53 protein-coding genes and 2 tRNA genes (1 of these 55 running past the window's edge) are annotated in these 55,881 nt (G+C 57.9%); 24 read left to right on the top strand and 31 right to left on the bottom strand.

All coding sequences use genetic code 11. The features are described from left to right. Window positions 1–144: 144 nt before the first annotated feature. Entirely contained in the window at window positions 145–789 is a 645-nt protein-coding gene (locus C1J02_RS06725; protein ID WP_114877887.1) for a hypothetical protein, read from the top strand. Then, window positions 752–1,492: an ankyrin repeat domain-containing protein gene (locus C1J02_RS06720; RefSeq protein ID WP_254693224.1), complete on the top strand. Its 741-nt coding sequence runs from the start codon at window positions 752–754 to the stop codon at window positions 1,490–1,492. Before C1J02_RS06725 ends, C1J02_RS06720 begins: the two co-directional genes overlap by 38 nt. A 169-nt stretch (window positions 1,493–1,661) precedes the next feature. Here the strand turns inward: C1J02_RS06720 and C1J02_RS06715 are convergent. The 3 genes from C1J02_RS06715 to C1J02_RS06705 all read right to left on the bottom strand — a co-directional run bounded on the left by C1J02_RS06715 (window position 1,662) and on the right by C1J02_RS06705 (window position 2,916). Then, a tRNA-Leu gene (locus tag C1J02_RS06715) sits at window positions 1,662–1,748 on the bottom strand. A gap of 93 nt (window positions 1,749–1,841) precedes the next feature. Continuing rightward, window positions 1,842–2,396 (bottom strand): tetratricopeptide repeat protein, encoded by a 555-nt coding sequence (locus tag C1J02_RS06710; protein WP_114880425.1) that lies wholly within the window; start codon window positions 2,394–2,396, stop codon window positions 1,842–1,844. 43 nt (window positions 2,397–2,439) lie between these two features. Continuing rightward, window positions 2,440–2,916 carry an Lrp/AsnC ligand binding domain-containing protein gene (locus tag C1J02_RS06705; RefSeq protein WP_114877886.1) on the bottom strand — a complete coding sequence of 159 codons (477 nt, stop codon included), beginning with the start codon at window positions 2,914–2,916 and terminating at the stop codon, window positions 2,440–2,442. A 108-nt stretch (window positions 2,917–3,024) separates the two neighbouring features. Between C1J02_RS06705 and putA the strand changes: the two genes are divergently transcribed. From putA to C1J02_RS06690, 3 genes are all read left to right on the top strand, one after another. Next, entirely contained in the window at window positions 3,025–6,444 is a 3,420-nt protein-coding gene (gene putA, locus C1J02_RS06700; protein WP_114877885.1) for a bifunctional proline dehydrogenase/L-glutamate gamma-semialdehyde dehydrogenase PutA, read from the top strand. Window positions 6,445–6,513: 69 nt separating this feature from the next. Then, on the top strand, window positions 6,514–7,257 hold the full coding sequence (locus tag C1J02_RS06695) for a rhomboid family intramembrane serine protease (RefSeq protein WP_114877884.1): 744 nt from the start codon (window positions 6,514–6,516) through the stop codon (window positions 7,255–7,257). Beyond that, the gene (locus C1J02_RS06690; RefSeq protein ID WP_114877883.1) at window positions 7,254–7,631 is read left to right on the top strand and encodes a GFA family protein; all 378 of its coding nucleotides are present in this window, start codon (window positions 7,254–7,256) and stop codon (window positions 7,629–7,631) included. The genes C1J02_RS06695 and C1J02_RS06690 overlap by 4 nt, the downstream gene beginning before the upstream one ends. 55 nt (window positions 7,632–7,686) lie before the next feature. Here C1J02_RS06690 and C1J02_RS06685 read toward each other — a convergent pair whose 3' ends face one another. Together C1J02_RS06685 and C1J02_RS06680 are read right to left on the bottom strand one after the other, a co-directional pair. After that, complete coding sequence (locus C1J02_RS06685) at window positions 7,687–8,472, bottom strand: inositol monophosphatase family protein (protein WP_114877882.1); 786 nt, start codon at window positions 8,470–8,472, stop codon at window positions 7,687–7,689. A gap of 110 nt (window positions 8,473–8,582) precedes the next feature. Next, window positions 8,583–9,488 carry a LysR family transcriptional regulator gene (locus tag C1J02_RS06680; RefSeq protein ID WP_114880424.1) on the bottom strand — a complete coding sequence of 302 codons (906 nt, stop codon included), beginning with the start codon at window positions 9,486–9,488 and terminating at the stop codon, window positions 8,583–8,585. A gap of 97 nt (window positions 9,489–9,585) precedes the next feature. On the opposite strand from C1J02_RS06680, the gene metF reads away from it, so the two are divergent. Together metF and C1J02_RS06670 are read left to right on the top strand one after the other, a co-directional pair. Continuing rightward, entirely contained in the window at window positions 9,586–10,452 is an 867-nt protein-coding gene (metF, locus tag C1J02_RS06675; RefSeq protein ID WP_114877881.1) for a methylenetetrahydrofolate reductase [NAD(P)H], read from the top strand. Between the two features lie 65 nt (window positions 10,453–10,517). Then, window positions 10,518–11,000: a PaaI family thioesterase gene (locus C1J02_RS06670; protein WP_114877880.1), complete on the top strand. Its 483-nt coding sequence runs from the start codon at window positions 10,518–10,520 to the stop codon at window positions 10,998–11,000. On the opposite strand, the gene C1J02_RS06665 is transcribed toward C1J02_RS06670, so the two are convergent. The 4 genes from C1J02_RS06665 to C1J02_RS06650 form a co-directional block, all read right to left on the bottom strand. Beyond that, window positions 10,997–12,088: a DUF2235 domain-containing protein gene (locus C1J02_RS06665; protein ID WP_114877879.1), complete on the bottom strand. Its 1,092-nt coding sequence runs from the start codon at window positions 12,086–12,088 to the stop codon at window positions 10,997–10,999. The genes C1J02_RS06670 and C1J02_RS06665 overlap by 4 nt on opposite strands. After that, the gene (locus C1J02_RS06660) at window positions 12,085–12,267 is read right to left on the bottom strand and encodes a DUF6500 family protein (RefSeq protein ID WP_114877878.1); all 183 of its coding nucleotides are present in this window, start codon (window positions 12,265–12,267) and stop codon (window positions 12,085–12,087) included. The genes C1J02_RS06665 and C1J02_RS06660 overlap by 4 nt, the downstream gene beginning before the upstream one ends. A 30-nt stretch (window positions 12,268–12,297) precedes the next feature. Next, complete coding sequence (locus tag C1J02_RS06655; protein ID WP_114877877.1) at window positions 12,298–14,595, bottom strand: xanthine dehydrogenase family protein molybdopterin-binding subunit; 2,298 nt, start codon at window positions 14,593–14,595, stop codon at window positions 12,298–12,300. 122 nt (window positions 14,596–14,717) lie between these two features. Beyond that, entirely contained in the window at window positions 14,718–15,851 is a 1,134-nt protein-coding gene (locus C1J02_RS06650) for a type III PLP-dependent enzyme (protein WP_114877876.1), read from the bottom strand. A gap of 107 nt (window positions 15,852–15,958) precedes the next feature. Here C1J02_RS06650 and C1J02_RS06645 point away from each other — a divergent pair, with 107 nt between their 5' ends. The 3 genes from C1J02_RS06645 to C1J02_RS06630 all read left to right on the top strand — a co-directional run bounded on the left by C1J02_RS06645 (window position 15,959) and on the right by C1J02_RS06630 (window position 20,474). After that, window positions 15,959–16,393, top strand: coding sequence for an Lrp/AsnC family transcriptional regulator (locus C1J02_RS06645; RefSeq protein WP_114880423.1), 435 nt, complete (start codon window positions 15,959–15,961; stop codon window positions 16,391–16,393). Window positions 16,394–16,482: 89 nt separating this feature from the next. Beyond that, window positions 16,483–17,088, top strand: coding sequence for an HD domain-containing protein (locus C1J02_RS06640; RefSeq protein ID WP_114877875.1), 606 nt, complete (start codon window positions 16,483–16,485; stop codon window positions 17,086–17,088). Between the two features lie 326 nt (window positions 17,089–17,414). Continuing rightward, window positions 17,415–20,474 (top strand): valine--tRNA ligase, encoded by a 3,060-nt coding sequence (locus C1J02_RS06630; RefSeq protein WP_114877873.1) that lies wholly within the window; start codon window positions 17,415–17,417, stop codon window positions 20,472–20,474. 27 nt (window positions 20,475–20,501) lie between these two features. On the opposite strand, the gene C1J02_RS06625 is transcribed toward C1J02_RS06630, so the two are convergent. Further along, complete coding sequence (locus C1J02_RS06625) at window positions 20,502–21,290, bottom strand: crotonase/enoyl-CoA hydratase family protein (RefSeq protein WP_114877872.1); 789 nt, start codon at window positions 21,288–21,290, stop codon at window positions 20,502–20,504. A gap of 73 nt (window positions 21,291–21,363) precedes the next feature. After that, window positions 21,364–21,528 carry a Tat pathway signal protein gene (locus C1J02_RS06620; protein WP_114877871.1) on the bottom strand — a complete coding sequence of 55 codons (165 nt, stop codon included), beginning with the start codon at window positions 21,526–21,528 and terminating at the stop codon, window positions 21,364–21,366. 103 nt (window positions 21,529–21,631) lie between these two features. On the opposite strand from C1J02_RS06620, the gene C1J02_RS06615 reads away from it, so the two are divergent. After that, window positions 21,632–22,735, top strand: a complete 1,104-nt coding sequence (locus tag C1J02_RS06615) for a pyridoxal phosphate-dependent aminotransferase (RefSeq protein WP_114877870.1) — start codon at window positions 21,632–21,634, stop codon at window positions 22,733–22,735. A gap of 54 nt (window positions 22,736–22,789) precedes the next feature. After that, window positions 22,790–22,972 carry a hypothetical protein gene (locus tag C1J02_RS06610; RefSeq protein ID WP_114877869.1) on the top strand — a complete coding sequence of 61 codons (183 nt, stop codon included), beginning with the start codon at window positions 22,790–22,792 and terminating at the stop codon, window positions 22,970–22,972. Here C1J02_RS06610 and C1J02_RS06605 read toward each other — a convergent pair. Next, window positions 22,969–24,177 carry an alanine--glyoxylate aminotransferase family protein gene (locus C1J02_RS06605; RefSeq protein WP_114877868.1) on the bottom strand — a complete coding sequence of 403 codons (1,209 nt, stop codon included), beginning with the start codon at window positions 24,175–24,177 and terminating at the stop codon, window positions 22,969–22,971. The two genes, C1J02_RS06610 and C1J02_RS06605, sit on opposite strands and share 4 nt — an antisense overlap. Window positions 24,178–24,325: 148 nt before the next feature. On the opposite strand from C1J02_RS06605, the gene C1J02_RS06600 reads away from it, so the two are divergent. Continuing rightward, window positions 24,326–26,182, top strand: a complete 1,857-nt coding sequence (locus C1J02_RS06600) for an ABC transporter ATP-binding protein (protein WP_114880422.1) — start codon at window positions 24,326–24,328, stop codon at window positions 26,180–26,182. Between the two features lie 131 nt (window positions 26,183–26,313). On the opposite strand, the gene C1J02_RS06595 is transcribed toward C1J02_RS06600, so the two are convergent. Beyond that, complete coding sequence (locus C1J02_RS06595) at window positions 26,314–26,994, bottom strand: TIGR04283 family arsenosugar biosynthesis glycosyltransferase (RefSeq protein ID WP_114877867.1); 681 nt, start codon at window positions 26,992–26,994, stop codon at window positions 26,314–26,316. Window positions 26,995–27,059: 65 nt separating this feature from the next. Here C1J02_RS06595 and C1J02_RS06590 point away from each other — a divergent pair, with 65 nt between their 5' ends. Continuing rightward, window positions 27,060–27,803: a folate-binding protein YgfZ gene (locus tag C1J02_RS06590; RefSeq protein ID WP_114877866.1), complete on the top strand. Its 744-nt coding sequence runs from the start codon at window positions 27,060–27,062 to the stop codon at window positions 27,801–27,803. A gap of 91 nt (window positions 27,804–27,894) precedes the next feature. Here C1J02_RS06590 and efp read toward each other — a convergent pair whose 3' ends face one another. Further along, the gene (gene efp, locus C1J02_RS06585) at window positions 27,895–28,458 is read right to left on the bottom strand and encodes an elongation factor P (protein ID WP_114877865.1); all 564 of its coding nucleotides are present in this window, start codon (window positions 28,456–28,458) and stop codon (window positions 27,895–27,897) included. Window positions 28,459–28,679: 221 nt separating this feature from the next. Here efp and C1J02_RS06580 point away from each other — a divergent pair, with 221 nt between their 5' ends. Beyond that, on the top strand, window positions 28,680–29,000 hold the full coding sequence (locus C1J02_RS06580; RefSeq protein WP_093915679.1) for a DUF6280 family protein: 321 nt from the start codon (window positions 28,680–28,682) through the stop codon (window positions 28,998–29,000). A gap of 144 nt (window positions 29,001–29,144) precedes the next feature. Then, window positions 29,145–30,602: a cobyric acid synthase gene (locus C1J02_RS06575; protein WP_114877864.1), complete on the top strand. Its 1,458-nt coding sequence runs from the start codon at window positions 29,145–29,147 to the stop codon at window positions 30,600–30,602. Window positions 30,603–30,648: 46 nt separating this feature from the next. Here C1J02_RS06575 and C1J02_RS06570 read toward each other — a convergent pair whose 3' ends face one another. The 3 genes from C1J02_RS06570 to C1J02_RS06560 form a co-directional block, all read right to left on the bottom strand. Next, a complete protein-coding gene (locus C1J02_RS06570; protein ID WP_114877863.1) occupies window positions 30,649–31,632 on the bottom strand; it encodes a hypothetical protein in 984 nt (327 codons plus the stop codon). A gap of 75 nt (window positions 31,633–31,707) precedes the next feature. Then, entirely contained in the window at window positions 31,708–33,141 is a 1,434-nt protein-coding gene (locus tag C1J02_RS06565) for a TolC family outer membrane protein (protein ID WP_114877862.1), read from the bottom strand. 48 nt (window positions 33,142–33,189) lie between these two features. Beyond that, window positions 33,190–33,843 carry a protein-L-isoaspartate O-methyltransferase gene (locus C1J02_RS06560; RefSeq protein ID WP_114877861.1) on the bottom strand — a complete coding sequence of 218 codons (654 nt, stop codon included), beginning with the start codon at window positions 33,841–33,843 and terminating at the stop codon, window positions 33,190–33,192. A 165-nt stretch (window positions 33,844–34,008) separates the two neighbouring features. Here C1J02_RS06560 and C1J02_RS06555 point away from each other — a divergent pair. Together C1J02_RS06555 and C1J02_RS06545 are read left to right on the top strand one after the other, a co-directional pair. Next, window positions 34,009–34,082 (top strand) — tRNA-Cys (locus C1J02_RS06555). 1,245 nt (window positions 34,083–35,327) lie between these two features. Beyond that, on the top strand, window positions 35,328–35,912 hold the full coding sequence (locus tag C1J02_RS06545; RefSeq protein ID WP_114877859.1) for a hypothetical protein: 585 nt from the start codon (window positions 35,328–35,330) through the stop codon (window positions 35,910–35,912). 212 nt (window positions 35,913–36,124) lie between these two features. On the opposite strand, the gene C1J02_RS06540 is transcribed toward C1J02_RS06545, so the two are convergent. The 6 genes from C1J02_RS06540 to hutI all read right to left on the bottom strand — a co-directional run bounded on the left by C1J02_RS06540 (window position 36,125) and on the right by hutI (window position 43,619). Further along, window positions 36,125–36,865 (bottom strand): transglutaminase-like cysteine peptidase, encoded by a 741-nt coding sequence (locus C1J02_RS06540; RefSeq protein WP_114877858.1) that lies wholly within the window; start codon window positions 36,863–36,865, stop codon window positions 36,125–36,127. Between the two features lie 549 nt (window positions 36,866–37,414). Beyond that, entirely contained in the window at window positions 37,415–38,452 is a 1,038-nt protein-coding gene (locus tag C1J02_RS06535) for an aromatic ring-hydroxylating dioxygenase subunit alpha (protein ID WP_114877857.1), read from the bottom strand. 4 nt (window positions 38,453–38,456) lie between these two features. Further along, entirely contained in the window at window positions 38,457–40,139 is a 1,683-nt protein-coding gene (gene hutU / locus C1J02_RS06530) for a urocanate hydratase (RefSeq protein WP_114877856.1), read from the bottom strand. Next, complete coding sequence (gene hutG, locus C1J02_RS06525; protein WP_114877855.1) at window positions 40,136–40,930, bottom strand: N-formylglutamate deformylase; 795 nt, start codon at window positions 40,928–40,930, stop codon at window positions 40,136–40,138. The genes hutU and hutG overlap by 4 nt, the downstream gene beginning before the upstream one ends. Next, entirely contained in the window at window positions 40,927–42,432 is a 1,506-nt protein-coding gene (gene hutH, locus C1J02_RS06520) for a histidine ammonia-lyase (protein ID WP_114877854.1), read from the bottom strand. Before hutH ends, hutG begins: the two co-directional genes overlap by 4 nt. Further along, window positions 42,429–43,619, bottom strand: coding sequence for an imidazolonepropionase (gene hutI / locus C1J02_RS06515; RefSeq protein WP_114877853.1), 1,191 nt, complete (start codon window positions 43,617–43,619; stop codon window positions 42,429–42,431). The genes hutH and hutI overlap by 4 nt, the downstream gene beginning before the upstream one ends. 82 nt (window positions 43,620–43,701) lie before the next feature. Between hutI and C1J02_RS06510 the strand changes: the two genes are divergently transcribed. Together C1J02_RS06510 and C1J02_RS06505 are read left to right on the top strand one after the other, a co-directional pair. Then, window positions 43,702–45,051: a formimidoylglutamate deiminase gene (locus C1J02_RS06510; protein WP_114877852.1), complete on the top strand. Its 1,350-nt coding sequence runs from the start codon at window positions 43,702–43,704 to the stop codon at window positions 45,049–45,051. A 4-nt stretch (window positions 45,052–45,055) separates the two neighbouring features. Continuing rightward, window positions 45,056–45,697, top strand: a complete 642-nt coding sequence (locus tag C1J02_RS06505; RefSeq protein WP_114877851.1) for a GntR family transcriptional regulator — start codon at window positions 45,056–45,058, stop codon at window positions 45,695–45,697. A 9-nt stretch (window positions 45,698–45,706) separates the two neighbouring features. Here the strand turns inward: C1J02_RS06505 and ptsP are convergent, their stop codons facing one another. The 5 genes from ptsP to C1J02_RS06480 all read right to left on the bottom strand — a co-directional run bounded on the left by ptsP (window position 45,707) and on the right by C1J02_RS06480 (window position 51,111). Further along, window positions 45,707–47,956, bottom strand: a complete 2,250-nt coding sequence (gene ptsP / locus C1J02_RS06500; protein ID WP_114877850.1) for a phosphoenolpyruvate--protein phosphotransferase — start codon at window positions 47,954–47,956, stop codon at window positions 45,707–45,709. 98 nt (window positions 47,957–48,054) lie between these two features. Then, on the bottom strand, window positions 48,055–49,293 hold the full coding sequence (locus tag C1J02_RS06495) for an aspartate kinase (RefSeq protein ID WP_114877849.1): 1,239 nt from the start codon (window positions 49,291–49,293) through the stop codon (window positions 48,055–48,057). 170 nt (window positions 49,294–49,463) lie between these two features. Beyond that, window positions 49,464–50,108: an SDR family NAD(P)-dependent oxidoreductase gene (locus C1J02_RS06490; RefSeq protein WP_114877848.1), complete on the bottom strand. Its 645-nt coding sequence runs from the start codon at window positions 50,106–50,108 to the stop codon at window positions 49,464–49,466. A gap of 19 nt (window positions 50,109–50,127) precedes the next feature. Beyond that, window positions 50,128–50,580, bottom strand: coding sequence for a DUF1178 family protein (locus C1J02_RS06485; protein WP_114877847.1), 453 nt, complete (start codon window positions 50,578–50,580; stop codon window positions 50,128–50,130). Window positions 50,581–50,640: 60 nt separating this feature from the next. Then, window positions 50,641–51,111, bottom strand: coding sequence for an NUDIX hydrolase (locus C1J02_RS06480; RefSeq protein ID WP_114877846.1), 471 nt, complete (start codon window positions 51,109–51,111; stop codon window positions 50,641–50,643). A gap of 133 nt (window positions 51,112–51,244) precedes the next feature. On the opposite strand from C1J02_RS06480, the gene modA reads away from it, so the two are divergent. From modA to modC, 3 genes are read left to right on the top strand one after another with little or no spacing between them, the layout of a single operon-like run. Next, entirely contained in the window at window positions 51,245–51,973 is a 729-nt protein-coding gene (gene modA / locus C1J02_RS06475; RefSeq protein WP_114877845.1) for a molybdate ABC transporter substrate-binding protein, read from the top strand. Next, on the top strand, window positions 51,970–52,659 hold the full coding sequence (gene modB, locus C1J02_RS06470; RefSeq protein ID WP_114877844.1) for a molybdate ABC transporter permease subunit: 690 nt from the start codon (window positions 51,970–51,972) through the stop codon (window positions 52,657–52,659). Before modA ends, modB begins: the two co-directional genes overlap by 4 nt. Continuing rightward, window positions 52,656–53,744, top strand: a complete 1,089-nt coding sequence (gene modC / locus C1J02_RS06465) for a molybdenum ABC transporter ATP-binding protein (protein ID WP_114877843.1) — start codon at window positions 52,656–52,658, stop codon at window positions 53,742–53,744. The genes modB and modC overlap by 4 nt, the downstream gene beginning before the upstream one ends. Before the next feature lie 6 nt (window positions 53,745–53,750). On the opposite strand, the gene C1J02_RS06460 is transcribed toward modC, so the two are convergent. Both C1J02_RS06460 and C1J02_RS06455 read right to left on the bottom strand, forming a co-directional pair. Further along, entirely contained in the window at window positions 53,751–54,518 is a 768-nt protein-coding gene (locus tag C1J02_RS06460) for an EcsC family protein (RefSeq protein WP_114877842.1), read from the bottom strand. Between the two features lie 42 nt (window positions 54,519–54,560). Beyond that, complete coding sequence (locus C1J02_RS06455; RefSeq protein ID WP_114880421.1) at window positions 54,561–55,049, bottom strand: GNAT family N-acetyltransferase; 489 nt, start codon at window positions 55,047–55,049, stop codon at window positions 54,561–54,563. Between the two features lie 110 nt (window positions 55,050–55,159). Between C1J02_RS06455 and C1J02_RS06450 the strand changes: the two genes are divergently transcribed. Continuing rightward, window positions 55,160–55,765 (top strand): flavin reductase family protein, encoded by a 606-nt coding sequence (locus tag C1J02_RS06450; protein ID WP_114877841.1) that lies wholly within the window; start codon window positions 55,160–55,162, stop codon window positions 55,763–55,765. 48 nt (window positions 55,766–55,813) lie between these two features. On the opposite strand, the gene C1J02_RS06445 is transcribed toward C1J02_RS06450, so the two are convergent. Then, window positions 55,814–55,881, bottom strand: the 3' end of a protein-coding gene (locus tag C1J02_RS06445) for an Rrf2 family transcriptional regulator (protein WP_114877840.1). The gene runs 361 nt beyond the window's last position; the window shows 68 of its 429 coding nt (coding positions 362–429); the start codon falls outside the window, past its right edge; its stop codon occupies window positions 55,814–55,816.

The raw sequence follows: 55,881 nt of genomic DNA, 5'->3' as shown, positions 1-55,881 counted from the left end.
GCTCAGACCTAATGTCAAAGACAGGCGATGGCGCGCGTATAAGAATGTGCGTGTCATCTGACGCGGTGATCGAACGCTCACGATAGATTTTCTTGACGGGGTTTCGTCAGACGCACAGGATCAGAACATAAAAGGGAGGCTATCATGGCTATCAAGAGAATTTCGGCTCTTGCCGCTGTTGCGATTTTTGCGGGCGCGTTTTCTGCGACTGCTCAGGATCAGCCGATGGGGTTTTTCGTCACCAGCAAGGGGATGGGCAACGGCGCAAACCTTGGTGGACTGGACGGTGCCGATGCCCATTGCACCACTTTGGCCGAAGCCGCAGGCACAGCCGGGCGCACCTGGCGGGCCTATCTGAGCACCCAGGAGGAAGGCAAACGCGGGATTTCAGCGCGCTATCGCATCGGGTCTGGCCCCTGGTACAACGCCAATGGCGAACTTGTGGCTGTCGATCTTGACGACCTGCACCTCACGCCGAACATCCTCAAACGCACCGCTGTTGATGAAAACGGAAACCATGTGAAAGGGGTTGGCGATCAACCTAATGAGCATGACATTCTGACCGGATCAATGGCGGACGGCATGGCTTATTTTCCGCGTGACACAGATGATCATACCTGCAGCAACTGGACCAGTTCAGGTGAAGGAAGTGCGCAGGTTGGGCACCATGATCGCCACGGCGGCGGAAATACTTCATGGAATTCGGCACATGGGTCGCGCGGCTGCAGTCAGGAAAATCTGGTGAGCACAGGTGGCGCAGGGCTTTTATATTGCTTTGCCGCCGATTGATCCGGTGATGAAGGTGGCCAGAATTGCAAGTACACGCGTGACTGTGCTGATCGCGCTGGTGTTGCTCTGCAGTCTGGGCGCGCCTGCACGCGCACAGATTGCCCCGTCGCCCAGCGAAATTGACGCCTACACCGGGTTGCACCGCGCGGCGCAGTCTGGCGATGTTGCTGCGGTAATCGCGCTGACAGACAGCAATGCCCCATTGGAAGCACAGGACAGCCGGGGCCGTACACCGCTTCATGTCGCGGCGTTTGCCTCTCATGAGGATATTGTCAGGGCACTGGCCGATGCGGGCGCTGACGTAAACGCATTTGAGCATCAGGCCTATGACATCGTCACGATTGCTGCGGTTGCAGATGATCTCGACATGCTTGACGCCGCACTGGATGTTGGAACCAACCCCGGCAACATCACAAGTCCCTACATTGGCACAGCACTGATCGCTGCGGCACACCTTGGCCACCACGAGGTTGTTGAACGGTTGATAACAGCGGGTGCGCCGCTGGATCACGTCAACAATCTGGGCTGGACTGCGATGATCGAGGCCGTGATTTTGGGGGATGGCGGCGCAGACCACGTCAAATGCTTGCAAGCGTTGCTGAATGCCGGCGCTGACAAAACCATCGCAGACCGCCAAGGTGACACACCCTTGGACCACGCAAAACAGCGCGGGTTTGCAGAGATGATCGCATTGCTGGAATAGTCCAAGCTCAAAGTCCCATCGTCTCCACCGTGCCCGTCAGAATGACACAATCCTCCGACGGCATTGGAGAGGATGCCCATGGGGCCATCATGATCAACGGGCGCGGTCTTCTTTTGTCCGCATCAAACCAAACAGGCCTCAAGTGGCCGAAGGTGGCAGGCAAAAAAAGTGGTGCGGGCGGTGGGACTCGAACCCACACGGGGCTAGGCCCCAACAGATTTTAAGTCTGGTATGTCTACCATTCCATCACGCCCGCATCTGGTGGTGATCGTTGCGGCAGATAATCCGAACCGGGATGCGGTGTAAATGGCAGATGGCCGCGCAATCCATCGGCCTGCCGGTAAAACCCTCAGATATCCTTGCCTTTGCGGCCCAGCGGCGCATCGTCTGCCAGCAGCGCTGCCTCGGACAGCCACGGGTTATTCTCCACGGCGATCAGCAATTGAGCGCGCGCCTCTTCCAAACGCCCCAGGTTCATCAAGGTCAATGCGCGACCTGATTGCGCGGCCACGTGATGCGGTTGCAGGGTCAGGGCGATGTCGAGATCGGCCAGTGCCGGTTCATAGTCCTGTTGCAGGAAATGCACATAAGCGCGCTGGTTATAGCCTTCGGCATAATCCGGGCAATAGGCAATCAACCTGTCATACTCGGTGATGGCACCAGCGAAATCATAGGCGTCGCGGCGGCCCATGCCCGCATCCAACACCTCCTGGGCGGCCTCATCAGGGGCGCGCAGCCACACTTCCCACATCTCACCTGACACCCGTCTTCCGGCGTTCACATCCGTCGCGGCGTTGGCCTTGGCGAAAAGGTTCAGCAGCTCGGCGCTGGTGTCAGGGGGCGTGGGGCACGCAGCAAAGGCGGGTGCCGCCCATACCGGGGCCGCGATCAGGGCCAATTTCATCAACAAACGCATACATTATTAAATGATGCGCCCTGCCCTTTGGTCAAGTGGCGTCCGCCAACATCGTTTCCTTCACGGCCTCCATCGCGACATAGGTCGAGGTGTTGGACACATGTGGCAGCGATGAAATCGTTTCGCCCAGAAAACGGCGATAGGCGGTCATGTCGCGCGTCCGCACCTTGAGCAGGTAATCAAAATGGCTGGCAATCATATGTGCCTGTTCGATTTCAGGTACTTTGATCACAGCCGCATTAAAGGCCCGCAGTGCTTTTTCGCGCGTATCGCTCAGCCGCACTTCGACAAAGGCCACGTGATCCAGACCCAACTGGATCGGATCAAGCAGCGCCCGGTATCCAAGGATGACCCCCGTTTCTTCCAACCTGCGCAGCCGCGCCTGGGTCGGTGATTTGGACAACCCAATGCGTTTTGCCAGATCAGTAATGCTGATGCGCCCATCTTCGGCCAGCACAGACAGAATCGTTGAATCAAATCGGTCCAGGTCAGATTGTTCTTTTTTCATGCAAAGCCCCTAAAAATCACGACAAAAGTCTGCCTTTCGATCAATCATAAGGCCAAACGACCTGCCGTCCTAGGATATCTTTGACAAAACCTCATTTGGAGACTGCTCATGGCCCGCGATACTTCCCCTTCCCTGCGTCACCAAATTGACGAAGAAACCTATGCTGATCCCGAAACCGTCTTGGCCACCCTGGTTCAGACAGCGCAGTTGACTGAAACAGACCGGGCCACGATTTCCGCCCAGGCGGCGGGTCTGGTGCGCGACATTCGCGGGGCCACATCGCCCGGCATGATGGAAGTGTTTCTGGCCGAATATGGCCTTTCCACTGACGAAGGGGTCGCCCTGATGTGTCTGGCCGAAGCGCTGTTGCGGGTGCCGGATGCCGACACCATCGATGCGCTCATTGAAGACAAGATTGCGCCTTCTGACTGGGGCCGTCACATGGGCCACTCCACATCATCCTTGGTCAACGCCTCCACTTGGGCGCTGATGCTGACGGGCCGTGTGCTTGATGACGATCAACCCGGCCCCGTGCGCCACCTGCGCGCGGCGATCAAACGTCTGGGCGAGCCGGTGATCCGCACCGCCGTTTCCCGTGCGATGAAGGAAATGGGCCGTCAGTTCGTTTTGGGGGAGGACATCACCGCCGCGATGACCCGCGCCAAGGGTATGGAGAAAAAGGGCTTCACCTATAGCTACGACATGCTGGGCGAAGCGGCACGGACCGAAGGCGACGCAAAGCGCTATCATCTGAGCTACAGCCGCGCGATTTCAGCGATTGCAACCGCCTGCAACGACCCCGACATCCGCAAGAATCCGGGCATTTCCGTAAAGCTCAGCGCCCTGCACCCCCGCTATGAGATCGCTCAGGAAGCTTCGGTGATGCGCGATCTGGTGCCGCGTCTGCGCGCACTGTGCCTGTTGGCGAAATCCGCTGGCATGGGCCTCAATGTCGACGCCGAAGAGGCCGACCGCCTTGCCCTGTCATTGGATGTAATTGACCGCGTGATGGGCGAACCTGCACTGTCTGGGTGGGACGGATTTGGCATCGTTGTTCAGGCCTTTGGCCCGCGTGCATCACGGGTGATAGACGCCCTTTATGCCATGGCGAAACGCCATGACCGCCGCATCATGGTCCGGCTGGTCAAGGGGGCCTATTGGGACACCGAGATCAAACGCGCCCAGGTCGAGGGCGTCGACGGTTTTCCCGTCTTCACTCAGAAAGCCGCAACCGATGTGTCCTACATCGCCAATGCGCGCAAACTTTTGGGCATGACTGACCGGATTTACCCCCAATTTGCCACCCACAACGCCCATACCGTCGCGGCCGTCCTGCACATGGGCGACGATCCTGAAACCTACGAATTCCAGCGCTTGCACGGCATGGGCGAGACCCTGCACAATCTGGTGATGACGCAAAACGGCACCCGTTGCCGGATCTATGCCCCCGTCGGGGCGCATCGCGACCTGCTGGCCTATCTGGTGCGGCGTCTGTTGGAAAACGGCGCGAATTCAAGCTTTGTGAACCAGATCGTTGATGAAAACGTGGCCCCCGAAGTGGTCGCCGCCGATCCATTTGCGCAACTGGGTACGTCGAATGTCAAAATCCCCACCGGGCCAGAGATATTCCTGCCGCTGCGTGCCAATGCAATTGGCTTTGATCTGGCCCATACGCCGACGTTGGCCAGGATCGAAGCCGCCCGCGCGCCCTTCAAGTCCCACAAATGGGAGGCCGCCCCCCTGCTTGCTGGCGAGGCAGCGCCGCAAAAGGCTGTCAAGGTGATGAACCCGGCACATCCGACCAAATCCCCCGGCACCGTGCGCAATGCCTCAAAGGAAGATGTTGCAACCGCGCTGGATACTGCCGCGCCATGGGACGCGCCACTGGCCACCCGTCGTGCGGTTTTGCTGAAAGCGGCGGATCTGATCGAAGAAAACTATGGCGAAATCTTTGCGCTTCTGGCGCGTGAAGCGGGCAAAGGCCTGCCCGATTGCGTGGCCGAACTGCGCGAAGGTGTTGATTTCCTGCGCTATTACGCGGCACAGGCAACCAACACGCCTGCCGCCGGCATCTTTACCTGTATCTCGCCCTGGAACTTCCCGATGGCGATTTTCTGTGGCCAGATATCCGCCGCCCTTGCTGCCGGAAACGCCGTGCTGGCCAAGCCCGCTGAACAGACGCCATTGGTCGCACATTTCACCGTTGGTCTGCTGCACAAGGCGGGCGTACCGCGTTCCGCGTTGCAATTGCTACCCGGTGGCGGTGATATCGGGGCCGCGGTTACCTCTGATCCACGCATCGGCGGCGTGGCCTTTACCGGCTCTACTGCCACCGCGATGCGCATCCGCACCGCGATGGCCGAAAACTGCGCCCCTGGCACGCCGCTGATCGCGGAAACCGGCGGTCTGAATGCCATGATCGTGGACAGCACCGCCCTGCCCGAACAGGCGGTGACCGCGATTGTCGAAAGCGCGTTCCAGTCTGCGGGCCAACGCTGTTCCGCGCTGCGCTGCCTCTATGTGCAGGAAGACATCGCCGAAGACCTGACCAAAATGCTGATTGGGGCTATGCAATCGCTGAACATGGGCGATCCCTGGCATCTCAGCACGGACGTAGGGCCGGTGATTGACGAATTGGCCCGCAAAGGCATCTCTGATCACATCGAAGCCGCGCGCGCCGATGGCCGGGTGGTGGCTGAATTGCCGACACCGGATGGCGGCACCTATGTGGCCCCCACCATCATCCGCGTGAATGGCATTGGCGATATGAAGCGTGAGATCTTCGGCCCGGTCCTGCACCTTGCGACGTTCAAAAGCCACGAGCTGGACAAGGTGATCGACGCAATCAACGCCACCGGGTACGGGCTGACCTTTGGCCTGCACACCCGCATCGATGACCGGGTACAACATGTGTCGGAACGGATCGAAGCCGGCAACGTCTATATCAACCGCAACCAGATCGGCGCGATCGTGGGCAGTCAGCCGTTTGGCGGTGAGGGCCTGTCCGGCACGGGTCCCAAAGCGGGCGGGCCAAATTACCTGCCCCGTTTCAGTGCACCAGATACGCAGGACGTCACCGGTGAATGGCACAAACCGCAGGCCGATCTGCCCAAACCCGCGCCACACCATCCCAAACCGATTGAAACCGTGTCGATGCCCGGACCAACAGGCGAATCGAACCGCCTGACGACGCTGCCACGCGCCGCCCTCTTGTGTATGGGTCCGGGTGCCGATGCCGCCGCTGCGCAGGCGCGTGCGGTTGAGGCATTGGGCGGGATCGCCCTGCAAGCGACAGGCCAGATTGACCCCACTGATCTGTCAGATGGCCCCGCATATGGTGGCGTCCTGTGGTGGGGTGACGCAGAGACCGCACGCCAGATCGAACAGGCGCTGGCCAAACGCGATGGCCCGATCCTGCCTCTGATCCGGGGGTTGCCCGATACCGCCCGGGTCCGTGCCGAACGCCATGTCTGCGTGGACACCACCGCCTCCGGGGGCAACGCCGCCCTTCTGGGCGCTGCAGGGTAAAACACAAAGGTCCCGGCAGATGCGCCGGGGCCTCTTGACCCGTCCTGCGCAATCGCTCAGCGTGGCACCATGTTTCCTATCCGCGATCATAACCCGTCCGGGCGCACGCCCTATGTCACCTACGCGCTGATGGTCGCCAACATCGTGATCTTTCTAAGCTATGTGACCCTGCTCTCGGACAACCGCGCCACGTTTGATTTTTACAACGCATGGGCGCTTGTCCCGGCACGGCTCAGCGACGGGGGCGGCTATGGCGGGCTTGTTACCTCCATGTTCCTGCATGGCGGCTGGCTGCACCTTGCGGGTAACATGCTGTTCTTGTGGATATTCGGTGACAACATCGAAGATGATATGGGGCATCTGCGCTATTTGCTGTTCTATCTGGCCTGCGGCGTCGCTGCGGGGCTGGGGCAAGTGGTGGCAGAGCCCAACTCGGTCGTCCCGATGGTCGGTGCGTCAGGCGCAATTGCCGGGGTGATGGGCGGCTATCTGCTGCTCTATCCCCGAGCCAAGGTTGATATTCTGATCATCTTTATCGTGTTTTTCCGCATCTTCCCGATCCCGGCCTGGATCATGCTGGCGGTCTGGTTTGCCATGCAGTTCTTTGGCGGCATCGCGGCCGATACTGGCACAGGTGGCGTTGCATATTGGGCGCATGCTGGCGGGTTTGTCGCAGGTCTGGTGCTGACGGTGCCGTTCTGGCTGCGCCGGGGTGGGGTTGATTTCTGGAGCCGCACCGATGGCCACCCACCCCATCCCGCCGCGACCTATCCAGCCATAGAAAGCCGCATTCCAAAGGTGAGACGTAAATGACAAGCGCCCCGGTGAAAGTCCGCGCCACCTGTCATTGTGGCGCTGTCGCGCTTGAAGCGACCCTGCCCCACGGCTTCGATGACATCGGGCGCTGCACCTGTTCGTTCTGCGCGCGCAGGCAAGCCGCTGCAGTGACCGCCATCGCCAGTTCGGTCCATGTGCTGAAAGGCGCGGATAACCTCACGCTCTACAGTTGGAACACCCACACAGCGCAGCACTATTTTTGCAAAACCTGCGGCATATACACCCATCACAAACGCCGGGCCGACCCCAGCCAATGCGGCATTAATCTGGGGTGTATCGAGGGCGCCAACCCGTGGGAGTATGAACCAATTGTCTGGACCGACGGCATCAACCACCCCTCAGACAGATAGCGCCGCCCGTTTCATTGTTCCAAAAATACACATAGCCAGGGGCAAGAACAAAACGCTACCCCCGGACGATTTTCGCAAAGCCCGAAAAAATCGGCTCATTGGCACAGACGATCTCGCCGTCATCCAACACGTCCCCGTTGGGGTTCATGGCTTCGACCAACCCGCCCGCCTCTTTGACGATGATCACACCTGCGGCCAGATCCCAGGACTTCAGGCGGCGTTCCCAGAACCCGTCATAGCGCCCTGCGGCAACATAAGCCAAATCCAGCGCCGCAGATCCCCAGCGGCGAACGCCCGCGCACACCGGCAACAACCGCCCCAGATCCTTCAAGGTATCGGGCAAATCGGCGCGTCCGGCAAAGGGCAATCCGGTGGCAAAAATCGATTCAATCATGCGGTGACGGCCGGACACCCGGATGCGGGTCTCGTTCATCCAGGCACCTGCACCTTTTTCGGCAAAGAACAACTCATCCTTGGTTGGATCATAAATCACACCCGCAACGATCTGACCTTTATGTTCAAGGGCGATTGACACAGACCAGTGCGGCAGCCCGTGCAGGAAATTGGTGGTGCCATCCAGCGGGTCCACGATCCAGCGGCGTGTGGGGTCCTGACCCTCTTGCGCACCGCCTTCTTCGGCCAGCCAGCCATAGGTCGGGCGTGCGCCCATCAATTCGTCCTTGATGATCTTCTCAGCACCGATATCGGCTTTGCTGACAAAATCCCCGGCCCCCTTGACCGACACCTGCAGGTTCTCAACTTCGCGAAAATCCTTGGCCAATGCGCGGCCCGCTTTGCGCGCCGCCTTGATCATGATGTTGAGATTTGCACTGCCAACCATTGTCTGCGTCCTTTGACCAATCAGGCGCTGCGTATAGGCGGGGCGCGCCTGATTGCCAAGGGGGCGTGGCGCAAAGCGTCACGTTATGGGGCGTCCACGCACAGCTTTGCTTAAATCGACTGCAATTTACGCGCCTCTTGTCCTGCCAGTTTCAGCAATTGACCCATAAACGGCTTGTCCAGATCGTCACTGCGCACCGCTGCATAAAGCCGCCGGGTTATCCCGTCTTTTGTCAGGGGGCGTGTCACATAATCCGAACTGTATTTGACCTCGCGCACCACCCAATCAGGCAGCACAGACACCCCGCGGTTCGAAGCGACCAGCAACAAGATCACCGCCGTCAGTTCGACCTGCCGGATGGCAGCCGGTTCAACCTTGGCCGGGATCAGCAATTGGCTGAAAACATCCAGCCGGGTGCGTTCAACCGGATAGGTGATCAGGGTCTCATTGCGAAAATCCGCCGCCTCAACAAAGGGTTTTTCGGCCAGCGGATGCGTGCTGGCCGCGACAAAGACCGCCTTGTAGTCAAAAAGCTCAACAAATTCGACACCGGGCAGTTCTTCTGGGTCCGAGCTCACCACCAGATCGACCTCTTCGCGCAACAGCGCCGGCAGCGCGTCAAAGGCCAGACCGGGGCGGATATCAACATCCACATCCGGCCAGGCGCGGCGGAAGTGTTCCAGCACCGGGAACAGCCACTCAAAACAGGCATGACATTCAATGGCGATGTGCATGCGACCGGTGCTGCCCGCGCGCAACCCGGTGAATTCATCCTGCAAGGCCTGCACCTGTGGCAAAACCTGTTGCGCCAGTTTCAGCAACCTTTGCCCCGCAGGGGATAATTTCAACGGCTTTGAGCGGCGCACAAACAATTCCACCCCTGCCTGATCCTCCAGCCCCTTAACCTGATGACTGAGCGCCGATTGGGTGATGTTCATCTGCTCTGCCGCACGGGCCAGACCGCCCGCCTCGTGAATGGCCTGAATGGTGCGCAGATGCCGGAACTCGATATGCATATTGAGGTCATCCTCATATTTAAGATGAAAGTTATGAATTTGTCTCACATTCAGTTTCATGAGACAAGAGGGTAACCCGGAATGAAGGATCAGCCCAATGACAACGCCAAATGTCTCTTTCGAAGTTTTCCCGCCGCGCACAGTGGATGCGGCATTCAAGCTCTGGGACACGGCTCAGACATTGGCCCCTCTGTCCCCGCGCTTTTTCTCGGTGACCTACGGCGCTGGCGGAACGACACGCGACCTGACCAAAGATGCCGCCCATGTGCTGCGCCGAACCTCTGGTTTGCCGGTGGCCGCGCATCTGACCTGTGTTGGTGCCAGCCGCAAGGAAACGATGGATGTCGCCCGCGGTTTTGCAAAGGCCGGCGTGACCGATATCGTGGCCCTGCGCGGCGATCCTGCAGAGGGGGCGGCCACCTTTACCCCACATGCCGATGGTTTTCAAAACAGCTGTGAGCTGATCGAGGCCTTGGCCGAGACCGGCAAATTCAATATCCGCGTCGGTGCCTATCCTGATCTGCACCCCGAAGCGACCGACCAGCAGGCCAGCATCGACTGGCTCAAGCGCAAGTTTGATGCCGGTGCGGACGAGGCGATCACGCAGTTCTTTTTTGAAGCCGAGACATTCCTGCGCTTCCGCGACGCCTGTGACAAGGCGGGCATTGACAAGCCGATCACACCGGGCATCCTGCCGGTGGTCAACTGGACTTCGGCGCGCAAATTTGCAGATCGTTGCGGCACCTATGTGCCCGATTGGGTCAGTCAGGCCTTTGAAACCGCCCTGCGCGATGACCGGCATGATCTTCTGGCCACGGCCTTGTGCACGGAAATGTGCAGCGACCTTATCGACGAGGGCGTCGAAAACCTGCACTTTTACACCTTGAACCGTGCAGAATTGACCCGCGATGTCTGCCGCGCTTTGGGTGTCACACCGCAAGTATCGCTCTCGGACGTTGCGTAACACCTTGCCTTTGCAGACTAATTAAAACAGCGTCTCCGGCATCCCCCTTGGCCGGAGAACCCCACATGCCCCGCACCGCCCAATCCCCCGACGACCTGCTTGCCCTGTCCGATGTTCTGAAAATATCGGGGCTCGAATTCATGCAGGCGATATTGGACGGCACCAACCCCGGCCCGCCCATTGCGCACACCATGGGATATGCCCTGCATGCGGTTGAGGACGGGCGCGTGATCTTTCGGGGCACACCGGAATTCAACGTCACCAACCCGCTTGGGACCGTTCATGGCGGTTGGTACGGCACCTTGCTCGACAGCGCGATGGCCTGTGCAGTGATGACAAAAGTGCCGCGCGGTTCGGTCTATACAACCTTGGAATTCAAGATCAACATTCTGCGGGCCATCCCTTTGGGCACGGAAATCGAGTGCATCGGCGACATCGACCATGTTGGCAGATCGACCGGCGTTGCCCATGGGGAAATCAGGGGCGTGGATGATGGCACGCTTTATGCCACCGGATCGACGACCTGCATCGTGATGAAACTGGCTTAGGGATCTGCCACCCCGGTCCGGCGTTGCAGCGGACGCACCACGCGACCATCTGGTGCCGCGCGTGTGCGTTCAGCGACACTTTCATGCAGCCGCTCTGAAGGGTCTTTGCCCACAATCCGTTTGCGCCGGGTCATGAAAATCTTGCCAAAGCCGCGCCAATTGCCGACCGAAGGCGCTTTCGCATCCTGAGGAAAGCGCAGCCGCCATCCCGCAGGCAGGGGCAATCCACTTTCTTCGGCTCGGGACAAAAGCCAGACCAAGGGAATGTTCGCCAGGGGTCGTGCCGCTTCAAACCCGCTGAGTTGTCCGCCCACATCCCCATGACTTCCGGGAAACCAGACCTGTTCGACATGGCCCTTGAACCCATCATGCGTGGTCCAAAGCACAGGTTTATAGGCCACCCGCGATTCGTTCAGTGCCAGCGCATGAAAGCCACTTTTTACGACGCCACTCAGTTCATGACCGTGAAAAGCATGTTTGGGCTCTGACAACCGCCACAGTACGGGCGCGTTGATCCCCAATGATTTGACCGTGTCCCAGACGCCGATCATCTCGATACACACACTTTCATGGCAAAAAGATTTGGAAAACGTCTGGGCCGCGTAACTCTTTGGATTGCATTCATAGTAGCGATAAAGATCGCGAATATTGCGTTCGGTAGCATGCTCTGCACGCAACAGCCCAACTTGATCAATCGCACCGGCAAGGCTGCGCACGGCATAGGCACCGCGTGAATACCCCATGAAAAATATCTGATCCCCCGGATGGTACCGCGAGGCAAGATAGCCATACGCGCGTTTGATCTGACGGTTGATCCCGCGCCCCATCATGACGTCTCGCGCTGAACGCCAGTCGATCCATTGCAGGCCAGGCTCATAATAAATCGACAGCTTGCTGCCCATTTCGCTTGCCAGCTTATACGCCAGCCCCGCGTTTGTTTCACACCCCGGATCCAGCGATGACATAGTGCCATCCAGAATGATCAGATGGGTCACCGTCCCACGTCGCGGGCCAAAATCAGACGCGGGTCTTTGCCAAAAACTGCCCAACAGCCGGCGCAACAAAGGGGGGCGTCGGGCGTCGGTCATATCATGGCCTTTGCGATCTGCCGGGCCTTCGCTGCTTCCATCAAGAGATCAGGATCGTCAATGCGATTGGCAGACAAAGCGTACGGGGACTGACCAACGGTATCGCCTTTTGCGGCAGTCTGTTTGTCACGCGGCGCACCCTTCATCCTGATGCCCCCATGCGGCGCAATGGCGCGCATCCGAGCCCGATAAAACCCTGCGCATTCAGCTTATTCCGCCGCGATCTTAGCACCGTTCAAAAGCTCCCAAACCATATGGGGTGTGAACGGCATATCGGCCTGCCGTACCCCATGATCCCACAATGCATCTTGCACTGCATTTGCGATGGCCGCCAACGCGCCCACTGTGCCCGCCTCGCCGCAGCCCTTCATACCCATGATGTTGGCCGTGGATGGGACGGGTTCAGACATAAAAGTAATATTTGGCAAATCTGTGGCCCGCGGCAAGGCATAGTCCATGAACGATGCCGTGAGCAGCTGGCCATCCTCATCATAGACAACCCGCTCCTGCACCGCCTGTCCGATCCCCTGCGCGACACCACCATGCACTTGACCTTCGGCCAGCATCGGATTGATAAGATTGCCAAAATCATCGACAACGATGTAACGATCAGTGGTCACGACACCCGTTTCAGGATCGATCACAACCTCTGTAACATGCACCCCGTTGGGAAAACTGCGCGCGTCCAGTTTTGCGCGCGCGTGATGGGTCAACAGGTCATCGCGGCCCTTTTCGCGCGCCATTTCAGCGACCTCAAGCATGGTCGGTGTCAGGTTTGACCCCTCTGCCCGGAACTGTTCATCATCAAAGGATATGGCACCCGCAGGCACGCCCATTTCATCGGCAAGAAATGCGGTAAATGCCTCTGTCATCTTGGCCACAGTGGCCAGTGTCGCGTTGTTCTGTGTGGTGACAGACCGGGATCCACCAGTGCCGCCGCCCTCTTTGATCAGGTCGCTGTCGCCCTGCACCACAGTGATCTGATCTGCCGGAATACCCGTCTGATCGCTGAGAAACTGGGCATAGACCGTCTCGTGCCCCTGACCGTTGCTTTGCGTTCCTACATAGATCGACACGCTGCCATCCTCTTCAAAGACCACCTTGGCCCCTTCCGCAGGATCGCCCAAAATACTTTCGATATAGTAACAAAGTCCAACGCCCCGCAGCAGACCGCGTTTGGCATCGGCTGCCTTGCGCGCGTCAAACCCGGCCATATCGGCCTCTTTGTGCATCCGGGTCAAAAGCCGGTCGAAATCGCCCACGTCATAGGTTTCATTTGTCGTTGTCCGGTAGGGCATCTGTTCTGGCTTGATAAAATTGATCCGCCGCAACTCCCAGGGGTCCACACCCAATTCCCGCGCGGCCCGATCCATCAACCGCTCCAACACATAAATCGCCTCCGGTCTGCCGGCCCCGCGATAGGCATCGACCTGAACGGTGTTGGTGTAATACCCGTCAACCTGCAGCCACGTGGTTTGCACGTCATAAACGCCCATCAAAACGCGACTGAAAAGCTGTGTCTGGATGGGCTGGCCAAACTGCGAATTATAGGCCCCCAGATTGCATTTGGTGCGCACCCGGTATGCGGTGATCTTGTTGTGCTCATCAAAGGCAAATTCAGCGAGCGATGTCAGATCGCGCCCACCGTTGTCACTCAACATCGCCTCGGTCCGGTCCGCCATCCAGCGTACAGGCCGGCCCAATGCGCGCGCCGCGGCAGCCACGCAGAAATACTCAGGATAGGCCATCGCCTTCATCCCGAAACTGCCCCCGGTATCAGGGTTGGTCACACGGACATTTTCGGGGTCCAGCCCGAACGATTTGATCAGATTGTCTTTGTGCACCCAAACGCCCTGGGCGTTATTGGCCAGATGCAGGCGGGTTCCGTCCCATTCCGCAAAACAGCCGCGCGGCTCCATAGAATTGACGATGATGCGGTTGTCACCAACCTCAAGCGCCACGGTTTTCGCGGCCTTTGCAAAGGCTGCCTCGGTTGCGGCCTCGTCGCCCATGCCCCAGTCAAACGCACGGTTGTCGGGTGCCTCATCGTGCACCGCCTCGCCACCTGTGGCCAAATCCATCTTGGCGGGCAGATCATCGGCATCAAACATGACTAGTTCCGCGGCATCACGCGCCTGCGCATAGGTTTCGGCCACAATCAGCGCCACAGGTTCACCGACATACCGCACCTTGCCCTTTGCCAGCATCGGGCGCAGAGGATCGGCGGCTCTGGTACCGTCGCGGTTTTTGACCACCGCTCCGGCAATGGCAATATCAATTCCAGCGGCCTCAAGATCGGCGCAGGTCAGCACCAGATGAACACCGTCAGCCTCGGCCGCATCTGCAACATCAAGCTCAGAAATCACCCCATGCGCCACCGGTGAGCGGAAGAAATACCCATGCAGCGCACCTTGCGGGGTGATGTCATCGACATAGCGTCCTTCGCCGGTCAAAAACCGCACATCTTCCGTCCGCTTAACCGACTGGCTTTTACCAAATTTGTCCACGATGCTGCGCCCTTACCCGTCATGCCTGTTTCGTGACAAACATTAGCGGGCAAAGGTGCCATGTCTAGGGCCCGACCGGATTTATCATGGGGCAGGCAGCTGTCTGCACATCCACTGCGCGCTCAGACGAGTGCGCAGACCATTTCAACCTGCCCGACGCCGTAGCCGTTAAATCCCGTGCTCATCGCAATTGAATAGGCACCCATGCCACCAAACATCACATAATCACCCACCGCCGTATCGGCAGGCAATGGCAAGCCGTCCGGCAGCCGATCAAGGGAATCACAGGTCGGACCGAAGACGATGCGAGGGGTCGCCGCCCCCGATCGCGGCCCTGCTGGGCCAAGCACATGAACCAAGCCGGACAGACCCATATCGCGCAAATCCGGCAAACCGCCATAAATACCATCGTTCAGAAAGACCACCTCGCCGCCTGACCGCATCCCCTTGACCCGCGTGGCCAGAACACATGCATCCGCAACCATCGCACGGCCCGGTTCACAGAGTACTCTGGGTTCAGCCCCGGCAAAAGAGCGCTTCACAGCGCTGTTGATGGTTGTGAAAATCGCCCGGTGGTCCGGTGCCCCGAACCCTCTGTTCGCTGCAAATCCACCGCCGATGTTTAGCCGCGCCAATCTGACACCCGCCAACGCCGCAATGCGCGCCGCCTCAGTCACATAGCTGGCCCATGCCTGAGGGTCATTGCATTGCGTGCCGGGATGAAAACACAATGATGGGACGAACCCCATTGCAACAACCCTGCGCAAAAGGTCAGCCGCCTGATCTGGTGTTGCCCCAAATTTCGACCCAAAATCATAGGCGGCCCCGGTGACGGGCAAAGCAAACCGTACCGCGATTTCAGCGGTGCGTGGCACGGCGTCAAGCTTTGCCAACTCCGCATGATCGTCCACGGACCAACTGGCCACACCGACATCAATGCCCGCCTCAACCTCGGCAATAGACCGGATCGGGTTGTTATAATGCAACACAGCCTGCGGACAGGCCGCACGCACCGCCCGCATCTCGGCGGGAGAGGCCACATCAAATGTCGAGATTCCGGCGGCCACCAGATTGCTCAATATTTCCGGACGGTCATTGGCTTTCACAGCATAGGTCACCAACCCGTCGAAATCCGCCTGAAACCGCCGCGCCGTGTCTTGCAGGACGGCGGGGGCAAAGAACATGATCGGGGCATCAGGACGATGCTGCGCCAAAAAGGCGGCGGGGTTCAGTGGCAGGGGGATGGAATGCTGCATCAAGGCCTCACTAGGGTGTTTTCCCTGATACTAGGTGAATTTTCGTCGAAACCACGCGTCTAATGGGCTATAATGATGGAAACTTCAGACAGTATGACGGAATCACCATGCAAATCGACGAAACTGACCGTGCCCTTATCACGTGTTTACAGACCAATGCGCGGCAACCCGTTGCTGATCTGGCCCGCACACTCGGGCTGGCCCGCACCACAGTGCAGGCGCGGCTCGACCGATTGGAACGCAGCGGCACAATCATCGGCTATACCGCCCGACTGGGCGCTGCCGTCGATGCCAAACTACATGCGACTGCGCTGGTCAGCATCGAACCGCGCAGCAGCCCCGCCGTTCTGGCCCGCTTGCGCAGCCTGCCCGGCGTGCGGGTGGTCCATACCACGTCTGGGCGGTTCGACCTGCTGGTTCAGATCGCAGCGGACACCACCGAAGAACTGGACGAAACACTGGACAAGATCGGCGAAGCGCGCGGGGTCAAAAGTTCGGAAAGCCTGATTCATCTGAGCACAAAACTGGACCGCCGTGGCTGATTGACCCAAAACGGTGTCGAAAACAGAACAGATCGCTGGCCCGAATGACGCAATTCTGACGCGGAAAACATCAAAGGACTCTCTGAACGATGGACCAGGTCAAATTCACCCAGATGAAAGACGGCACGCAAGCCGATTATGTGTTTCTGACCAAACACGAGGTCGCATACACCAAAGGCACCGCCGACCGCCTTTTGGGCGCTCTTGTCGACCTGGACGAAGGGCTGTCAGGGTACAAAGTCACACGGCTGGGCCATTCACTGCAAGCGGCAACCCGCGCCTACCGTGATGGGGCCGATATTGACTGGATCGTCGCCGCGCTGCTGCACGACATCGGCGACATCTATGCACCCTACAATCATGACGAATACGCCGCCGCGATCCTGCGGCCTTTTGTGCGCGAACAATGTGCGTGGTGCGTGCAAACCCATGCAGATTTTCAGATGGTCTATTACGGTCATCATGTGGGTGCCGACCCCAACAAACGGGACCGTCATCTGGGGCACGCCTATTTCGACGATTGCGTGGCGTTCTGCGAACACTGGGATCAGGCCAGCTTTGATCCTGACTATGACACCCTGCCGCTCGATTTTTTCCGCGATATGGTGCGCGAGGTTTTTGCGCGCGCACCTTATGATCCAGACGTGATCCGGCCCGGTATACGCGAACCGTTGCAAGGCACATCCCACCCTTGAAACCTGCGACGGATGTTAGGCCGAATTGAGTATTTGGGCGAAAAGAAGCTTGGGTTCACGCTTCGTTATGAAAGTTCTGATCTTATGAAAACAGGATACAGGCTGGAGAGCCGAATGCCTCGCGAGAAGAAGCCGCCCTGTGTCAGCCCCTAGCCCGTTGAACGGAATGGTTTGCTGAATAGCAGGGCGGTTTTGTTTCTTTTCGCCAAAAATACTCAAAATCAACCCCACCGATGCCACCACCGCCAATGTCATACGCGCGCCACTCTTTCCCTCGGCCCGCATGTCCGCTAGATCACCGACAAACGAACACGGGATTTATGACCATGGCACTCGACAAAACCTTCAATGCCGCTGAGGCCGAAGCACGCCTTTACGCCGCTTGGGAAAAAGCTGGCGCATTTAGGGCTGGCGCAAATGCCAGCCGGGATGAAACCTTCTGCATCATGATCCCGCCACCCAACGTCACCGGGTCGCTGCACATGGGGCATGCGTTCAACAACACGTTGCAGGACATTCTGACCCGCTGGCACCGGATGCGTGGCTTTGACACGCTCTGGCAACCCGGCACCGATCACGCAGGCATCGCCACCCAGATGGTGACCGAACGTGACATGATGGAACATCAGGAACCAAACCGTCGCGAGATGGGCCGCGAGAAATTCCTTGAACGGGTCTGGCAGCAGAAAATCAAATCACGCGGCACCATCATCGGGCAGCTCAAACGGCTTGGGGCCAGCTGTGACTGGGACCGCGAGGCATTCACCATGTCGGGTGCCCCAAACGCGCCCGAGGGTGAAGAAGGCAATTTCCACGACGCCGTGATCAAGGTGTTTGTCGATATGTACCGGAAAGGCCACATCTATCGCGGCAAGCGGCTGGTCAATTGGGACCCGCATTTTGAGACGGCGATTTCAGATCTTGAAGTCGAGTCTACCGAAGTGGACGGCCACATGTGGCACTTCAAATACCCGCTCGCCGGGGGTGCTACATACGAGTACGTGGAGAAAGATGAGGACGGCAACGAGACATTGCGCGAGACCCGCGACTATATCTCAATTGCGACCACGCGCCCCGAAACCATGCTGGGCGATGGTGCCGTTGCAGTTCATCCATCGGATGAACGTTATGCGCCAATCGTCGGAAAACTATGCGAAATTCCGGTGGGACCAAAAGAGCACCGCCGGATGATCCCGATCATCACGGATGATTATCCTGATCCGAACTTTGGGTCGGGAGCGGTCAAGATCACTGGCGCGCATGACTTTAACGACTATGGCGTCGCCACCCGCAATGGCATCCCGCTTTATGCGCTGATGGACACGCGTGGTGCCATGCGTGCCGATGGCTTGCCCTATGCTGAGGCCGCAGCGCGTGCGGGCGCGATTGCAGACGGGTCAGAGGATGCCCCCGCCGATGCAACCGAGATCAACCTCGTTCCAGACGCCTATCGCGGGCTGGACCGTTTCGAGGCGCGTCAGAAAATAATCGAAGAAATCAATGCCGAAGGGCTGGCCGTGATGGTTTCGGTCCCCGTCATTGACGAAGAAGACGGGCAGGAAAGCTCCAAGCTGGTTCCTTACGTCGAAAACAAAAAGATCATGCAGCCGTTTGGCGACCGCTCCAAAGTTGTGATTGAACCGATGCTGACCGATCAGTGGTTCGTCGACACCGCCAAGATCGTTGGCCCCGCGATTGACGCGGTCAAAAATGGTGAGGTCACGATCCTGCCTGAGCAGGACAAGAAGGTGTATTTCCACTGGCTGGAGAACATCGAGCCATGGTGTATTTCGCGACAGTTGTGGTGGGGGCATCAGATACCGGTTTGGTATGGACCCGCTATCAATAGAGAGCTGCAAGATCAGCCATATGTTATTGGTACTGATCAATCTGTTTGGCTGAGTTATCTAGACCAGCAACCGTTTTGTTTTGCAGATTACGCAGCTGCGAAGGCCGCAATGAGCGAAGTCTATGGTGGGCTTGAGATCATAGAGGTTCAAGACCGATACGAAGCCATCATGAAGACTGGCGAAGTCGAGCGCGACGCAGAGAACAACCCGCTTCAGGTTTTCGTTTGGCGCGACCCCGACGTCCTAGACACATGGTTCTCCTCCGGCCTCTGGCCCATCGGCACCCTCGGCTGGCCCGAAGACACGCCTGAACTCAAAAAATACTTCCCCACTTCCGTCCTGATCACCGGGTTCGACATCATCTTTTTCTGGGTCGCCCGGATGATGATGATGCAATACGCCGTGGTGGGCCAAAAACCTTTCGACACTGTCTATGTCCACGCGCTGGTGCGCGATGAGAAGGGCAAGAAGATGTCAAAATCGCTGGGCAACGTGCTTGACCCGCTGGAACTCATCGACGAATTCGGCGCGGATGCGGTGCGCTTTACCGTGACCTCGATGGCGGCGATGGGGCGTGATCTGAAACTCTCCACCGCGCGGATCGCCGGCTATCGCAACTTTGGTACCAAGCTCTGGAACGCCCACCGCTTTGCAGAAATGAACGATGTGTTCACCGAAACGGCAGCCGTGATGCCAACGCCACAAGCGACCCTGAACAAATGGATCGTCGGTGAAGTTGCCCGCACCCGCGAGGATGTGGATGCAGCGCTCGACAATTACCGGTTCAACGATGCTGCCAACACGCTTTATGCCTTTGTCTGGGGCAAGGTCTGTGACTGGTATGTGGAGCTCAGCAAACCGCTATTGCAAGACGACGCACCCGAAGCGGCCGAGACACGTCAGACCATGGCCTGGGTGCTGGATCAGTGCCTGATCCTGCTGCATCCGATCATGCCGTTCATCACCGAAGAATTGTGGCAAACCACTGCCAAGCGCGACAAGATGTTGGTGCATGCAGATTGGCCTACCTATACCACCGACGACCTGCTCGATAAGGACGCGGATCGTGAGTTGAATTGGGTGATCGGCCTGATCGAAAGTGTTCGTTCGGCGCGCCAGCAAATGCACGTGCCTGCAGGGCTGAAAGTGCCAATGATCGTCACTGACATGGATGCGGCAGCGCAGGCGGCATGGGATGGCAACGAGGCCATGATCAAACGCCTGGCGCGGGTCGAAAGCCTTGAAAAAGCGAGCGAGTTCCCGAAAGGCACAGTTGCAATCTCTGCCCCGGGGGCCAGCTTTGGCCTGCCGCTTGCCGGGTTGATCGACATTGACGAAGAAAAAGCGCGACTGCAAAAATCCTTTGACAAACTGGCCAAGGAAATCGGCGGGCTAAAGGGGCGTTTGAACAACCCCAAATTCGCCGCCTCCGCCCCCGCCGAAGTCGTTGCCGAAGCACAGACCAATCTGGAAGCGCGCCAGGAAGAAGCCGATCAGGTGCAGGCGGCATTGGATCGGTTGGCCGAATTGGGGTGACAGTTCGGCAGACGCGCGAACAGCCCGTTATTTGAAAACGGCGGGCCGTTTACCAAACTCTGCCGCGATCACTTCCATCTGGTGTGGTTTGCCAAGCAGATCCGCCTGGGCGCGGGATTCAGCCATCAAGACGTCGTCAACGGATGCCATTTGTGCAAATGAAATCAGCTGCTTGGCGGCCTTTGTTGCGCTGGGGCTTTTGCCTGCGATGGTGGTCGCCAGCGCTGTTGCTGCAGCCAATGGATCATCCGCGACTTCTGTCACCAACCCCCAGCGCTCCGCCTGACCGGTATCGATTGCCTCAGCCGTATAGGTCAGCCGCCGCAACACATCGTCGCGCACCAAACGGGGCAACAGGACCATCCCGCCCATGTCCGGCACGATGCCCCATTTCATCTCCATCACGGCCAGTTTTGTGTCTGGTGCCGCGATACGGATGTCCGCACCCAGCGCAAGCTGCATCCCCGCGCCGTACACAGCGCCGTGCAAGGCCGCGATGACCGGAATGTCGAGCCGCGCCCAGATCATTGCGACCTCTTGCCATTGGTTTGTAGTGCCCTCGCCATGTGTGCGCGGCATCAGCAATTCAGCGGGGTCCTTGCCAATCATCGCCGACAACCCGGTGATGTCGATGCCCGCGCAAAACGCTTTGCCCTCGCCTGACAGCACAACAACCCGCGTATCAGATGCGGCAACCTCTTGGCCTGCTGCAATAATCGCGTCGATCATGTCCTGATCGACCGCGTTCATTTTGTCGGCGCGGGTCAGCCGGACAAAGGCGATGTGGTTTTCATAGGTGATGGTCACGCGGGCCATGGCGGGTCTCCTGATTGGGTCCCGCCATAACAGCGCATTCAACTGGCACTGACCAGTCCTACGTCACGGCAATTCAGTGCACGACACGTTCCACCGCGCGCATCATGCCGAGGCCTTTGTCATAAACCAGCGTCAGAATGCGGCGGGTGCCGGGGTTGCTGGCGACCATCGGGACGGCGCGCAAGGCCCCTGCCGCCAATGTCGCAGCGATAAAACCACGTCTGCTGAGATTTGCCATGCGTATGCTACTTGTTGTTGCGAGCTGTTCTCATGTAAGTGCTACTGGCGTCCTTTTCACCCCCCCCTTGCCCGAATAAGCGGACAGGCTTATCAGCGATGACATGACGAATTTTCGCCTTACAGCGCTTGCACACTCCCTTCCCGCGACGGTTCCCTTTGTGGGGCCAGAGGCGCAGGAACGTGCCAACGGTCGGCTTTTCAAGGCCCGTTTGGGGGCCAATGAAAACGTCTTTGGCCCCTCGCCCCTCGCAATCAAGGCGATGGCTGAGTGCGACCAATGGATGTACGGCGACCCGGAAAGCCATGATCTGCGTAGCGCACTTGCCGATCATCATGGCACAACACCGGATCACATCATTGTCGGCGAAGGCATAGACGGGCTGCTCAATTACCTTGTGCGGCTCTTTGTGGGGCCGGGTGATGCTGTTGTGACCTCAGACGGGGCGTATCCGACGTTCAACTATCACGTTGCCGGGTTCGGGGGTGTTTTGCACAAGGTCCCGTATCGTGACGATCATGAGGATCCTGCGGCGCTTTTTGCCAAAGCGGCAGAGGTGGACGCAAAGCTGGTCTATCTGTCCAATCCCGATAACCCGATGGGATCGTGGCACGCGGGTTCGCAGATATCGCAGGCAATGGATAGATTGCCTGAGGGCACGTTGCTGTGCCTCGATGAGGCTTACATAGAATGCGCCCCTGACGGAACTGCGTTGCCATTGGACTTTTCTGATCCCCGCGTGATCCGGATGCGGACGTTTTCCAAAGCGTACGGCCTGGCGGGTGCGCGGGTCGGCTATGCCCTTGCCGCACCCGATCTGATCACCGCCTTTCACAAGGTGCGCAACCATTTTGGTATGAACCGTGCCGCCCAGGCGGGCGCGCTGGCCGCACTTCAGGACAAAGAGTGGCTGAGCCATGTGCAACGTGAAATTTCAGCAGCGCGCGGCCGGATTGCAGATATTGCGCAAACTCATGGGCTGACACCCCTGCCTTCTGCGGCAAACTTCGCGGCAATTGATTGTGGCAGGGACGGCACATATGCCAAAGGTGTTCTTGATGGGTTGGTTGCGCGCGGCATTTTTGTGCGGATGCCCTTTGTGGCCCCGCAAAACCGCTGTATCCGCGTCAGTTGCGGAACGCCAGCGCAGCTTGATGCGTTTGCCAGCGCACTCCCGCATGCGTTAAAAGACGCAGAAAAGGGCTGACGCGCGCTCGGGTCGCGCTATGCTATTCTTTGTACCCTTAAAAGAGGATCATTGATGCGCGACACAAATGATCGTCCCGCCGCACCAAATTACACCGCCGCCTGCATCGTCATGTTTGGTGTCAATCTGATGTGGGTCCTCATGGTGATCTGGGCCGTCTGGGGTTTTCTGGTGGCCGCATTGGCGGGGTGGATTGTGAACCATTTGATCACCCGCATCGCCGCACAGCGCGGTTAGTGACCCGCGATAACCTGTGCAGCCGCATCAAGTGCGCTGGCACCATGTTCGATTTTCAGCGCCGTCATACCCGCCTCGATCCCGCCTAACAGCCCCATGATCATATGACCGTTCACATGGCCCATGTGACCAAGGCGGAAAAATCCGTGCCACGCCGGATCACCCGGCGCAGCCATGCCAAGGCCAATACCCAAGGTCAGCCCCAGATTTTGCTGCACCCAGTCGCGCAGTGCCGTCGCATTCGGAGTTTGCAGGCGCAGGGCCGTCACCGCGTGGCTGCGCGCCTCGCGGTCCGCAATATTAAGCGCAAATGTGCCGCGCTGGGACCACGCCTCGCATGCTGCCCAAACCGCCCGCGCCAGTACCGCGTGACGTGCCCAAACCTGTTCAATGCCTTCATCATGGATCATATCCAGCGCCGCGCGCAGGCCAAAAATATGCTGTGTTGGTGCCGTTCCGCAGTGGTATTGATAGAATTCCTCCGGGTGCGCCCGCGGCATCCAATCCCAGTAACGGCTCACGCGCGGCATCTTGGCGCGCACGGCTTCGGCCTTGTCATTGAAAAAAACAAACCCCACTCCGGGCGGCACCATCAGACCTTTTTGGCAGGCGGTGACCATCACGTCGACGCCCCAGGCGTCCATCTCAAATCGGTCGCAGCCCAATGATGCGATACAATCAGCCATCAAAAGCGCCGGATGGCCCACCTCGTCCAGAACCGCACGTAATCCCGCAATATCGTTGCGCACGGAGCTTGAAGTGTCGACATGCACACCCAAAATTGCCTTGATTTCATGTGCTTTATCCGCCGCCAATACGTCGGCTACGCGCGCCATATCCATTGCGGCCGCCCGGCCAAAATCGATGACCTCAACCTGTGCACCAAGGTCTGTCGCAATCTCGCCCCAGCCGATGCCGAAACGACCCGTGGAGGGGACCAGCACCTTGTCCCCCGGTGCAACGACATTGCTCAGCGCCGCTTCCCATGCTGCGTGACCATTGCCGATGTACATCGCGACGTGATGTTTGGTGCGTGCCACCCGACGCAGATCCGCCATCAGCGCCGGCATCATGTCAATCAGCGCCCCGGAATAGATATTGGGTGCCGCGCGGTGCATGGCGTTCAGAACCGCATCGGGCATCACAGAAGGGCCAGGGATAGCCAGATAAGACCGCCCTTGCGCCAAAAGAGGGGATTTTGTCATATGAACTCTGCCTTTGACCCGCGCGATTTCCTGCACCTTATCTGTGCGGAATGCAGCGTCAACACGATTGGCACCCCCGCATGCTTGCCCTGCCCGCCCACGTTTCGTAAACCTGTGACTGCACTGCCCAAAAGGAATGTGGCCGCAGATGAATAACCAAACCTATACGTCTGGGCAATTGCTGCGCTGGCTCTGGCGCGATTACCTGAAAAAACATCTGTGGTTGATGGGTGCGGCCGTGTTTTTCATGATCATCGAAGGCAGCACCCTGGGCGCATTGGCGCGTCTGATGGAACCGATGTTCGATCAGGTATTTGTTGCCGGTAAACAAGATGCGCTCAAATGGGTTGGCCTGATCCTGCTTGGGATATTCGTGCTGCGCGCCATTGCGGGCGTGGCGCAGAAAGTGCTGCTGACCCGGATCGCACAACGCACCGCCGCCGACATGCGCATAGAACTGCTTGGCCAAATGATGCGGCAGGACGGTGCGTTTCACCAATCCCATCCCCCGGGTTTCCTGATCCAGCGGGTTCAATCTGATGTAAACGCGGTTGGCGATGTCTGGCGTGCGATCATCACCGGAGCCGGTCGCGACTTTATCGGTCTGATCGTGCTTTTGGGCGTTGCCATTTCCATTGATCCGATCTGGGCGCTGCTGGCGTGCGTGGGCATTCCGGTCATGGTCCTGCCGGCCGCAATTGCGCAACGCTTTGTGCGCGAACGCTCGCGCGAAGCGCGTGATTTGGGGGCCAATCTGGCCACCCGGCTGGACGAAGTGTTCCACGGCATTGTTCAGATCAAACTGAACGCGCTCGAAAGCTATCAGGCGCGCCAGTACAATGACCTGACCCGCACCTTCATCCGCACCGAAGTGCGCGCGGCCTTTGGCAATTCCGCCATTCCAGGCATGATCGATATCATGTCCGGTGTGGGGTTCATGGCCGTTATTCTCTATGGCGGCTCCGAGATTATCTCGGGCAACAAAACCATCGGGCAATTCATGACCTTCTTCACCGCCATGGGCTTTGCATTTAGCCCACTGCGCCGGCTGGGCGGCGTGAGCGGTCTGTGGCAGGTCGCAGCGGCCGCCCTTGAGCGGATCAAGGAACTGATGGATGCCCCCATACGATTGAAAGAACCGGCAAACCCGGTCCCCGTCCCCACGGGCCAACCCGATGTTGAGCTTAGAAATGTGGATCTGGCCTATGGTGAGGTCAAGGTGCTTGACGACATCAGCCTCAGCGCTGCAGCAGGTGAGACGACCGCGCTCGTCGGGGCATCCGGCGCTGGCAAGTCCACGATTTTCAATGTGTTGACCCGGCTCATCGACCCGCAGGCAGGCAGTGTCACCATCGGCGGTGTCGCGACCTCCGACATGGCGATATCCGAATTGCGTGGCCTGTTTTCAGTGGTGACCCAAGAGGCATTGCTGTTTGACGAAACCTTGCGGGAAAACATCGTGTTGGGCCGCACGGATGTCAGCGATGACGCATTGCAGGCCGTCCTGAAAGCCGCCCATGTCGCAGATTTCCTGCCCAACCTTGAAAATGGTCTGGACACGCGCGTCGGTCCGCGCGGCTCTGCCCTTTCCGGTGGCCAAAGACAGCGCGTCGTGATCGCCCGCGCGCTGCTTCGTGACACGCCGATCCTGCTGCTGGATGAAGCCACCAGCGCGCTTGATGCGCAATCAGAACAGGTCGTGCAGGACGCGCTGGACCAGCTGTCCGCAGGGCGCACCACAATCGTCATTGCGCACCGTCTGGCGACCATTCGCAGCGCCGACAAGATCATTGTGATGGACCGGGGCCAGGTTCGCGACCAAGGCACGCACGAAGAACTTCTGCAACGCGGCGGCATCTATGCCGACCTCTACCGCCTCCAATTCCAGGATGGCAAAACCGTCAGCGATGCACGGGGGTTGCGGGCTTTGCGGGCCAAGGAACGTGGCGAAGATGTCAGCGAACCAAACATCCTGCAACGATTGGGACAGGCTTTGTTTGGGTAGACACCGTTCTCCCCTTCACCCTTTCTTAAATACCGATCCGACCTGACATCCTGTAGCAAACTGACCATTACAGGGCTCAGCCAAGCCTCAAGCGCCCGGAATGTCATCGCGCCTGCGGCGCGTCCGCATGATCACCGCTGGCGACGGTAGCTTTGCGCCAGTACTTCTGGCGACGTGCCGAAAAAATACCGCCCTAATGTCCACAGATTGCGCCCACCGCGCCGCATCCAGCCCTGACTTTGATACTTTGCCGCGCTGGTGACCGCGCAGACCGGCAGGCCAACAAGCTGCCCCTTAAGCGCCCGCGCAAGTGCGACATCCTCCATCAGCGGCTGATCTTTGTAGCCACCCACCTCCTCATAGAGTGTGCGGGGCAGGATCAAACCCTGATCGCCAAAGGGAAGGCCAAATCGACTGCGCAGGTTGGCCCATCCGGCGACCAGGTTCCCGGGTATTCCGCCCTGATCAAACGCCAATTTGAACCACCCGGCCTTGGCCGTGCCTAAATGTGCCGCCACGATCTTTGCCCATCCGGGCGACAGCATGGTGTCAGCGTGCACCACCATCAGCCAATCCGCTTTGGCCGCAGCACATCCACGCTGCAACTGCCCGCCTCTTGACGCGGCACCATGGATCACCTCTGCCCCCCATGCCAGCGCAGTCGCACCTGTAGCATCTGTTGATCCGCCATCACTGACAATCAATTCCCGGATCAACCCCGCATCCAGCCCTTCCATCAGCGCGGCCAGACAATCGGGCAGCGTATCAACGGCGTTCAGGGTCGGAATGATCACAGATATCGGCGCGCGCATGCTTGGCCCTTTAGAATTGCGAGTGATGGCTATATGTCATGATCAACTGTCAAAGGACATAAAAGATGACCCAACGCCGCATCCTGCGCCTGACTGGCGACGACACATTGGACTTCCTGCAAGGTCTGATCACCAATGATGTGAAAAAACTTTCCCAAGGGCCAATCTATGCGGCGATCCTGACCCCGCAGGGCAAGTTTTTTGCTGATTTCTTTGTCGCAAAGGACGGCGATGGCGTGCTCTTGGATGTCGCCGACAGCCTGGCCGATATGCTGCTTCAGCGGTTGAACATGTATAAGCTCAGAGCATCGGTTGAAATCGCCGCAACGGACCTGCACCTGCACCGTGGTCTGGGGCCAGTGCCTGAGGACGGATATGCAGACCCGCGCACTGACGCGATGGGATGGCGGGCCTACCGCGTGGACCCTCAGATCGACAACAACGTGAACTGGGATGCCTTGCGTGTGACGCACATGATCCCAAAGACGGGGATTGAACTGACACCGGACACATTCATTCTGGAGGTTGGCTTTGAGCGCCTGAATGGGGTCGATTTTCGCAAAGGGTGTTATGTCGGCCAAGAGGTCACAGCGCGGATGAAGCACAAGACCGAGCTGCGAAAAGGTCTGGCTCAGGTTTCCATCGCGGGGGACGCGCCAATTGGCACCGAAATCATGGCTGCCGACAAGCCCGCTGGCACGCTGTTCACGCAATCTGGGGGGTTGGCGCTTGCCTATCTCCGATTTGACCGGGCCACTGGTCCAATGCGCGCGGGTGATGCCGTGGTGACATGGATCCCGCCGGCATGATTTTTGACCACCCAGGCCCCCGAATCGCACAAAAAAGCCCCGGATCGCGCCGGGGCTTTGCTTCAGATCGCTATGACGTCACGTCATACGTTTAGGCGCGTTCGACGTATTCCATCGTTTCAGTGTTGACCACGATGTCTTCGTCCTGCCCGACAAATGGCGGCACAGACACCCGCACGCCGTTATCAAGCAGTGCCGGTTTGAACGAATTCGCTGCTGTCTGGCCTTTGACCACCGGCTCAGTCTCGACGATCTTGCAGATCACCTTTTGCGGCAGCCGGGCGTTCAGAGCCTCTGCTTCGTGGTATTCCACCACGATCATCATGCCATCCTGCAGAAACGGGCGGGCATCGCCAAGCAGTTCTGAGGCCAGTTGAACCTGCTCATAGGTGTCCGTGTCCATCACCACCAGATTGCCGTTTTCTTCATACAAAAACTGCTGATCTTTTTGTTCTAAACGGACTTTTTCGACTTTGTCGGCGCTGCGGAAGCGTTCGTTCAGTTTTGATCCGTTGCGCAGATTGCGCAACTCGACCTGAGCAAAGGCACCGCCCTTGCCCGGCTTTACATGGTCAACCTTAACCGCTGCCCATAGGCCGCCGTTATGTTCCAGAACGTTTCCGGGGCGGATCTCGTTTCCGTTAATTTTGGGCATGTGTCAAAACCTTGGCAAGAACTTGATGATATGTCGACGCACCCTATATCTGGTAGGATATCCCCCTGCAAGTCACCGCTATATCGTGCTGCACCCGCAGCAAGACATGCGCCAGATGCATAGGAGTTATGCGATAAAGTGGTATCCGAATCGGACGATATGGGTCATAAGGGGCTTCACGCCGGGATGACAAGAGCAAGAATAATAGAAAGGACGACGAGATGAAAGATTTCGTTGATGGCACCGCCTTTAACAATGAGCAAGGCAATCGCGCACGTAAACTTTTCGCAGCAGTGGTACTGGCTGCGTTGGATGACGCAATCGCGGACGACAAGAAATATGGCAACGGACCAGAGCAGATCGCCCGCTGGGCCCGGTCACGCGATGGTCGCGAAGTGTTGAGCTGTGCTGGCATTGACCCCAACGAGCGGGTTGTGTCCGGTTTGATGGATTTTGTGGGCAAAGGTGTGCGTACATCTGTTGCACTTTCGCGCGAAGAATCTGAGCGCCGCCATGCCGCGCAGCAGGCTGAAGCCGCGTAGTAACCACGTCATGAGTGACAAAAAATGCAGCCCTCGGGCTGCTTTTTTTATGCGCTGTAAGAATAATGTAGCCTTACCAACCTGCCCCTTTTCCCGCGGCTCGATTTACGCCAGTTTGCGGGCAACTGCTGCGGAGTGCGCAAAATGACAAAAGCGATCATGATACAAGGCACCGGCAGCAATGTCGGCAAGTCGATGATTGTTGCCGGACTGATCCGGGCTTGCGTGCAGCGCGGCATGCGGGTGCGCCCTTTCAAGCCGCAAAACATGTCTAACAATGCAGCTGTAACCACGGATGGAGGCGAGATTGGGCGTGCGCAGGCCCTGCAGGCGCGTGCCGCCGGGGTGGAGCCGCACACAGACATGAACCCGATCCTGCTCAAACCGCAAAGCGCCACGGGCGCGCAGGTCATCGTGCAAGGCCAGATCGCGGGCCATCAGGAGGCAGCAGCCTTTGGTAAAAACAAGGCAGCACTGATGCCAGCAGTATTGGAGTCTTTTGCCCGTCTTGGCGAAACCTGCGATTTGATCATCGTTGAAGGTGCAGGCAGCCCGGCCGAGACCAATCTGCGGCGCGGTGACATTGCCAACATGGGTTTTGCCACAGCGGCGGGCGTGCCCGTCATTCTGATGGGTGACATCGACCGGGGCGGCGTTATTGCGCAGATCGTCGGCACGCAGGCCGTTCTGGAGGCAACCGACACGGCGATGATCAAGGGCTTTGCCGTGAACAAATTTCGCGGCGATCGCAGCCTGTTTGATGCGGGCCGTGACAACATCGCGCAGCGCACTGGCTGGCCGAGCCTTGGGGTGATCCCGTGGTTTGACGAAGCGCACCGGTTGCCTGCTGAGGATGTGATGGATCTGCCCTCTCGGGCGCGGTCGGGCGGTGCAGGTGTGGTCATTGCAGTCCCACGTTTGCCACGCATTTCAAACTTTGACGATCTGGATCCGTTGGCAGCCGAAGCCGGGGTTGATTTGCGGGTGATCATGCCCGGCGCGCCGCTTCCTGCTGACGCCGATCTGGTGTTGATGGTCGGCAGCAAGGCCACGATTGCGGACCTTGCAGCGTTTCGGGCAGAAGGCTGGGATATTGATCTGGCCGCCCACATCCGGCGCGGCGGCCATGTTTTGGGCCTGTGTGGTGGCTATCAGATGTTGGGGCGCACCATTGCTGATCCGCATGGCATCGAAGGGCCGCCAACGACTGTGCAGGGGTTGGGGCATCTGGCGGTTGATACGGTTATGGCACCGATCAAACATCTGTCTCTCAAAACTGGTGAGCACCCCGAAAGCGGCACGACCCTTAGCGGTTATGAAATACATATTGGTGAAACAAATGGTCCTGATTGCGCCCGTGCCTGGTTGCAGTTTGCGGGGCGTCCGGAAGGTGCCGCGACCGCGGATGGCCGGGTGCAGGGATGTTACATGCACGGGCTGTTTAGCTCGGACGCATTTCGCGCCGCGTATCTCGGACAGTTTGGCATAGCATCGACGCTCAACTTTGAAGCAGGAGTTGACGCCACCCTCGACGCATTGGCGCGGCACGTCGAACGCTATTTCGACGTGGATTTGATGTTATCACTGGCCAGAGACGTCTGAAAAAGACCGGAGGCTGGCAGGATAGTCACATCCCCCCTCTTCCCCGTTATTCCAATTCTTGCGCCGTCAACGCGCGGTGGATTTCGCGGCGCACCAGTTTGCGAACATTGCGGGTGATACGTTCCCCCAGAGCGCCTTGCAATTCTGCACGCACGATGTCGCTGACCAGATCGCGCAGCGCCTCTTCGTCGATCAGTTGATCATCGTTGCCATAGGCAAAGCGGTCTTCTTCGTGGGTGCCATCCTGTGATGGTTGCGCTGCCATAAGTTCGGGCTGAGGTTCAGGCTCAGCCTGAGGCGTGGCGGGCATTGGTGCGGCTTGGCTCTCATCTGCGTCGTGATAAGCGTCGACCTCGTCATCGTGATCGTGATCGTCGTATTCATCTTCTTCTTTATCTTCAACATCCAACAACGCGCCCATTTCTTCGTGGTCATCGTCATCTTCCCATGCCATCGCGGGTTCTTCAGTACCTGAATATTCGTCTGAACCGGGTTCGTCCGGCTCCCAGGTGTCCGAGATTTTGCCGATTGCCGTTTCCAGCGCCTCTATCTTGGCGCTCAGCGCCGCTGCCTTGCCGGACCCGGCATCGCTGGTGTCTGTCTTGGCCGCTGCGGGTGCATCAATCGGTCTGTCGTTATCCTCGTCCTCAATCTTCAATGCAGAAAAGTCTAGTTCCAGATCCCCTTCGCCGTCTTCGTCATCATCATCGGCAAAGTTGTACGGATCGGCCTCGTAATCATGGGCAGGATCGTCAAGATCCATCTCTTCATCTTGCTCGGATAATTGTTCAGCGCTGTCTTGCTCGGCCTCAACGGCCAGATCATCAAGATCGTCTTCCTCAAATTCCAGCGCATCAAGGTCGCTTTCATCATCGGACTCCTCTGCGACACGCAGCGCAGGGGTCAACACCAGACGATCATTCGCCGGTACCGCGTTTTGGATTTGGATAGGGCGCTTGTCTTCGGACACCAGACGGCGGATCGACGACAGAACATCCTCTACCTCGGCGTTTGTGACGGGGTTAGACATATTTTTTTACCACTCTTTCCTCAACTCCCAGTTTAACCCGATGCAGAGATTCTCACAATGGGGCGCGAGAAATTGTCACTGTTTTTGTAGGGCGCGCAGCACCCGATCCAGTTTTTGACCCTGTCTGGATCTTTTTGCCGGACTGTCCTTTACAAGATTATAATATGCCGCCGGATCGTAGATCTGAACCGGTAATTTCAGATCCTGTGCCGTCAACTGGCCTGTCGCGGACAAAACCGTGTAGGCAGCGACGTATAGATTTGAACGCGCCGAAACCCGCGCTGATTCCGCATCAAGCAGCGATTGTTCCGCATCCAGCACGTCCAGCGTTGTGCGCGCGCCCAATGTCGCCTCTTCCCGAACACCGCGAAAGGCGATGCGTGCGGCGCGAATTTGACGTTCAGATGCCTCCAAAACCGCGCGTGCCGAGGCCAGACTGGCATAGGCGTTGCCAACGTCCTGACGAATATCATGGGTCACCACATGCAAATTGGAACGCTGAGCATCGCGTTGCGCCATGCTTTTGCGCACCTGCGCTGACAGTTGTCCACCGCCATAGATCGTCTGCTTAAATTCTAGTCCTACCGAACCAGTACGGTTGTAGTTCGGGGTTCCAAAGTTCTCGGTCAGCCCATAACGCCCGGTCAGCGACACAGTTGGCTCCATATCCGCCTCGCCCGCCTTGATCAGCAGTTCAGCTGCAGCGACCTGATGCTGGGCTGCGGCCAACAACGGATGGCGGCGCACGGCCAAAGCTTTGGCCCCCTCAACGTCAACGCCCACGTCGGGCAAGCGCGGTGGCGCGCTCAATCGACCAGGCTTGCGGCCCACGGCATTGCGGTATTCTTCAATGGCGCGCAGGTAATCACCTTCGGCACCAGCCAGACCGCTGCGGGCCTGCGCCAGTTGCGCTTCGGCCAGGGCAACATCTGTCCGCGTGACTTCGCCAACATCAAAACGGTCCCGTGCGGCCCGCAGTTCCTGGGTCAACAGACGCAGGTTGTTGTTGCGCAGCGCCACAAATTCCGATGCTTCAATCACCCCCATATAGGCGCGGACAGCCCGCAAAAGAACGATCTGTTCGATGTCAAGCAGCGTGCCACGGGTCGCCAAAACCGTTTCCTTGGCTGCTTCAATCCGGTACTGGCTGGCCCCAAAATCAAAAAGCAACAGCTGACCGATCAGGCCGATGGTGGCAGAAAGATTATCCACGGATGAAGAGAACCCTGCCCCGCCAGCACGCGTTCTCCCAAAATTCTGCGTCAGATCGGCCGACCAACTTAACACAGGTTTCAAAGTAGATCCCGCGATTGCCACATCTTCGTCGGCGGCACGCAGCAAGGCACGGTTCTGTTCCAGCAATCCCGAATGAGTATAAGCACCGACCAGCGCATCGGCGAGGGTATCAGCCTTGGCGACTTGTGGCACAGCAAAACCAAATACCGCCAGACTTAGCGCGACGATGGGACTGGCCCGCTTCAGAGTTTTGGTCAATGACATAACTGGCATCACCTTTTTACATGAATTTAGGAACAGTAATCCCGCGTGAGCGGACGCTTAAAGTTGAAACGCAACCTGCCGTTCAAAGCCTGCCAGAACCGGTGCGCCCGCATTAAACGCAGCACGCCAACTGATCTGTGTGCCACGCTTGTAGCCAATCCTTACTTCACCCAATGCACCTTGCATAAAGAGGGCGGCAATCCGGCCCCCATCCTTGAGCTGATCCTTGATTGTGTCTGGCACTTCTGCAACGCCACCCTGAATGATGATCACATCATATGGCCCGTGCTGCGGCGCGCCGTCACTCAGAGGTCCGACATGAACAACGACATTGTCTGCGCCTGCCGCAGCCAATGCCTCAACCGCTTCCGCAGCCATGGTTTCGTCTTCTTCAACGGCAATCACCGCCTCAGCCATATGCGCAATGACGGCTGCCGAATATCCCATCGCACATCCGATATCGAGCACCATTTCGTCATTTGTGACCGCCAATGCGTCTAGCATCTTGGCCAATGTGCGTGGTTCAAGCAGCACCCGCCCTGATCCCAGATCAAGGTTCTCACCCATATAGGCCGCCTCGCGCTGCATCGCGGGCACAAAGTCTTCGCGACACACGGTTAACATCGCATCAATGATCGGAAATTTGGTAACATCCGATGGACGCACCTGCGTGTCGACCATCATTGTGCGGCGGGTTGTGAAATCAGTCATCAGCTAAACTCATCCGTTCAGATTCTGTTACGAACAGATGTGCCACATCGCGCGCCAAGCATCAACGGCCCGTCACCATTTTCACACGCGCCCAGGCCCTGTGACGCGCGAAGCTGGGTCTTGCGGGCGTCACAATGATCGGATAGCAGTGCGCCAACCACAGATGGCGAGTTGGCGGAGTGGTTACGCAGCGGATTGCAAATCCGTGTACAGGAGTTCGATTCTCCTACTCGCCTCCATTTCCTTTCAATAACTTAGCGCGTGGAAAGTGAAAGACAGGGCAAAATCTAATCCGTACGATTTTGCCGCACTCGCATTTGCCGCGCCCGTTTGGCTCGGATCTTATTTCAAACGATCTATATACAATGCAGGCGGTTGAGTGTTGTTGGCGGCGCGCTGTTCATCGCTGCAACCCACCTCGATACTCTCTCAGGCGGCGTCATTTCGCCTGTCGTGGGTTTCGTCGTTTCTAGCGCCTTCATTCCCCTTAGCTTTTTGTCCATGTGCGCCGCTGTCTGACGATTGCTGGGTGATTTCCTTTCAGCGGTCAGGAAAAGACCAAGTGGCAGATTGCCGCGTTGAGTGCTGCGTCACATATGGGGCGCAGCGGTGCGATGCACCAAATTGGGGTGGTTGCGATGCGCCTGAAACCTAGGCAGTTGAAATCCATTGGCCGCCCTATCTTGGCTCCATTGTGTCTCGTGAGGCAACGCGCGCACGTGAAGGCCACCATGATTTTGAAAATGGGGATTTCTGTGCGGTCGCGTTGCTTCACGGTAAAGATTAACTTGTGGCAAAATTATGTCGACGAATTTGTTAGAAACAATTTGTTGACTGACCAAATACAATCCAGCGACCAGCCCTTTCAGGCGGGTTGGATGTTGCAATCGATCGATAGTGCAGTGCTGCCCAAGGCTGACCGTTCGGCGGGTTAATTGCAGGCATCAAGATCTTCGCTGTATCGCAGCAGTGATCCGAAAAGACCTCTGATCTAACAGAGCAAAATGCTGAAGTAGTGGAGGCTCAACTGTTGTGCTATGACTGGTAAAATTCAATAAATTCATAATAATTTCAGTAATTTACGCTCATCTTAGGTTGCTGTAAGACATCTGATACGCCAAGTGAATCCCAGCTATTACGCCGGGTTTCAGGCCATGCTGAACGATCGATGGCAAAGCTCAGGGTCACATTAAATTTGCAGACCTCAAGAGTACTGATTGCTGATTCGTCTGCTGAAAATGGGCTTACCAACTCTAAGTTTAACTAAATTTAGGCACTCTACTTTGAATTGCCTGGATCAATGTAATCATACTCAATACGGAATAAATGGCGCTATCAATTCGGCATTGTGTCAACAATGAGGCGCAAATGAGCCGGATTCTTGACTTTAACATACAAAGGTTCACCCTCGCTTACAGTGTTTGGAGTTGTTGTTCCAAATTTAAGAACGATTTTTTAGTAACCAGTTTAAGGAGTAACTATTCATGAAATACTCAGTATTTTTGAAAACAACAGTCGCTATTGCAAGTTTGGTCGCCTTCGCCAGCAGCGCACCGAATGCCTCTCAGGCGCAACAGCAGTACAACATGTGTGAACTTGATCAGCTTCCAGCCAGCTTTGTTCAGCGCGTTAAATTGCGGCCTGATTTCGCAGACATTTTGAAGCGTATGTTCTTGTCCTGCCCTGAAGCCGCCTTGGCTTTGACCGACGCCCCCACAGCATCCATCGACATAACGTCAATTCGCAATGATGACACCGGACCGAAAGGTGACGATGGCGGCGGCAACAACGGCGGCGGTGGCAACAACGGCGGTGGCGACAACAACGAAGGCGGTGGCGACGAAGGCGGCGAAGAACGTGATGAAAAAGAGCGTGACGGTGAAGAGCGCGGTGAAAAGGAGCGTGACGGTGAAGAGCGCGGTGAAAAGGAGCGCGACGGTAAAGAGCACGGTGAAAAGGAGCGCGACGGTAAAGAGCGTGGTGATAAGGAGCGCGACGGTAAAGAACATGGTCAAAAGAAGCACGGTGGTAAAAAGCGCGGCGGCGAAGAACGGGACGATCGCGGCTAACCGCTGCAATACCTGACACCTTACCCTTGTTCGGAGGCCATAATTGGCAATCCAACTGCTAAGTCACAGCGCTTTCTCAGGTCAGGATCGATGGCCTGTGTGGATTGAGATACATTCGGGACCGGGTCTTTGACAGATGCCAAGAAAATAGGAGGGAGCCACCTATGGCTCCCTCCTATCTTATTATTATCCGGTGCAAAATCTTCAGGCTGTTATTTTGACGCCGTGGGGCTCTCATTAATGACCCCGCCTGCCAGCACTGCATGCCAGGTGCCAAGCGACGCGGGGTTTTGCAACTTCAGAAAAGTGTAGCCAGTTTTCTTCCACGGACGGATTTTCTTGTTCAGATTGTCCAGTACCAAGTCGCCCTTCGACGTGCGCAAGACCAGTACTGCATGGCTTTGCAGGCGACGATCGAGAACTGTCGCGATCAATAAGTTTGATGAGGGTACGCCGTGCTCGATCAGGGTTTTCTTCTTGAGCAGGACAAAGTCCTCGCAATCACCGCCACGCGCAGTCGGTAAAGCCCAGTGTTCGTCTCGTCCGTATTGCACGCGGTCTTCGATCGTAGGGGTTTGCCGGTTTACCTTGTCGTTGATGTCCTTGGCCAAACGAAGCAATGCCCCGTCGCTTATCCGCGCCTGGCCAGTAGAGGCACAGACCCAGCTGTACTTTGAACACAGGCCCGAAAACCCGGCCGGTGCAGAAATTGAACTTTGCGGGACAAGAAACGGGCTGTTGTTGCCGGCCGCATAGGCAGGTGAAAAACTAATGAGGCAAAGCCAAGAAGCCAAAACGAAAATTGCCCGCGCAACACTCTTTTTGAGTTCACGGGTCAATGACGAAAATACACCGGACTTTTCTGGGCTGACAGAGTTCGACGACTGGCGTGCAAAGCGGCCGAACGGCCAAAGACTTTGATGGCCGTGGGTTTTGCAGACATCGCCGATCATTTGTCATCCTCTGTCTAGTTTCAGATTACGTTCTGAAATTCCCATAGAATTTAGGCCATGATGTGTCGATAGTGTGGAGCCCAAGAGGCTTTATGCTGTAACCGTGCAATCGTTAATCTGTGGTTTGGAAAATCAAAAAGAGGGCCCTGACGATGCAAGGACCAACCGCCCGGCATTGCCAAGACTCTGCTTTATCAAGAAATTCTTAAATCCCCAGTTACCATACCCGCACCGAGCCCCCTCGGCGTCACATTTTATTATAAAAATCATAGGTTGCGGCTTGAATTTGCGCAATTGATGGCACCCGCGTTGGCGGAAACTTGCCTCCTGATCATCAGACACTCAAAATTTAGGTTCCCCAAGATGAGCGGCAAGGGACCGAGTTAGACTGATTCCGTTAAAGAAATCATAGGATTCTGGCGATCTTTGTCTGCAAAACGCGGCAGGATTTTTCTGATCGCAATCATATCTCGTTCGGGGACCTGGAAAGTAAAAAACCTTTGAACCGGCCCGAAATCTGACCAAGTTTTTACCGCGCGACAGTGCCGTTCACCTGGCCATCGCCGCATCGACGGCAGCTTCTTCGGCGATCATCGCCTCCAGCTGGCGTCGAAACCGCAATTGGCCACCGTCGATTGGCAGGTCGATGTGCGGGCTGGTCTTGGTGCTCATGCCTTTTTGAACGGCATTCAACACCGCGCGGTCTTCTTCAAATGCGTGCTGCACATCTTCGCTCATCATCTGGCTGAGCGCTGCGTCATTGGGCCGAATATTGCGCAGCTGGAACCAATAGTAGCGGGTTTTTCCGGCCGTGGTCGGTGTCATGAAATTATAGCTGTCCATGATAAAGGTATCGGCATCCAGCGGCCCATCCGGCCCGCCGGTACCCGCCGGGGTGAACACAGCGCGGATCAATGCGTGACTGGGATAGCGCACCTCGTAATGTTGCAAGCGGTCGCAATTGCCCTTGAACGCAATGACCTTTTTATAAAAAGGGGCCGGTTCCACATCCAGCATCCAGCGATGCACGATGACGCCTTGATCAGTCTTTGTCACCCGCAGTGGCGTGTCTTTGGTGGCTGCCTGACCAAAGCTGCTGCCATGGACCCAGGCCACATGGGTTGGATCCAGCAGGTTGTCACACATCAGCAGATAATTGCAGTCCAGCTCCATCGCTTCACCGCGATTGATGCCCCAGGCCGGATCACCCCAGTTGGCGATCTCAAAGATTTCCTCTGGATCGGCCAGCACCGGATTGCCCATCCATATCCAGACCAGCCCGTATTTCTCATGGGTGGGATAGGCATGTACACGCGCCTCTGACGGGATCCGTCCGCCGGGTGCCCAGACACACTGGCCAACGCAATCAAACGTCAGCCCATGATAGCCGCATTCGACAGTGTCACCTTTGATCCGACCCATGCTAAGCGGCAACTTGCGATGCGGGCAGGCATCATCAAGGGCAACAATATCGCCGCCTTGGGTGCGGAAGATGCAGACGTTTCGGCCCAAAACGGTGATTTGTGTCAGGTCACGGCCAATTTCGTGGTCCCACGCCGCCACATACCACGCATTGTTCAGAAACATTTAACTACCCCAAAATACCCGGCAAATTCAGCCCGTTTTCACGCGCACAATCAAGGGCGATATCATACCCCGCGTCCGCGTGCCGCATCACGCCGGTTGCCGGGTCATTCCACAGCACCCGTGCGATCCGTTTGTCGGCTTCTTCGGTTCCATCACAACAGATCACCATGCCCGAATGCTGGCTGAACCCCATGCCAACGCCGCCACCATGGTGCAGCGAGACCCATGTGGCCCCCGACGCGGTGTTCAACAGTGCATTCAGCAGCGGCCAGTCGCTGACCGCATCGCTGCCGTCTTTCATGGCTTCGGTTTCGCGGTTCGGGCTGGCCACGGAGCCGGAATCCAGATGGTCCCGACCGATAACGATCGGAGCGCTAAGTTCGCCGGTGCGGACCATTTCGTTGAAGGCCAGTCCCAGTTTGTCGCGCAGGCCCAATCCCACCCAGCAAATCCGAGCAGGTAGCCCCTGAAAACTGATCCTTTCGCGCGCCATATCGAGCCATTTGTGCAGATGCGCGTCATCGGGGATCAGTTCTTTGACTTTTTGGTCGGTCTTGTAAATGTCCTCCGGGTCGCCAGACAGCGCCGCCCAGCGGAACGGGCCTACGCCCCGGCAAAAGAGCGGACGAATATAGGCCGGTACAAATCCGGGGAACGCAAAAGCGTTTTCCAGGCCCTCATCCAGCGCCACCTGTCGGATGTTGTTGCCATAATCCAGCGTCGGCACACCTGCGTTCCAAAACTCGACCATTGCAGCGACGTGGGTTTTCATCGACGCGCGGGCCGCCTTCTCCACCGCTTTGGGATCGCTCTCGCGCTTGGCGCGCCACTGGCCCATCGTCCAGCCTTGGGGCAGATAGCCGTTCAGGGGGTCATGCGCCGATGTCTGGTCCGTCACCATGTCGGGGCGGATGCCGCCATTTCCCATGCGTGCCGCCAGCTCAGGAAAAACATCCGCGGCGTTGCCCAGCAAGCCAACCGACTTGGCCTCGCCCGCCGCTGTCCATTTTTCGATCATCGCCAGTGCTTCGTCCAGCGTCTCGGCCTTTTCATCGAGGTATTTCGTCCGCAGTCGAAAGTCGATTGAATCAGGGTTACATTCCACCGCCAGACAGCAAGCACCGGCCATGACGGCCGCCAAAGGCTGTGCGCCGCCCATGCCGCCAAGACCCCCGGTCAGGATCCATTTTCCGGTCAAATCGCCATCGTAATGCTGCCGCCCAGCCTCGACAAAGGTTTCGTAAGTTCCCTGCACAATGCCTTGAGTTCCAATGTAAATCCACGATCCCGCAGTCATCTGGCCGTACATCGCAAGCCCACGTTTATCGAGTTCGTTAAAGTGATCCCAATTGGCCCAGTGCGGCACCAGATTGCTGTTTGCAATCAATACCCTAGGTGCATTTTCATGGGTTTTGAACACGCCCACAGGCTTACCTGACTGCACCAACAGCGTCTCATCGCCCTCCAGATCGGTCAGAGCGGCGACAATCTGGTCGAAATCCTTCCACGTGCGCGCGGCGCGCCCAATGCCGCCATAAACCACCAATTCATGAGGGTTTTCAGCGACATCCGGGTGCAGATTGTTCATCAGCATCCGCATTGGGGCTTCGGTCATCCAACTTTTCGCAATGAGCTTGTTACCCGTCGCAGGAAAGATGTCGCGGGTGTTGTGGCGGGGATTGGTCATCGGATTTGCCTTTCATGAACGAGGTCGGTCAGGTCATTGAGAATCTTGTATAAAATCGGTCTGAGCCGCTCAGCTTTGTCACTGCGCCATCGCCAGGGGGGGCTTTCATCCATATAGGTGGATTGTGCCAGTTCCATCTGAATTGCGTGAATATTTTCAGTAGGTTGACCATAGTGGCGCGTTGTCCATCCGCCCTTGAACCGGCCATTCAAGACGGAAGAATAGGCCTGTGCGGCCCTGCACCGGGTAGACACGGATCTTTCCACCGAAAGTGAACAACTTGTGGACGCATTCGTACCAATGTTGAAATCTGGTAAGGTATCGGCAAACAAATAGGGGATAACTGACCGAATTGAGTGGCAATCATACAGGATCGCCATCCCGTGTTTCGCCTTAACGCGCGCCAGTTCTGTGGATAAGGCAGTGTGATATGGGGTGTGAAAGACCTCTTTGCGCCGTGCAACTTCGGCTGCGTCAGGTTCCTGACCCTCAGAGTAAATCGCTTCTCCGTCAAAATCGGTGAGCGGGCATAGGCCCGTGGTATTCTGGCCGGGATAAAGACTTGCATCATCCGGGCCCCGATTGACGTCGATGACATAGCGATGGATCGGCGTGCGCACGGTCGTAACATCGTGACCCAGGCCGTTGTAAAGACGGTCGATATGCCAGTCCGTATCGGCAAGCGCGCGACCCGTTTCGTTGAGCTTTTCCCAGATATCCTCCGGCACATCGGTGCCGGTATGCGGCAGGCCCAGAACAATTGGGTCGCCCCCCTGTACGACCTCGATCATTGTGCCGCCTCCACCAATGCGCCGGACCTCACCAGCAGCGTCGCACGTTCGATATCCGGCGCGAGATAGCGATCTTTGCCCAATGTGGCGATGTCCTTGCGCAACCGATCAATCACCGCTTGCAGTCGCGGTGATGTCGTCAGCGGTGCGCGCGTCTCTATGCCTTGGGCCGCGCACATCGCCTCGACGGCTTGAATGACCGCCAGATTGCGGTTCATCCGGGCAAGGCGAAACGCCCCATGTGCCGCCATGCTGACATGATCTTCCTGATTGGCGGAGGTGGGTGTGCTGTCGGTCACGCAAGGGTTCGCCAGGTGTTTGTTTTCGCTCATCAGCGCGGCAGTGGTCACTTCGGCAATCATAAAGCCCGAATTCAGCCCCGGATCAGGCGTCAGAAATGGTGGCAAATCGTAGCTCAGCGTTGGATCCACCATCAATGCCACGCGACGCTGGCCGATCGCACCAATCTCGGCAATTGCCAAGGCAATCATGTCTGCGGCAAATCCAACCGGTTCTGCGTGAAAATTGCCCCCTGAAACGATCAGCCCCTCGTCCACCAGAACCAGCGGGTTATCTGTGACGGCATTTGCCTCAATCTCCAATGTGCGGCCTGCTTGCCGGATCACGTCCCAAGCGGCCCCCACGACCTGTGGCTGACAGCGGATGCAATAGGGGTCCTGCACACGCGTGTCGCCCTCCATGTGGCTTTCGCGTATCTGCGACCCGTCCATCAGCGCACGCATCTCGGCGGCCACGTCGATCTGACCTGCATGCCCGCGAAAGGCATGGATATCTGCCACCAGCGGCGCGGTGGAGCCCATGATTGCATCCGTGCTCAGCGCCGCAATCACCATCGAATTTTCGACAGCATTTTGCGCCTCAAAAAGCCCGGCCAGCGCGTTTGCGGTCGAAAACTGCGTCCCGTTGATCAGCGCAAGCCCCTCTTTGGGACCCAAGACCACTGGCGTCAGACCGGCCTTGGCCAGCGCCGCAGCGCCGTCCATTTCAGTGCCGCCATAAACCGCCCGACCGGACCCGATCATTGCAGCGGCCATATGGGCCAACGGGGCCAGATCACCGGACGCGCCCACAGACCCCTGCGCCGGGATCACCGGCAGGCAATCTGCGTTCAACATGTCCTCGATCAGCGCACAAATTTCCCACCGTACCCCAGACGCACCGCGCCCCAGCGACATGAGTTTTAGCACCATCATCAGCCGCGTCAGCGGCCCCGACAGCGCATCCCCGACGCCACAACAGTGCGACAAAATCAGGTTGCGTTGCAGGGTTTCGGTGTCTTGCGGCGCGATCTTGCGGCTCGCCAGTTTGCCAAATCCGGTGTTCACCCCATAGACGGCATCCGTACCTGCGGACGCACGGGCCACCAGTGCGGCGGCTTTTTCAACGGCGGGTTTTGCAGCACGGTCCAATTCGATGGGATCGCTGCCGCGCCAGATTTTCTCAAGTGTATCAAGGCGCACGGCCCCCGGTGTCAAGATCATGACAGCCCTCCAAAATACCGTTTGTGCAGGGGGTTAAACCCAATGCGATAAGCCAGTTCAGCCGGGTGCGCGATATCCCAGACGCATAGATCCGAGCGCAGGCCCGCAGCGATTTGTCCGCAGTCTTTCAGCCCCAGCGCCTTGGCCGCATGTTGGGTGACCCCACGCAAGGCCTCTTCTGGGGTCAGGCGAAACAAGGTGCAGCCCATGTTCATCGCCAAGAGCACAGAAGCCATCGGCGATGAGCCGGGATTGCAGTCTGTGGCCAGCGCCATATCCACACCTGCAGCACGGAAAGCATCCACCGGCGGCGCTTGGGTCTCGTGCAGCGTATAGTAAGCACCGGGCAGAAGAACAGCGGCGGTATCAGCCTTGGCCAGAGCGCGCGCATCTTGCTCATCTGCATATTCAACATGATCGACAGACAGTGCACCATAGCGCGCGGCAAGCTGTGTACCGCCTGTATTTGAAAGCTGCTCGGCATGCAGTTTGACGGGCAGGTTAAGTTCATGTGATGCTTTAAATACGCGCTCTATCTGTTTGATATCAAATGCGATACCCTCACAAAATCCATCAACGGCATCAACCAGCCCTTCTGCATGTGCGGCGCGCAATGTCGGGATACAAACGGTGTCGATGTACTCATCCGCATTACCCTCAAACGCTTTCGGCACCGCGTGCGCGCCCAGAAAGCTGGTCACAATACGGACTGGCCGCAGTCTGGCAAGCGCGCGTGCGGCACGCAGCATCCGCAGCTCTGTTTCAAGGTCCAGACCATAGCCGGATTTCACCTCAACCGTGGTCACCCCTTCAGCAATGAGCGCGTCCAATCGGGGCAATGCGCTGGCAATCAACGCCTGTTCATCCGCCTGCCTTGTGGCTGTCACGGTCGCCACAATACCACCCCCCGCCCGCGCCACATCGGCATAGCTTGCCCCTTGCAGGCGCATTTCAAATTCACGCGCGCGGTTGCCGCCGTGGACCAGATGGGTGTGGCAATCAATTAGTGCCGGGGTGATCAAACGGCCCTGCATGTCCTCAACAGGCATATCGGCATATTGCGCGGGCATGTCTGCCCCCGCCCAGATGATTTGACCTTGATCCATCACCACTGAACCCTGTGCGATCAGACCGTAATCTGCGCCAACCATCGTGGCCAGCGTCGCATTGCTCAGGATCTGCGGCATCAATTTTTCCTTTATCTGATCGAGAGAATCTGATTATGTCTATACATATTCAGAATCCCTGCCATTACGTCAAGAGGAATCCATGACCACATTACATGCCAAACACGTGCTGCTCCCGGATGGCTGGGCAGATGACGTCACTTTGACCTTGTCGGATGGCCGGATTTCGTCGCTCACGGGCGAAGCGGCGGATATGAGTGTCGACATTCTGCTGCCGGCCCCCACCAACCTGCACAGCCATGCCTTTCAACGTGCGATGGCGGGGCTGACCGAACGCCGCGGGGCAGACAAGACAGACAGTTTTTGGAGTTGGCGACAGCTGATGTTCCGTTTTCTGGATCAACTGACGCCCGAGGATGTGCAGGCGATCACCGCACAGGTTCAAATGGAAATGCTCGAAGCGGGCTATGCGGCATCGGTCGAATTTCATTATTTGCATCACCAACCCGACGGCGCGGCTTATGACGATCCGGCGGAAATGTCTGCGCGCATCTGTGCAGCGGCGGATCAGACCGGTATTGGCCTGACCTTGTTGCCGGTGCTGTATCAACAGGGCGGCGTTGATGGGCGCGCATTGGGGGCAGGTCAGATCAGGTTTGGCAACGACATGGACAGCTATATGACCGTGATGCAGGCCGCCGGGCACCTGATTGCCAACATGCCTGCCGATGCGCGTCTGGGCGTCGCCCCGCATTCTTTGCGTGCTGTGACGCCGGACGCATTAAAGCATCTTCAGGCTTTTCAGGGGCCGATCCACATGCATTTGGCCGAACAGATGGCCGAGGTCGATGAGGTTGAGGCGGCTTATGGCGCACGACCTGTCACTTGGGCGCTGGAGCATCTGGATATCGATGCCCGCTGGTGCCTGATCCATTGCACCCAAATGACCGACAAGGAAACGCGCGGTCTGGCGCAAACCGGGGCGGTCGCGGGGCTTTGTCCAATCACTGAAAGCTCGCTGGGGGATGGCATTTTCAACGGCGTGATCTGGGGCGAAGCAGCGGGCAAATGGGGCATCGGTTCTGACAGCAACATCTTGATTTCACTGAACGAAGAGTTGCGAACGTTGGAATATTCCCAACGGTTGATGACACATAATCGGGCCGTTATGGCGACTGCGAATAAATCTACTGGCCGGGTACTTTTTGACGGGACCGGTCAGGGTGGCGCACAGGCGGCGGGGCGCGCGTGTGGTGACATCAAGGTGGGGCAATGGGCCGACCTGCTGGCATTGAACGGCGACGCAACAGATTTTATCGGGCGGCAAGGCGACAGCATTCTGGACACCTGGATTTTTGCGGGGACAGACGCCAAAGTCAGCGATGTCTGGGCTGCTGGACGCCACGTGGTAAAGCATGGGCAGCACATTGCGCGCCCTGAGATAGCCGAGAAATATCGTGCCGCAATGATGCGCCTGCGCAATGTGATGTGACCCGATGCTAGGTTGGCAGGACGTTCAGGCCGAAGCATTGCGCCGCATACAAAGCCGCGCATGGCCGCCCGGCGGGTTGATCCCGAATGAAGCTGAACTGGCAACTGAGTTGGGTTGCGCACGGGCCACTGTAAACCGTGCCCTGCGCGCGCTCGCCGAAGACGGCTGGCTGGAGCGCCGCCGCCGTGCAGGCACCCGCGTAGCCTTATCCCCACAACGGCGCGCGCAGATGTCTGTCCCGGTGATCCGCCAAGAGGTCGAGGCCTTGGGCAAAATCTATGGCCACCGCGTGCTGTCCCGAAAGGTCGATAAGGCATGCCTGTCGATCCAGACGCTGCATCTGGCAGACACACAGCCCTATGCCGTCGAGGACCGAGAGATCAACCTGACCACCCTGCCCGCCGCCAAAGACGCTGATTTTGCGGTGCTGAGCGCCAATGAATGGCTGGTGCAAAATGCCCCTTTTGACCGGGGCACGATGGAATATCTGGCCGAAGCGGCAAGCGATTTCGAAGTGCAGCACCTGGGCTGTGCCCCTGCCGCGCCCCTGATGATCCTGCGGCGCGAGACGTTCAGCGAAGTGGGTCTGATCACAAGGCTGCGCATGGCCTATGCACCTGGACGCGCCGTGCGGCTTAATATCTGACACCCGGTTTCACTGAGCCGCTGATTGCGCCCGCACATACTCCATCACAGCCGCCCTTACGGACATCTCACCCCGATCACGTGCATCATGTATCACGCGACGCACATCATCCAGGTTGCAGCGGCGCAGCAGGCTTTTCACAGGGCCAATAGACGCCGGGCGCATGGACAGGATGCGAAATCCGATTGCCGCAAAACACAGGGCTTCAACCGGACGGCCCGCATCCTCGCCACAAAACGACAACGATGTTCCGGTGTCGCGGCACCGCTCAACGATGCCTTCAAGAAAGCTGAGGTAGCTGACATTAAGCGTGTCATAGCGCCGCCGCACGCGTTCGTTTTCACGGTCCGCGGCAAAGAAAAACTGTTTCAGATCGTTGCCACCAACGGACAGAAACTCAACTTCCTCAAAGAATTTTCTTGGTGCAAACGCAAGACTTGGGGTTTCCAGCATCGCCCCAACCTCAATCTCGGAAGGCAGGACATGGCCCAGGCGTTCCTCTCGGGCCATTGTCTTGTCCATTTCGGCACGCGCGTCGCGGTATTCTTCAAACTGGGCCACAAAAGGGAACATCACCGTCAACGGCCGCCCGTTTGCCGCCCTGATCAAGGCCTGCAACTGCATGCGCATGATCCCCGGTTTATCGAGGCCCACGCGAATGGCGCGCCACCCCAAAGCCGGGTTTGGTTCATCATTGGGTTTCATATAGGGCAGTACCTTGTCCGACCCGATGTCGAGCGTCCGAAACACCACGCGTTTGCCCTGTGCCGCATCCAGTACCCGCGCATAAAGGGCTGCCAGTTCCGTGCGTTTGGGCATCTGATTGCGCACCAGAAACTGCAGTTCTGTGCGAAACAAACCAACCCCTTCGGCACCGGAGCTTTGAAGGGATGGCAAATCGGCCATCAGGCCGGCATTCATATGAAGCTGCACAATCGACCCGCATTTCGCCTGTGCAGGTTCATCACGGATCGAGGCATAGCGTTCCTGTGCCGCCGCCTGCATGGCGATCTTGTCGCGAAAGGCCGAAGCCACGGAATCGTCCGGGCGCAGGTGCACGATGCCCTGTTCGCCATCCAGCATGATGTGATCACCGTTAAGTGCATCGTCAGTGATCCGCCCGACATGCACCAACAAAGGTATGGCAAGTGCACGTGCAACAATCGCGGCATGCGACCCGACCGAGCCACCCTCAAGCACAATTCCGCGCAGCTTGCGGCCATAATCAAGCAATTCGGCTGGACCAATGTTGCGGGCCACAAGGATGGGGTTCTTGGGCATCTCTGCACCGGTATCACTGCCCTGCCCGGTCAGAATGCGCAAAAGCCGGTTCGACAGGTCATCCAGATCGCTCAGCCGCTCGCGCAAATAGGCATCCGGCACCTGCCCCATACGTGCACGCGCCGTTGATTGTTCCTTTTCAACCGCGGCCTCGGCGCTCAATCCGCTTGAAATGCTCTCAAGCATCCGGCGCATCCAGCCTTTGGAATTGGCAAACATCCGGTAGGCTTCGATGACCTGCTGCTGGTCTTTGTCACCCCCTGCCATCGACAACATCTGATCCACACTGATGCGCAGTAGGCCAACAGCTGATTCAAGCCGGATCGCCTCGGTCTCTGGATCATCTGCAATCGGGTTGGACACGACGACACGCGGCTCGTGCAGCCAGACATGTCCTTCCGCAACCCCCTCTTGGCCTACGGTGCCGCGCAACAAGACCGGTTGCGAATGGCGCGCCGACATCGCGGCCCCGTCACCGACAAACGCGCCAAGTTCGGTCATTTCAGCAAGCACCATGGCAACCACTTCGAGGGCATAAACCTCATCGGCGGAATATTCACGTGCGGTTCTCGACTGCACCACAAGCACGCCCAATGCGGCCCCGATCCGTTGAATAGGAACCCCCAGGAAACTTGAATAAATCTCTTCGCCGGTCTCAGGCATAAAGCGGAAACCCGGTGCCTGGGGCGCATCCGGGGTGTTGACGACCGCCTTGCGTTTGGCCACCCGGCCCACCAGACCTTCGCCCAATTTCATGCGCGTCTGGTGCACGGAGGCTTTGTTCAAACCTTCTGTCGCGCATAACTCCAGCGTGTCTTCATCGCGAAACAGATAGATCGAGCAGACCTCACACCCCATTGAGGTCGCGATCAGATGGGTGATCTTGTCCAGACGTTCCTGACCTGCATCGTCACTGGCCATTGCATCCCGCAGACGGCCCAGCAATTTGCGGCTTTCAGTTTCAAAACGCTCAACCATGTCCGCGCGCCCCCCGTATGAACGTCAAAGTCAGCTTAGACCACAGACGCGCCACAAGCGAAACGGGAAACGCATCAGACCCGCGATTGGATGGCAAATTATACCGCTTTGTCCAGTTCAAAGGCATCATGCAACGCCTGAACGGCCAATTCCATGTACTTGCGGTCAATGAGCACACTGATCTTGATCTCTGACGTGGTAATGACTTTGATGTTGATCCCCTCATCCGAAAGCACTTTGAACATCTTGGCGGCGACACCTGTGTGACTGCGCATGCCGATGCCAACAACGCTGACTTTTGCAACGTCAGTATCCGCAATCAGATCGTGATAGTTGATCACCCCGTCCGATTTGGCCTTTTCCATCGCTTTTTCGGCGCGCAGCACCTGATCAACCGGGCAAGACCAGGTCATATCGGTGCGGCCTTCTTCGGCGATGTTCTGTACGATCATATCGACGTTCACGCCACCATCACTGAGGCTGGTAAAAATGCTGGCGGCAATACCGGGACGGTCAGCAACCGACACCAGTGTCATTTTGGCTTCATCACGGCTAAACGCGACCCCTGCAACGACATTGCTTTCCACGATTTCCTCCTCATCACAGACGAGCGTGCCGGCATCGTCCGATTGTTCTTCAAAACTGCTCAGCACCCGCAGTTTGACCTTATACCGCATCGCCAGTTCGACCGAGCGTGTCTGCAAGACTTTGGCCCCCAGCGACGCCAGTTCCAGCATCTCTTCAAAAGCGATCCTGTCCAGCTTGCGCGCCTTGGATTCGACCCGCGGATCGGTGGTATAAACCCCATCCACGTCCGTATAGATGTCGCAACGGTCAGCCTCAAAGGCAGCGGCAAAAGCCACGGCAGTGGTATCTGACCCACCGCGCCCCAATGTGGTAATCCGGCCCTCCGGGCTGATCCCCTGAAAGCCCGCAACCACGGCTACTTTCATGCCTTCGGCAAACTTGGCCCGGATATTCTGCGGTGGGATGTCTTCGATGCGCGCCGCCGAATGGGCCGAGGTGGTCTGAACCGGCACCTGCCAGCCTTGCCAGGAGCGCGCCGGTATATCCATTTCCTGCAACGTGAGCGCCATCAACCCTGCGGTGACATTCTCGCCACTGGACACCACCGCGTCATATTCGCGTGCATCATACATCGGCGAGGTCTCATTCACCCAACCGACCAACTCATTGGTCTTGCCCGACATGGCTGACACAATGACAATCACATCGTAACCTTTTGACACCTCAACGCCCACGCGTTTTGCCGCGCGCCGGATGCGGTCCAATGTGGCCACTGACGTGCCACCAAATTTCATCACCAGAACAGGCATAGGTCCCTCAGATATCAACTCCGGCGCGGTTTACGCGCAAGGCTCCCCAAGGGCAAGGCCAGCCTTCCCATTCACCCTTTTTCAAATACCGAAAAAACCAATTGGGGGACCCAATTGAATAAAACCATGCGGCGGGCTTGCCCGCCTCATTCTGCTCGACCGCCCCTCACTCAGAAATCGTGCGCCCGGCCATCCCAGGTTTCAAAACAGCCCGTCGTCTCAATATTCAGCGCCGCAAATCGAGCGGCCAATCCGCGCACGGCCTCGTCAATGGTAATCGCCGCAGACGCACCGCCCATGTCGGTTTGTACCCAGCCTGGATGATAAATGCCGACCGCAATCCCTTCCGGTTTCAGATCACTGGCAAGGTTGCGCCCCAGGTTCAACGCCGCCGCCTTGGAGGCGCGGTAGATATAGCTGCCCCCCGGCGCATGTGTCGAAGACCCCATTTGCGATGATATGATGGCGATCCTGGCATTTTTTGCCCGCCGCAAATGTGGAAGCAGCGCCTGAATGCTCAGAAATACGCCGGTGACATTTGTGGCAAAACTCTGAGCCCACAGATCTGCGCCAAACCCGGTTTCCAGATCATTGCCTTTGTCCAGATAGACCCCCGCATTGCAGACCAGCAGATCAACGGCGCGGTCACCCAGCACTTTGGCCATGTCCGTATGGCTGGCCGGGCGGGTCACATCCAATTGAAGCGGTGCTGACGCGGACCGCCCCGTGCCAATCACCTCTTCGCCAACAGACGCATAATGGGCGGCAAGGCCCGCGCCGATGCCGCGAGAGGCACCCGTGATCAGGATCGTCATATCATTTCCCTTATATCCGTCAGCTCAGCTTTTGTCGGGGTCGGAACGGCAATGGCAACAGAGGAACCCCGTCCTCAATCAGACTGCGGGCCTGATCAGGCCGTGCCTCTCCATAGATCGCACGCTCTGGAACATCGCCCAAATGCATTGCGCGGGCCTCGCGCGTAAAATCAGTGCCGACATAGTCTGACGTTTCTTCGACTTTCTTGCGCAGCTCAGCGACCGCCAGTTCAATATCACCTTGCGGTGTTTTAAGCAGTGGCACGGGGGCCTCCGGGGCGGCCTCATCGGGCCTGTCCGCCGCTGACTTTGCCACCACGCGCGGTGCCATGATGGCTTTTTTGACCTCGGCTGACCCACATACACTACATGCCAAATGCCCCGCCTGCGCCAAGGCATCAAAGGCAGCAGCGGATTGAAACCAGCTGTCAAAATCATGGCCCTGATCACATTTGAGCGCATAGTGGATCATTGGTGTGGCACTCTCCATTTCATGTGCATACTTCTGAGATGGGGTGTATTTGGGCTTAGGTCAAGCAATCGGTTTGGCTGGTCTGGGATCAAAATCAAGGATCAGACGGGCCAGTTCGCGTTCTGATACCAATTTGGCCGCACGTTTTCGAGACACCCAGCGGCGACGGCGTTCGCCGCGTTCAGGGTACTTTTTTGCCAGTGATTTGACGGCAATCGGGTACAACATGGCAAGGCAGGGCAGATCATCCATGCTGCCGACATCCTTGGCATAGGAATAGACGCCCAAACAGGTGCCATCCGGCTGGCCTGTCACGCCCGCCTCTTCCCATGCTTCTTGCCTTGCGGATTCTGCCGGTGTTTTGCCTTCCATCGGCCAGCCTTTTGGGACGATCCAACGTTTGGAGCCTCGCGACGTGACCAGCAATATCTGCACTTTATCGCGTTTCACACGGTAGCAGAGTGCCGCGAATTGTGTGCGCACATCGCCTTTTCGGGCCCCATGCAACGAAATTGGTAATTGTTTGATCATCTGCCGTCTGCTCTTGGGGGTCATTGCCCTTGTTCATATAACCATACTGCGTCTGTCTTGCGAACGCCAGATCATCGCTCCAATCCGTGCATTACTCTTGTAGCGGTCCAAACCTTAACGGATACTGCCCGAGATGAGATTTCTGACCAAACTCCTGCTCGCGTTTTCGGTGATGTCCACTGGCCTTTGGGCAGAACCCGCACCTGTCACAGTATTTGCCGCCGCCAGCCTGCGCGATGCGCTGGATGAGGTCAGTGAAACCTATGATGGACCGGTGCATTTGTCCTATGGAGGGTCCGGCACCATGGCGCGGCAGATCGCTGCGGGCGCACCTGCGGATGTGGTGATCTTGGCACATGCCGATTGGATGGACTGGCTTGAGGAAAACGCAAAGCTTTGGCCGGGATCGCGGCACACGGTTGCGACCAACGAACTTGTGCTGATCGGCCCGGTTGGCGCGACTGCCGCCGGGTCAGACGTTCTGGCATTGTTGGGGCCAAACGGCCGTTTGGCGATGGGACAGCGTGATGCGGTGCCTGCTGGCATTTACGCACGCGAGTGGTTGCAAGGCACCGGGCAATGGGACGGCATTGTGAACAGATTGGCGGAAACCGACAATGTGCGCGCAGCACTTGCATTGGTGGCGCGCGGTCAGGCACCTGTTGGCGTTGTCTATGCCAGCGATGTGGCGGCGGACGGATCGGTTGTTGTATTGGCGTCTATCCCGGCAAACACCCATAGCCCCATCATCTATCCCGCAGCGGCACTGACCCCCGCGGGCCAGTCGTTTCTGGATCATCTTGGGACGGCTGCATCAAAGGCGGTCTTTGTTGCGCATGGTTTTGGCGCGGTGCCCGAATGAACGTCGATGCTGCCGCCTGGGAGGCGCTGCGCCTGTCGCTTTGGGTCGCATGCTGGGCGACCGTTCTGGCGGTTCCCCTTGCGCTTTGGGTCGCATGGGTACTGGCGCGCAAAACATTCTGGGGCAAATCCGCGCTCAATGCCCTGGTGCATTTGCCGCTGGTTTTGCCCCCGGTCGTCACTGGCTATGTTTTGCTGATCCTGTTTGGCCGCACCGCGCCTTTGGGACAGGCGCTTGAAGCGATGGGCTTGCGGCTTGCGTTCCACTGGTCGGGTGCTGTTTTGGCTGCAATTGTCATGGGGTTTCCATTGATGGTGCGGGCCATGCGCCTCGCGATTGAGGCGGTGGACCCCAAGCTGGAAGAGGCCGCAGCAACTTTGGGCGCGCCGCACAGTGCCGTTTTTGTCCGGGTCACCCTGCCACTGATTGCGCCGGGGATACTTGCAGGGGCGGTAATGGGATTTGCCAAGGCAATGGGCGAATTCGGGGCAACGATCACCTTTGTCGCCAACATTCCCGGCCAGACCCAGACATTGCCCAGCGCCATTTGGACCGCATTGCAAATTCCCGGTGCCGAAGGTCAGGTGGTGATGATGGTGCTGCTGGCCTGTGTCGTGGCAATCGGGGCTGTGGTGTTGTCTGAGGCATTGGCCCGGCGCGTGGCGGCAAGGATCGCGGGCACATGACGTTGGATGTGCAAATCCGGCATCGCTTTGGTGAATTCGCACTGGATGTGGCGTTTGAGGCCGGGCCGGGCATCACCGCTCTTTTTGGCCGGTCGGGCGCTGGAAAAACCACCGTGATCAACGCCGTTGCGGGGCTTTTGCGGCCTGATGCGGGGCATGTCCATTTGGATGGCTCAACGCTCTTTGATGCGGGCAGCCAGGTGTTTGTGCCACCTGCGAAGCGTCATCTGGGATATGTCTTTCAGGACGCCCGGCTTTTTCCGCATCTCAGCGTTGAGGGAAATCTTACCTTTGGTGCACGTTATGCCGCGGCAGACAGCAAAGGGGCTGACCTGAAAGAAGTGGTGATGCTTTTGGGGTTGGAAACCCATTTGAACCGCGCCCCAAACACCCTGTCTGGCGGTGAAAAGCAGCGTGTCGCCCTGGGCCGCGCGTTGCTCAGCCGCCCGCGTATGTTGCTGATGGACGAGCCGCTGGCGAACCTCGATGGCCCGCGCAAGCTTGAAATTATCCCCTATCTGGAACGTCTGCGCGACGGCCCTCTTGGGTTGCCCATTCTCTACGTCAGCCACGCCGTGGACGAAGTCGCACGGCTTGCCGACACATTGGTGTTGATCCAGGACGGTCAGGTTCGCACCCATGGTCCGCTTTTCGAGGTTATGGCGGATCCTGCTGCCGTGCCGCTTTTGGGGGTGCGCGAAGCGGGTGCTGTGCTTGAGGCGGATGTCGAAAGCCATGCAGACGACGGTATTTCGACCCTGTCGATCAGCGCGGGCAAGCTTGAACTTCCCGGGGTGCAGGCAGAGGTCGGCGCGCGGGTGCGCCTGCGCGTGCTGGCGCAAGACGTTATTTTGTCACTTGATCGCCCGGATGGATTGTCATCCGTCAATGTTCTGCCTGTCGTCGTAGAGGACATACATCCCGGTGATGGACCGGGGGCCGCCATTGCGCTTCGGGCAGGTGAGGATCGATTGCTGGCGCGGGTGACAGGTCGCGCAATCCGTGATCTGCGACTGCACAAAGGCATGCGCTGCTATGCAATCCTCAAGGCAACGACGGTGGCACCGGGCAGCATCGGACGATAACGCAGCTTAACCCGCCACAGGGGCGCGGCCCATTTTTTCCCGCAATCGGTTGAGCAGTTCGTCGGGCGGCACATCGCCATCAATTGCCAGACGGCGCAGGCCAAAATGCACATGCGCCATATCCTCATAATAGCTGGTGTAGGCGTAATTCGTCGCGGCCCCTGCAACGGCCCCCAAGACCGGCACCGCCTGTGCTGCAAGCTTTTGACCCAGCACAACTGCTAGACGCGGGGCAACCTTGGCAATCACCGCCTGCATCGCGCGGCCCGAAAGGGCCATGCGCGCGGATAAAAACCCCAGATCGGCACCGTCATCACCCGACAAAGGCCCAGCCGCGGAAAACACCTGCACACAGTCAAATTGTACGTTTTCGGCATCGGGATCGAAGCCATGTTTGACGGCGACCCCTTGAATGACGCGTAGCAAGAGCGTGGTTGTGACCGGTAATTCTGCCAAAGCCGTGGGCAATCCTCCCGCGCCACCCGCCGCGCCCATCGCGGCACTCGCAGCCTGATTAAGCCAGCTTTTTTGATCCGGCACATAACTGCGGCTTGAATGGGCGGCCTTCATTGCATGGTTCAACGCTTTGACGGTTGCCGCCTCAAGGTTGCGCCGCACGGGACCGGGCAACCGGTCAATCAGGTTGTCTGCACCGCCACCGATCAGGTTCAATACGTTGATCCCAACACCCCCCGCCTGTTTATAGCGTTTGGCGATTTCGGTCAGTCGTACATCGACATCGATTTTGGCAGGAAGGTTGCTTTCGATCTGCATGTTGGCCCTCTTTTCCTTAATGTGGGGTCCAGATGGGCATTTTCAATCCGCCCACCGCCGCACCTCTCCGGCTACGCCATCCCATGCGCCGGGGATCAGCGCCCGACCCAAAACCCTCTCGGGGTTGGTGGGGGGCGGCATGATCACGTCCTTTAAAAGCTCAAATCCAAAGCGGTTGTAGTATGGTGCGTCGCCCACCAGCAATACCCGCGTCCAGACCATCAGGGGTGCGCGATCAAGGCTTTGCTCGATCAGGGCGCGGCCGATCCCTTCGCCCTGCCGCGTCGGGTGCACGGCAACAGGCCCAAGCAGCAACGCCGCATCGGATCCGATCCGCACCGGCCAATACCGGATGGCCCCCGCCAGAATACCTTCATCATCACGTGCAACATGGCTAAGACCTTGAACGGGCGGCACGTCGTCCCGCAGTCTGTACGACGACAATGCCTCGCGCCCCGGCGCAAAGCAGGTGTCATAGAGCGCCTCAACCTCCCAATGATCTGCGGGGGTTTCGGGGGTCAGGTGGTACAAGGCATCTGTTCCGGGCCTCAGGTTGTTATGGCGCATATGGCGAGTTTGCGGTGGCAATGCCCCTAACATGCCGTTAGCCATGGGGCAAACGAGATAGGAGATCACAGTCAATGTTTTACCGTCCTTGTGATGGCCACGGCCTGCCGCATAACCCGTTTAATGCCATCATCACCCCGCGTCCCATCGGATGGATCTCAACGCGCGATGCGCAGGGGCGTGACAACCTGTCACCCTATTCGTTTTTCAACGGGGTCGCCTATACGCCGCCGCAGGTCATGTTCGCGTCAACAGGAAGAAAACCAGATGCGGGCGACACCAAGGACAACGTGGCAAATATCCGCGAAACCGGCGTGTTTTGCGTGAATGTGGTGGAATATGCGGCGCGCGAAGCCATGAATGTGACCTCGGCCAGCCTGCCCCGAGGCGAAGACGAATTTGCCAGCGCCGGTGTGGAAAAAGCGGCATGTCAGCAGATTGACTGCGCCCGTGTTGCCGGCGCACCCGCTTCACTGGAATGCCGCGTCACGCAGATCATCAAAATTGAAGGCGACAGCAATTTTGTTGTGTTTGGAGAGGTCGTGGGCGTCCACCTGCGCGATGATTGTGTGGTGGACGGGCGGTTTGACGTAACCCGGTTCACGCCCCTGTCGCGGATGGGGTACCGCGACTATACGGCGGTGCGCGATGTCTTTGAGATGGTCAGACCGGATGATTGAGGGCTAAAGGTGGTGTGGCGCAACGGTGTTATATTTTCGTTATGTCCGTCACGTGCTGAGCAAATCATCAAGCGGTTTTCGCGCGCGTGCCACATCCGCAAGGGAATAAGGATCCA

It is taken from the genome of Sulfitobacter sp. SK011 (assembly GCF_003352065.1).
Classification (GTDB): domain Bacteria; phylum Pseudomonadota; class Alphaproteobacteria; order Rhodobacterales; family Rhodobacteraceae; genus Sulfitobacter.
Note: the sequence above shows the minus strand (reverse complement) of the source record. Positions and strands in the feature narration are given on the sequence as shown.

What these genes read in the sequence shown, in the direction of transcription:
- C1J02_RS06725 (WP_114877887.1), top strand. Translation starts at nt 145, where the DNA reads ATGGCTATCAAGAGAATTTCGGCTCTTGCCGCTGTTGCGATTTTTGCG.
- C1J02_RS06710 (WP_114880425.1), bottom strand. Translation starts at nt 2,396, where the DNA reads ATGAAATTGGCCCTGATCGCGGCCCCGGTATGGGCGGCACCCGCCTTT.
- C1J02_RS06705 (WP_114877886.1), bottom strand. Translation starts at nt 2,916, where the DNA reads ATGAAAAAAGAACAATCTGACCTGGACCGATTTGATTCAACGATTCTG.
- putA (WP_114877885.1), top strand. Translation starts at nt 3,025, where the DNA reads ATGGCCCGCGATACTTCCCCTTCCCTGCGTCACCAAATTGACGAAGAA.
- C1J02_RS06695 (WP_114877884.1), top strand. Translation starts at nt 6,514, where the DNA reads ATGTTTCCTATCCGCGATCATAACCCGTCCGGGCGCACGCCCTATGTC.
- C1J02_RS06690 (WP_114877883.1), top strand. Translation starts at nt 7,254, where the DNA reads ATGACAAGCGCCCCGGTGAAAGTCCGCGCCACCTGTCATTGTGGCGCT.
- C1J02_RS06685 (WP_114877882.1), bottom strand. Translation starts at nt 8,472, where the DNA reads ATGGTTGGCAGTGCAAATCTCAACATCATGATCAAGGCGGCGCGCAAA.
- C1J02_RS06680 (WP_114880424.1), bottom strand. Translation starts at nt 9,488, where the DNA reads ATGCATATCGAGTTCCGGCATCTGCGCACCATTCAGGCCATTCACGAG.
- metF (WP_114877881.1), top strand. Translation starts at nt 9,586, where the DNA reads ATGACAACGCCAAATGTCTCTTTCGAAGTTTTCCCGCCGCGCACAGTG.
- C1J02_RS06670 (WP_114877880.1), top strand. Translation starts at nt 10,518, where the DNA reads ATGCCCCGCACCGCCCAATCCCCCGACGACCTGCTTGCCCTGTCCGAT.
- C1J02_RS06665 (WP_114877879.1), bottom strand. Translation starts at nt 12,088, where the DNA reads ATGACCGACGCCCGACGCCCCCCTTTGTTGCGCCGGCTGTTGGGCAGT.
- C1J02_RS06660 (WP_114877878.1), bottom strand. Translation starts at nt 12,267, where the DNA reads ATGCGCGCCATTGCGCCGCATGGGGGCATCAGGATGAAGGGTGCGCCG.
- C1J02_RS06650 (WP_114877876.1), bottom strand. Translation starts at nt 15,851, where the DNA reads ATGCAGCATTCCATCCCCCTGCCACTGAACCCCGCCGCCTTTTTGGCG.
- C1J02_RS06645 (WP_114880423.1), top strand. Translation starts at nt 15,959, where the DNA reads ATGCAAATCGACGAAACTGACCGTGCCCTTATCACGTGTTTACAGACC.
- C1J02_RS06640 (WP_114877875.1), top strand. Translation starts at nt 16,483, where the DNA reads ATGGACCAGGTCAAATTCACCCAGATGAAAGACGGCACGCAAGCCGAT.
- C1J02_RS06630 (WP_114877873.1), top strand. Translation starts at nt 17,415, where the DNA reads ATGGCACTCGACAAAACCTTCAATGCCGCTGAGGCCGAAGCACGCCTT.
- C1J02_RS06625 (WP_114877872.1), bottom strand. Translation starts at nt 21,290, where the DNA reads ATGGCCCGCGTGACCATCACCTATGAAAACCACATCGCCTTTGTCCGG.
- C1J02_RS06620 (WP_114877871.1), bottom strand. Translation starts at nt 21,528, where the DNA reads ATGGCAAATCTCAGCAGACGTGGTTTTATCGCTGCGACATTGGCGGCA.
- C1J02_RS06615 (WP_114877870.1), top strand. Translation starts at nt 21,632, where the DNA reads ATGACGAATTTTCGCCTTACAGCGCTTGCACACTCCCTTCCCGCGACG.
- C1J02_RS06610 (WP_114877869.1), top strand. Translation starts at nt 22,790, where the DNA reads ATGCGCGACACAAATGATCGTCCCGCCGCACCAAATTACACCGCCGCC.
- C1J02_RS06605 (WP_114877868.1), bottom strand. Translation starts at nt 24,177, where the DNA reads ATGACAAAATCCCCTCTTTTGGCGCAAGGGCGGTCTTATCTGGCTATC.
- C1J02_RS06600 (WP_114880422.1), top strand. Translation starts at nt 24,326, where the DNA reads ATGAATAACCAAACCTATACGTCTGGGCAATTGCTGCGCTGGCTCTGG.
- C1J02_RS06595 (WP_114877867.1), bottom strand. Translation starts at nt 26,994, where the DNA reads ATGCGCGCGCCGATATCTGTGATCATTCCGACCCTGAACGCCGTTGAT.
- C1J02_RS06590 (WP_114877866.1), top strand. Translation starts at nt 27,060, where the DNA reads ATGACCCAACGCCGCATCCTGCGCCTGACTGGCGACGACACATTGGAC.
- efp (WP_114877865.1), bottom strand. Translation starts at nt 28,458, where the DNA reads ATGCCCAAAATTAACGGAAACGAGATCCGCCCCGGAAACGTTCTGGAA.
- C1J02_RS06580 (WP_093915679.1), top strand. Translation starts at nt 28,680, where the DNA reads ATGAAAGATTTCGTTGATGGCACCGCCTTTAACAATGAGCAAGGCAAT.
- C1J02_RS06575 (WP_114877864.1), top strand. Translation starts at nt 29,145, where the DNA reads ATGACAAAAGCGATCATGATACAAGGCACCGGCAGCAATGTCGGCAAG.
- C1J02_RS06570 (WP_114877863.1), bottom strand. Translation starts at nt 31,632, where the DNA reads ATGTCTAACCCCGTCACAAACGCCGAGGTAGAGGATGTTCTGTCGTCG.
- C1J02_RS06565 (WP_114877862.1), bottom strand. Translation starts at nt 33,141, where the DNA reads ATGCCAGTTATGTCATTGACCAAAACTCTGAAGCGGGCCAGTCCCATC.
- C1J02_RS06560 (WP_114877861.1), bottom strand. Translation starts at nt 33,843, where the DNA reads ATGACTGATTTCACAACCCGCCGCACAATGATGGTCGACACGCAGGTG.
- C1J02_RS06545 (WP_114877859.1), top strand. Translation starts at nt 35,328, where the DNA reads ATGAAATACTCAGTATTTTTGAAAACAACAGTCGCTATTGCAAGTTTG.
- C1J02_RS06540 (WP_114877858.1), bottom strand. Translation starts at nt 36,865, where the DNA reads ATGATCGGCGATGTCTGCAAAACCCACGGCCATCAAAGTCTTTGGCCG.
- C1J02_RS06535 (WP_114877857.1), bottom strand. Translation starts at nt 38,452, where the DNA reads ATGTTTCTGAACAATGCGTGGTATGTGGCGGCGTGGGACCACGAAATT.
- hutU (WP_114877856.1), bottom strand. Translation starts at nt 40,139, where the DNA reads ATGACCAATCCCCGCCACAACACCCGCGACATCTTTCCTGCGACGGGT.
- hutG (WP_114877855.1), bottom strand. Translation starts at nt 40,930, where the DNA reads ATGATCGAGGTCGTACAGGGGGGCGACCCAATTGTTCTGGGCCTGCCG.
- hutH (WP_114877854.1), bottom strand. Translation starts at nt 42,432, where the DNA reads ATGATCTTGACACCGGGGGCCGTGCGCCTTGATACACTTGAGAAAATC.
- hutI (WP_114877853.1), bottom strand. Translation starts at nt 43,619, where the DNA reads ATGCCGCAGATCCTGAGCAATGCGACGCTGGCCACGATGGTTGGCGCA.
- C1J02_RS06510 (WP_114877852.1), top strand. Translation starts at nt 43,702, where the DNA reads ATGACCACATTACATGCCAAACACGTGCTGCTCCCGGATGGCTGGGCA.
- C1J02_RS06505 (WP_114877851.1), top strand. Translation starts at nt 45,056, where the DNA reads ATGCTAGGTTGGCAGGACGTTCAGGCCGAAGCATTGCGCCGCATACAA.
- ptsP (WP_114877850.1), bottom strand. Translation starts at nt 47,956, where the DNA reads ATGGTTGAGCGTTTTGAAACTGAAAGCCGCAAATTGCTGGGCCGTCTG.
- C1J02_RS06495 (WP_114877849.1), bottom strand. Translation starts at nt 49,293, where the DNA reads ATGCCTGTTCTGGTGATGAAATTTGGTGGCACGTCAGTGGCCACATTG.
- C1J02_RS06490 (WP_114877848.1), bottom strand. Translation starts at nt 50,108, where the DNA reads ATGACGATCCTGATCACGGGTGCCTCTCGCGGCATCGGCGCGGGCCTT.
- C1J02_RS06485 (WP_114877847.1), bottom strand. Translation starts at nt 50,580, where the DNA reads ATGATCCACTATGCGCTCAAATGTGATCAGGGCCATGATTTTGACAGC.
- C1J02_RS06480 (WP_114877846.1), bottom strand. Translation starts at nt 51,111, where the DNA reads ATGATCAAACAATTACCAATTTCGTTGCATGGGGCCCGAAAAGGCGAT.
- modA (WP_114877845.1), top strand. Translation starts at nt 51,245, where the DNA reads ATGAGATTTCTGACCAAACTCCTGCTCGCGTTTTCGGTGATGTCCACT.
- modB (WP_114877844.1), top strand. Translation starts at nt 51,970, where the DNA reads ATGAACGTCGATGCTGCCGCCTGGGAGGCGCTGCGCCTGTCGCTTTGG.
- modC (WP_114877843.1), top strand. Translation starts at nt 52,656, where the DNA reads ATGACGTTGGATGTGCAAATCCGGCATCGCTTTGGTGAATTCGCACTG.
- C1J02_RS06460 (WP_114877842.1), bottom strand. Translation starts at nt 54,518, where the DNA reads ATGCAGATCGAAAGCAACCTTCCTGCCAAAATCGATGTCGATGTACGA.
- C1J02_RS06450 (WP_114877841.1), top strand. Translation starts at nt 55,160, where the DNA reads ATGTTTTACCGTCCTTGTGATGGCCACGGCCTGCCGCATAACCCGTTT.